This is a genomic window from Marinobacter sp. (assembly GCF_041686475.1).
Lineage (GTDB): Bacteria > Pseudomonadota > Gammaproteobacteria > Pseudomonadales > Oleiphilaceae > Marinobacter.
Genome location: NZ_JAWLDU010000026.1, coordinates 1 through 42,750, shown reverse-complemented (window position 1 = coordinate 42,750; position 42,750 = coordinate 1). Strand labels below are relative to the sequence as shown.

The window sequence follows — 42,750 nt, the reverse complement described above, 5'->3', positions numbered from 1 at the left end:
ACGCATCGTCGATATCATGCTGAAACGTGTCCAACCGGATTGATCTGCAGATTTCGCCATCGCATCCGGTGGCGTTTCTGTGTGCCCTGCCCTGGCTGGTGCTGACCGTACTGGTGGCAATGTTCACCAGCAGCCAGGTTCTGGCAATGTCGGTACTTGTTATTGCCGTACTTTCCGGAGCCATCCTTCAGTACCGTCGAAGTGGCTTGCTCACGGGACAGAACGCGGTGAACCGGTTGCGGGTTGAGAACCAGCAGCTTTATGCCTGCCTTCGATCCGGCTCTGATGTTGCAGTGGTAGCCGCTGATGAAAGCCGGGTAGGCGCGGGAGTTGCCATCTTGAAACTGCGACGTACCGGCTCCATGTCAGATACATATACTGTTGTTCTGGTTGCACTCACGCCCTGGCTTTGCAACATCTCACCGGAGACCTTTCGTCAGCTAAGGGTGTGGCTTCGCCTGGGGCCGTCGTCCGAAACCGGCAAAGCCGATGGCAGGCAACCCCTCAATGCTCAGAAAATCCACTGATTCCGGAGCGTCCCATGTCAGATAACAAAACCCGGGCTGCCAGCTATCCACTACCCCATCCGGCCCGCGCCGCCATTTCCGATCGGGTTATCGTGCGAATAACCGGGCCGGGCACCGACAAATTCCTGCAGGGACAGTTCAGCCAGCAGATTGACGATGTCACCTGCAGCCACTCACCAAGGGCTGCAGCATGCAACCCGAAAGGCCGGGCCTATTGTCTGACCCGGCTGGTCAGGGATGGCGATGACGTACTGATGGAGCTGCCGGTAGAACTGGCAGACAATACCATCAGCCATCTGCGGAAATACCTGATGCTGTTCCGTGGCACCTCCATGGAGTTGGTCCCCGGCGCCCGTTTGACCGGATTGATGGGTGAATCTTCGGCCATACAATTACTGCCGGACACCGCAGGCGAACTGGCTATTGCCGGGGATGTCCTGGCAATTCATGGGGGTCATCTCGTTCGAACAATGAACACCGCCGAAGGAATGGCCCGTTATGAACTCTGGCAGACCGGGGATCTGGATCAGTCGCTGCAAAAGGCCCTGGATAACCTCCCGGAGGCAACCCTGGCCGAATGGCATGCCTCCGAAATCGCAGCCGGTGTGGCAGCGCTCAGCCCGGCTACCAAGGACGGTTTTGTGCCGCAGATGCTGAACTGGCAACACGTGGGAGGCATTCACTTCAAGAAAGGCTGCTATACCGGGCAGGAAGTCATAGCCAGGATGCATTTTCTGGGGCAGCTCAAAAAAAGCCTTTTCCGGTTCACCACCGGCCATGCCGATAACCCGCCCGCTCCCGGAGACGCCATTTTGAATGGTGATCGCTCTGTGGGAACCGTGGTCAATTCTGTCGGTTTTTCTGATGGTCGTGTAGAAATTCTTGCAGTAGTTCGCCACGATGCGGCTCAGCTCGGTCTTGCAACAGAGAGCGCACCAGACGCTCCCCTTTCCTTACGCCCTCTGCCATACACTGTTTCCGAACGTGAAGAAACAGGTAAGTCTGATACATAAGTTGACAGGACGAATCCGGAAAATTTGCTATAAAGTACTTCATATATCTGAACATTTTGGCCTTTCCGGATTCCTCTGCCGGCCAGGCAAAATTCAACAGGCGGACCATAGCTGACCATGTCGAACATTGTCGAAACCATAAAAACCGATCTCAACGATGCCATTGAAAACGACAAACTCGTACTCCCGACGCTTCCAGAAGTTGCGCTGCAGGTGCGGGATATCGCAGAAGACGAAGATTCCGCGATTATGGACCTGGTAAAGGTCATCAGTAACGACACCGCGCTCTCCGCCCGTATCATCCGTGTGTGCAACAGCCCGCTGTTCCGCGGTAGCCGCGCTATTGAAAACCTGAACATGGCGGTCGGTCGCCTTGGCATGGCCTACACCAGCAATCTGGCCATGGGTCTGGCCATGGAGCAGATGTTCCAGGCCACATCTGACATGATCGACAAGCGCCTGCGTGCCACCTGGCAGAAGAGCACCGAGGTGGCGGGCGTGTGCCATGTGCTGGCCCAGCATTACACCGGGCTCAAACCGGACCAGGCTACACTGGCGGGGCTGGTGCATCTGATCGGTGTCTTGCCTATTCTGCGTTACGTGGAAGACCGGGATATCCAGATAAGCAGTATCATGCTGGATAATGTGATTGATGAGATTCACCCGCGTATCGGGGCGACGATTTTGCAGAAGTGGGATTTCCCGAAGGAGCTCCAGAATGTGCCTCTGGAATACGCCAATCTGCATCGCGAGGTGCCAACTGCGGATTATGCGGATCTGGTGTTGATTGCCAATCTGCAGTTGATTGCAGGTACGGATCATCCCTGGACCGAGGTGGACTGGAAGACGATTTCGGCGTTTGATCGGCTTGGGTTGGATCCGGAGGTTGATATGAGCGAGGAAGAGGATTTGAATGCTCAGATGGAAGCGGCTATGGCGCTTCTGAAATAATTTCTTGGGGGGCTGGCCAGGGGGCTGAAGTATTTTTTCTTTGGGAAAAGAACTCGCTTCGCTCAGACACCTTTTCCTGGCAGAAAAAATACTTCAGCCCCCTGCCCGGCCTTACTTTCTTGCAGGCTGTTTTTCTCGCCCGCTCTCTTATTTCGACTGATTTTTGCCGTATTTCTCCAGCAACTCTGACTTGCCTGGCAAAGACCAATCGACTGTCGGCAGACCGTTGTGCTGTAACCACTCGTTAGCGCGGGAAAAGTGTTTGCAGCCGAAGAAGCCGCGGTAGGCGCTTAGCGGGGACGGGTGTGGGCCGTCCAGTATCAGGTGTTTGCTGCGGTCGATGTGCTGTCCCTTCTTTTTTGCGTAACTTCCCCAGAGTAGAAACACCACGCCTTCCCGTTCCCGGTTGATGGTTTCTATGACCCTGTCAGTGAAGGTTTCCCAGCCTTTGCCCTGGTGGGCGCCGGCCTGGCCCTGAACGACGGTGAGGACGCTGTTGAGGAGCAGTACGCCCTCGTCGGCCCAGGGTTGGAGGCAGCCGTGGTCCGGGGGCTGGATGCCTATGTCGTCCTGGATTTCCTTGAAGATGTTGACCAGGGAGGGCGGTGTGGCCACGTGAGGGCGTACTGAGAAGCACAGGCCGTGGGCCTGGCCGGGGCCGTGGTAGGGGTCCTGGCCTAGGATCACTACGCGCACCTTTTCCAGCGGGGTGCTGTTCAGGGCGTTGAAGCACAGGTGGCTGGCGGGGAACAGGGTTTTGCCCGCCTGCTCCTCCGCCGCGAGGAAGTCAGCCAGCTGTTGCATGTAGGGCTGGCTGAATTCACTGGCAAGGTGCTCGGACCAGCCACGGCCAGTTTTGAGCTGTTTTGCCAGTACCTCTACCGGCTGCATGATCAGCCCTCGTCTTTCTTCGTTTCAGCTTTGTGTTCCGGGCGCATGGCCGGGAACAGGATGACGTCGCGAATGGAAGCGGAATTGGTCAGCAGCATGGCCAGGCGGTCGATGCCGATGCCTTCGCCTGCGGTTGGCGGCAGGCCGTATTCCAATGCCATGATGTAGTCTTCGTCATAGAACATGGCTTCATCATCGCCGGCGTCTTTTTCGGCTACCTGGTCCTGGAAGCGTTCGGCCTGGTCTTCGGCGTCGTTAAGCTCGGAGAAGCCGTTGGCGATTTCGCGGCCGCCCACGAAGAATTCGAAGCGCTCGGTGACGAACGGGTCCTTATCCTTGCAGCGGGCCAGTGGAGACACTTCCTTCGGATAATCCGTAACGAAGGTTGGCTGCATCAGGCGGTGCTCGGCGGTTGCCTCGAAAATCTCGATCTGGACCTTGCCCAGCCCCCAGCCGTTCTTGATATAGATACCGAGATCCTTGGCTACCTTGCGGGCGCCGGTTTCGTCGGCCAGTTGCTCGGCCTTGATGTCCGGATTATGGCGCAGGATGGCGTCCACCACGGTCAGGCGCTCGAATGGCTTGCCGAAATCGTATTCGATGGTTTCTTCCTCGCCATCTGCCAGGGTGCGGGTATTCACCACGGTGGTGGTTCCCAGCACCTTCTCGGTGATCGTGCGCAGCATGTCCTCGGTCAGGTCCATCAGGTCGTTATGGTCCGCATAGGCCTGGTAGAACTCGACCATGGTGAATTCCGGGTTGTGGCGGGTAGACAGCCCTTCATTTCGGAAGTTGCGGTTGATCTCGAACACACGCTCGAAGCCACCCACCACCAGGCGTTTGAGAAACAGCTCCGGCGCAATGCGCAGGTACATGTCGATGCCCAGGGCATTGTGATGGGTCACAAACGGGCGCGCTGTGGCACCACCCGGGATCACCTGCAGCATCGGAGTTTCCACTTCCATGAAGTCCCGGTCGGTGAAGTACTGGCGCATGACACTGATGATTTTCGAGCGTGCGTAGAACACCCGGCGGCTGTCTTCATTCACCATCAGATCGACGTAACGGTGGCGATAACGGGCCTCGGTATCGGTCAGGCCCTTGTGCTTTTCCGGCAGCGGCCGCAATGACTTGGTAAGCAGCGTGTACTCGTCCATGCTCACGTACAGGTCGCCCTTTCCGGACTTGCACAGGACCCCACGCACACCTACGATGTCACCCAGATCCCAGTGCTTGGTGTCTTTCTGGACATCCTTGGAGGCGTAGATCTGGATGCGGCCGGTCATGTCCTGAACCACCTTGAACGCCTTGCGATCCAGCATCATGCGGCCGGCAATGGCGACCACGATACCCATTTCCGCCAGCTCTTCCTTGCTCTTGTCGCCATATTTGGCCTGTAGCTCTGCGGCGGTGGCGTCGCGACGGAAGTTATTGGGAAAGGCGTTGCCCTGCTCGCGCATCTCGGCCAGCTTGGCGCGGCGCTCGGCAATCAGCTTGTTGTCCTCTGGCTGTGCATTCTGGGTGTGGTCAGTCATTTTGGCTCACAAAAATCGGGAATTGTCCGGGTTAGCTTGGTAACGGCGCTGATTACAGCGCCATCTTCAGGCTGGCTTCGATAAACTTGTCGATATCGCCATCCAGCACCGCCTGGGTATTGCTGGTTTCAACCTTGGTGCGAAGATCCTTGATCCGGCCATCGTCCAGCACGTATGACCGAATCTGGCTGCCCCAGCCGATGTCGGCCTTGGCGTCTTCCGCCCTCTGTTTCTCAGCGTTACGCTCCTGCATCTCGCGCTCGAACAGCTTGGCCTTCAGCTGTTTCATGGCCTGGTCCTTGTTCTGGTGCTGACTTCGGCCAGCCTGACAGGCCACGACAATACCGGTGGGATTGTGGGTCAGACGCACCGCGGACTCGGTCCGGTTGACATGCTGACCACCGGCACCGGAGGCGCGGTAAACGTCCACCCGCAGATCAGATGGATCAATCTCGATTTCGAAGCTGTCATCCACTTCCGGCGATACAAACACGGAGGAGAATGAAGTATGGCGACGGTTGCCGGAATCAAACGGCGATTTACGCACCAGCCGGTGCACACCAGTTTCCGTGCGCAGCCAGCCAAAGGCATAGTCGCCCTGGACGTGAACCGTGGCACTCTTGATCCCGGCCACATCGCCTTCCTGCAACTCGACGATTTCTGACTTGAACCCACGGCTCTCCGCCCAACGCAGATACATGCGCAGCAACATGTTGGCCCAATCCTGGGCTTCTGTGCCACCGGAGCCGGCCTGGATGTCCAGGTAAGCGTTGTTTGGGTCCATCTCGCCGGAGAACATACGGCGGAACTCGAGTTTTTCCAGCTCCTTGTCGAGGCTTTCCAGGTCGGCTTCTATCTCGGCAACCGTACCTTCGTCCTCTTCCTCAGAGGCTAATTCCAACAGCCCATCGGCGTCGTCCAGGCCAGAAGTAAGGTTATCGATGGTCCGTACAATCAACTCAAGATCGGCCCGTTCCTTGCCCAGCGCCTGGGCCCGCTCGGGGTCTTCCCACACCGAGGGCACTTCCAGCTCGCGCTCTACTTCGGTCAGTCTCTCACTACGCTGATCGTAGTCAAAGATACCCCCTGAGCGCTTCAGTGCGCTCACGAAGGTCTTTTATCTTCGTAACAATAGGGTTGATTTCCATGAAATCCTTACTCACTCTCGGAAAATGGATGCGATCGAAATCAGACGCGAGATTCTACCGGAAATCTGTTTTTAAATCAGCCGGTGATAACCGCTACTTCGGTGCTTGTAGCAATCTGACTTCGGTGAAGGAGGCGCCGCCTCGTAATCCAACAATGTCCGGTAGTACGGCGTTATCTCGCAGGTTTGATCGGGCCCGGGGTGAGGGACTCTTTTCTGCCAGAAAAAGGTGTCTGAGCGCAGCGAGTTCTTTTTCCAAAGAAAAGAGTCCCTCACCCCGGGCCCAGCCCGCCAAAGACTCAGGCCAGAGGCTCCAGATAATCCACCAGAAGCTGCAGATTGGTACGCCCACGAAAGGTATTGGCGTCGGGCTTGTACACCACCCGGGCCCCGGTCCGGGTGTAGTCGGGCACTTCCGGCCCGGTGTTGAAAGCAATACCGTCGATGATGGCGCCGCCCTCTTCCGGCTGGAGAACCAGCTTCAGGTGGTTCTCGCCAACAATGCGCTGGCTGACCACACGGAAATTGCCGTCGAACAGCGGCTCCGGGAAATGCTGCCCCCAGGGGCCGGCCCGTTTCAGCAGGGTGGCGGTGTCCAGGTGGAGTTCATCAGGGCTCAGGGGGCCGTCAGTGGTGATAGCAGCCTCCAGATCCTCTGCCCGGAGGGTGTCACGCACGGCTCTGTCGAAGGCCTCGCTGAAAGCGTCCAGGTCATCGCGGGACAGGGTCATACCGGCGGCCATGGCGTGGCCGCCGTATTTCTTCATCATGCCCGGGTGACGGGCGTCCACCACCGCAAGCACATCGCGGATATGCAGGCCGGGGATGGAACGGGCGGAGCCCTTGATATCCTCGCCATTGTCGTCCGGAGCAAAGGCTATAGTCGGGCGGTGGGTCTGCTCGCGAATACGGGCGGCCAGTATGCCGATCACGCCCTGGTGCCAGTCGGTGTCGAACAGGGCGAGCCCCCAGGGTAAACCTTCGATATCCAGCGACATGGAAGCGAGCAGGTCCTGGGCCTGGGTTTTCATGTCTTTCTCGATGGTCCGCCGTTCGCGATTGAAGGTGTCCAGTTCCCGGGCCAGGCGCTGGGCCTCGTCGCGGCTGTCGGCCAGCAGGCAGGCGATCCCGACGCTCATGTCGTCAAGACGGCCGGCGGCATTAAGCCTGGGGCCAACCACAAAGCCGAGGTCGGTGGAACTGATTTCACCGTGGTCGCGGCCGGCGACTTCCAATAATGCCAGGATGCCGGGGCGGGCTTCGCCCTGGCGGATGCGGCGCAGACCCTGTTCAACGAAGATGCGGTTGTTGTGATCCAGCGGCACCACGTCAGCTACCGTACCCAGGGCGACAAGATCCAGAAGGCTGCCAAGGTTGGGCTGTGGCTCCGGCAGCAGGCCCTGCTCCCGCAGGTGTTTGCGCAAGGCTGTCAGCACGTAGAACATCACACCTACGCCCGCGGCATTCTTGCTGAGGAACGGGCAGCCGGGCTGGTTGGGATTCACGATGGCATCAGCGTCAGGCAGGGTTTCCCCGGCCAGGTGATGATCCGTCACCACCACCTTTATACCCAGATCACGGGCGACACGCACACCCTCGACCGCTGAAATACCGTTGTCCACCGTAACCAGCAGGTCAGGCAGGGAGCCCTCCTCCTGAAGCCGGTGAATGATTCCCGGCGTCAGTCCGTAGCCATCCGAAAACCGACTGGGCACCCGGAAGTCGATATCGTTCAACCCCAGCATTCCTAGCCCCAGCATGGCAACTGCCGTGCTGGTGGCGCCGTCGGCATCAAAGTCACCCAGAACCAGCACCCGCTGCTGGTTGGCAATTGCCTCCGTCAACAGAGCGACAGCACGTTCGATTCCGCGGAGATCCATGGGGGATGCCAGGTGTTTCAGGGTATAGGTCAGCTGCTCGTCGGAAGTAACACCCCGGGCAGCGTAGAGGCGGCGGAGCAACGGAGGCAGGCTCTGGCCCCAGCCCGATGTGGTTTCCGGACCGGGGCGACGCAGGATTTTTTTCGGTGTCATACCAATCAGGTATTCTTCCAGTGTTTGGCGATAAAGTTCTGCACGGCAGACAGGTCGTTATCCAGCACAGTGCATTCTTCTTGCCGCTCGAACAGATCCGCCATATGCAGCGGCAGCGATGGCTCTGCCTTGACTCCGGAACGCAACACGGCATCCGGGAACTTGGCCGGATGCGCGGTGCCCAGGGTAATCATCGGAATGGCCGGATCACGCCGGCAGTTGCGGGCGGCACGCACACCGATGGCGGTATGCGGGTCCAGCAGGTATTCGTTCTGCTCGAAAATCTCACGGATGGTATCCGTGGTGTCTTCGTCACCCACCGCATCGCTGTCAAACAGCTTGCGTGCTTGCTTCCAGCGGTACTCTTCAATACTGACCGGCCCCTTGGCGGCATTCTCCAACAACTCTTTTACCGCAATGCCATCACGTCCGTGCAGATCAAACAGCAGGCGCTCGAAGTTGCTGGACACCATGATATCCATACTCGGCGACAGGGTATGCTCGAGCTGCAGTTGCTCATAGCGGTTACCACTCATGAAGCGGTGCAGAATATCGTTACGGTTGGTGGCAATCACCAGCTGGGAGATCGGCAGGCCCATCTTCCTGGCCAGGTAGCCGGCAAAGATATCGCCGAAGTTACCCGTGGGCACGGAAAACGCCATGCTGCGGTCCGGGCCACCAAGGGCCAGGGAAGCATGGAAGTAATAGACAATCTGGGCCATGATCCGGGCCCAGTTGATGGAGTTCACCGCAGCGAGCTGGGTTTGTCCGCCCAGGAAGGACTGGTTACCAAAGCTTGCCTTGACCATGCGCTGACAATCATCAAAGTTGCCACGCACCGCGATATTGTGGATGTTGTCACCCTTTACAGTGGTCATCTGGCGGCGCTGAACTTCGGAGACACGCTCGTGGGGATGCAGGATAAATATATCCACGTGCTTGCAGCGACGACAGCCTTCAATGGCGGCGGACCCTGTATCGCCGGACGTCGCCCCCATGATCACCACGTGCTGCTGACGCTTCTCCAGCACATAGTCCAGCAGGCGCCCCAGCAACTGCAGGGCGAAATCCTTGAATGCCAGGGTGGGGCCACGGAACAGTTCCATGACCCACTCGTTGGTGTCCAGCTGGACCAGGGGGGCAACAGCCTTGTGGGTGAATACCTCACCATAGGTGTCATCCAGCATCTGGCGGAAATCCTCCGCCGGAATGGCATCGTCCACGAACGGGTACATCACCTTGAAGGCCAGCTCGCTATAGGAAAGCCCGCGCCAGCTGCGGATTTCTTCCAGGCTGAAATGGGGCAGGGATTCCGGGACATAAAGGCCACCGTCGGTGGCCAGGCCTGTTAGCAGGACATCTTCAAAACCCAGGGCGGGAGCTTCGCCCCGTGTACTGATGTATCTCACCTTGCGCGTTCCTGTCAGTTAAAGTTTTCGGCACGGATACGAATGACTTTTCCGTCGATATCGCTGAGGGCTTCGAGCTCTTCAATGGCTCGGTTGATCTGGCGCTCCTGAACGGTGTGGGTCAGGATAATCACCGGAATGCGCCCATCTTTCAGCTCAGATTCCTTCTGCATGATGGATTCGATATTAATGCCGTGTTCGCTGAGGATGGACGCCACCTTTGCCAGCACACCCGGACGGTCCAGCGCCTGGATACGCAGGTAATAGGCTGACTGGATATCCTCCATCGGCAGCACCTGAAGATCTTCCATGGCAGACGGCTCAAAACCAAGGTAGGGCACACGCTGGTTGCTTTCAGCAGCGACAGACCGGGCAGCATCGATGATATCGGCAATCACTGCAGAGGCTGTGGCCTCATCACCCGCGCCCGGGCCGTAATACATGGTCTGGCCAACAGCGTCACCATCCACCAGTACGGCGTTCAGGACACCATCAACCTGTGCGATCAGGTGGCTACGGGGAACCAGTGTGGGATGAACACGCAGCTCAATGCCCTCGTCGCGACGTCGGGCAATGCCCAGGTGCTTGATGCGGTACCCCAGAACCTCGGCATGGGCAATGTCGTAAGGGGTAATTTCGGAAATTCCTTCGGTGTAGGCCTTCTCGAACTGAAGCGGCACGCCAAAACCCGCCGATGCCAGAATCGTCAGTTTGTGGGCAGCGTCAATGCCCTCCACATCAAAGGTGGGGTCGGCCTCTGCGTAGCCCAGATCCTGAGCCTCTTTCAACACCTCGGCGAATTCACGGCCGGCGCGCATTTCGGTCAGGATGTAGTTACCGGTGCCATTGATGATGCCGGCAATCCAGTCAATGCGGTTGGCCGCCATGCCTTCGCGAACTGCCTTGATCACCGGAATACCACCGGCAACACCTGCTTCATAGGAAACGATGACGTTCTTCTTTGCCGCCGCCTCAAAGATTTCATTGCCATGAACAGCAATCAGGGCCTTGTTGGCCGTCACCACGTGCTTGCCATTCTTGATGGCTGCAAGCACCAGCTCCCGCGCCGTTTCGTAGCCGCCGATCAGTTCCACCACGATATCCACTGAGGGGTCACTCACCACGTCGAATACGTCAGTACTGAACGGGATATCACCCAGATCAATATCCTTGCGGGGCGTACGTGTAGCCACCCTGGCAATCCGGATATTGAAACCTGTCCGGCCTGTGATCAGGCTGGTATTCCGGGTCAGTACGTTGAACGTACCACCACCGACTGTTCCCAGTCCGCAGATTCCGACATTGACGTCTTTCAAGCTTTCACCTCTGTTCCCGATGGGTTGCTGTGGGGAGCGACAGTATAACGGTTAACGGGCGCCCGAATAAGCCCTCGCCGACACAACAGCCAGAACTTCAAACCGGTAGCCTATCAGAGCAGCCCGAGGCCTTCAGCCAGTTTTTCCGCCGGCACGTATCCAGCCACCATGGTACCGTCTTCCAGCACGATCGCCGGGGTGCCTGTCACACCAACGCGACCGCCCAGCTGGAACTGTTCCCTGACCGGATTTTCACAGCTTTGCTGTTCAACACTGCGACCCTGCTTGGCAGCATCCATGGCAGCTTGCTGGTCGTCCGCACACCACACAGAAATGTATTTACGGAATGAAGGTGTATTGGGACCGGAACGGGGGAAACCGTAGTAATGAACGGTGATGCCCATCTCATTGAGTTGTGGCACTTCGTCGTGCATCTTACGGCAGTACGGGCAGTCGATGTCGGTGAAGACGGCAATGGATGCCTTTTCCGTGCCCGTGGCCGGGTAGCTGATCACACCTTTGCCACCGAAGTCGTCCATGACCCGTGACCGCTGCTCTACCCGGCCCTGTTCGGAGACGTTGGCGATACCATTACTGGTGACTTTCAAAAGATCCCCGGTAAGAATGTACTGCCCATCGGCTGTGGTAAAAATGGTATCTCCATTATTACTGGAGACCTCGTACAGGCCCTTGGCTTCTGACTCGCGGACTTCGGAAATTTTCAGGCCGGGCACTGCCGCCGTCAACTTCTCGGCAATGGTATCCTCGACTTCGCCCGCTTGCAGTGTTGTTACCCCGGCCAGGGCAGCGGCAATGAAAAGCAGACAGGATTTGAAAAGGCTTTTGATCAACATATTGGTTTCCAGTTTGAAGGGCTCACAGGACGTTCAGCCCTCAGGGCTAAGGGGTACCCGCCGAGACAGAGTAACCGCCGAGTTGTTGCGACATCGGCCGCCACAAAAAGTTCAGTGTATCAAGGTGCGTTGCTCGCGTATAACCGGTCTCAGGACTAGCCTCGGGGATGGTGAGACTGGTGCAGTGACTGCAACCGCTGACGGGCGACGTGGGTGTATATCTGCGTGGTGGAGAGGTCCGAATGGCCCAGCAGCATCTGCACGACCCGAAGGTCCGCACCATTATTCAGCAAATGCGTGGCGAAGGCGTGCCGCAGGGTGTGAGGCGACAGATGCTTGTGGATACCTGCCCGGACAGCGTAGTGCTTTATCCGGTGCCAGAAGGTCTGTCGCGTCATTGCGGACGGGCGATTTCCGGGGAACAGCGCATTGCTGGGCCGCCCCCGGAGAAGCTCACCGCGACCTTCCTTCATGTATCGCACAAGCCAGTCAATGGCCTCCTCGCCCAGGGGAACCAGCCGCTCCTTGTTTCCCTTGCCCACAATCCTTACCAACCCCTGGCGCAGATTAACCTCGTCGACGGTCAGTTCCACCAGTTCCGACACCCGCAGCCCGCAGCCATACAGGATTTCCATCATTGCCTTGTCGCGAAGCTCGATGGGCACCTCGGGGTCGGGTTCCATCAGCAGGTTGTCCACATCCTCTTCCGACAGTGAATCCGGCAGGCGCCGTGGCAGCCTGGGGCTGTCGATGCGGAGCGTGGGATCCTCGGAAATCACCCCCTCACGCAGAAGGTAGCGATAGAACCGGCGCAGACCGGACAGGCGACGGGCGGCGGTAGAGGTCTTGAAACCATCGGCCAGGCCCCGGGAGATCCAGGCCAGCAGATCAGTGCGGCGAACCTCTGTCAGCATCGGTTTTCCCGGTTGTTCCTGCAGCCAGACGGCCAGCCGCTCAAGGTCACTGCGGTAGGCCTGGCGGGTTTTCTCGCCCAGCCCGTCCTCAAGCCAGACGGCATCGGTAAAACGCACAATAATTGCTTCATCGCCCGGCCGTAACTCGGCTCTGGAAGTGGTTCTCCGGCTCATGGCAGTTTACTCGAAACGAACTGCGCCAATGCAGTTCCGGGAGTCGGACACGAAAAAGGCAGCCATTGGCTGCCTTCCCGACGAACTGTAATCAACAGAATCCTGCTGATCAGCCCAGCTTTTCCTTGATACGAGCTGCCTTGCCAGACAGGTCGCGCAGGTAGTAAAGCTTGGCCTGGCGCACGTCACCGCGACGCTTCACACTGATGCTGTCGATCAGCTTGGAGAAGGTCTGGAAAGTACGCTCAACGCCAACACCGTAGGAAATTTTCCGTACAGTGAAGGAAGAGTTCATGCCACGGTTGCGCTTGCCGATGACAACGCCTTCAAACGCCTGCAGACGCTCACGGTTGCCTTCAGTTACGCGAACCTGGATGACCACGGTATCACCCGGCGCAAAGGCAGGGATTTCCTTGGTCATCTGCTCTGATTCAATCTGACTGATGATGTTGTTCTTGCCGCTCATCGTTTGTGCTCCTGATACCCAATCTGTTAATGCCCTGATGATTCAGAGGCACCCGGTTCGTTCAAAATCTCTTCCAGCAGCTCACGCTCTTCGTCCGTAAACACCCGCTTTTCCAACAGGTCGGGGCGTCGCTCCCGGGTTCGCCTCAGCGACTGCTTGAGCCGCCAACGCCGGATCTGATCATGGTGACCGCCCAACAAAATATCCGGCACCGCCTGACCTTCGTAAACCTCGGGCCGGGTGTAGTGCGGACAATCCAGCAAACCGTCAGCAAAAGAATCCTGCTCTGCCGACTGCGCATGACCCAGCGCTCCGGGGATGAGGCGTGTAACCGCATCAATCACAGCCATGGCTGCGAGCTCGCCACCCGAGAGCACGAAATCTCCCAGGGATACCTCACGGTCGACTTCGGCCGATATCAGGCGTTCATCAACGCCTTCATACCGCCCGGCTACCAGAATGAGATTCTGCTCTGCTGCCAGTGACTCAACTACGCTCTGGTCCATCTTCTCTCCCTGGGGAGACAGATAGACTACGCACGCATCTCCGGGTGCCGACGCCCTGGCCGCATGGATGGCATCTCGCAGAGGCTGGATTTTCATCAGCATGCCCGGACCACCACCGTAAGGCCGGTCGTCAACAGTGCGGTGACGATCGTGAGTAAACTCCCGAGGATTCCAGGCATTGAAAGTCAGCAAACCATCTCTGACCGCCCTGCCGGTAATCCCGTAATCTGTTACCGCAACAAACATCTCCGGGAACAGACTGACCGCGCCAATCCACACCCGTCAGAACTCCGGATCCCAGTCGACCACCATGCGCGAGCCGGCAAGATCCACACTCCGGACAACCTGGTCCGGAAGGTACGGAATCAACCGCTCGCGCTGATCAATTGAGGCATCGGTTGCCCTCACCACCAGGACATCATTGGAGCCTGTTTCTATCAGATGATGCACCCTGCCGAGGCACTCATCCTCAACCGTGAAAACGTCCAGTCCCTCCAGCTGATGCCAGTAATACTCCCCTTCTGGAAGCTCTGGCAACTGTTCGGTGGGCACAACAACGTCTGCGCCGCAGTAACTGCGCGCCATTTCACGATCATCTATGCCTTTCAACCTGACAACGATCCCCTGGCCCTGCCGGCGACCCTCCTCAAGCTTTGCAGCAATACGCTTGCCATTATGGACCAGAGTCCAGTCACGGTAGTTCAGTATCCCTTCTCTGGGGTCCGTGAAAGAGTAGACCTTGAACCACCCTTTAACCCCAAACACCGAGGTAATCTGACCAATCACAGTTTCCTGCGAATGCTGAGCCATACCTTAACCCCGGTGGTGAAACGTTAACCCTGTTACTCTGCCGCAGCGCCTTTCAGCAGCTGTGCAACGCGCTCGCTGGTCTGAGCGCCCTGGCCCAGCCAATGATCAATGCGATCGCGATCAATACGCAGGCGCTCTTCCTGGCCACGGGCGACCGGGTTGAAGAAACCGACGCGCTCGATAAAACGACCGTCGCGGGATTTGCGGCTGTCTGTCACTGTCAGATGGTAGAACGGGCGCTTCTTGGAGCCGCCACGAGCCAAACGGATTATTACCATTTCGACCAATATCCTGTTCTGTTGTACGAACTTTGTACGATTCACACCCGCCAAACCAAGGCTGGCGCGAAGACCCATACTCGAAAGGGGCGCTATTCTATGCTAAACGGACGCCAAAGAAAACAGGGAATACATCCCGGTTTCTACATACGCCCACGGGGTGGCATACCACCACCTCCTCCGCCCGGCGGCATCATACCGCCAAGACCCCGCATCATGTTAGCCATTCCGCCTTTCTTGCCCATTTTCTTCATCATTTTCTGCATTTGTTTGTGCTGCTTGAGCAGCCGGTTCACATCCTGGATCTGGGTGCCGGAACCGGTTGCAATGCGGCGTTTGCGGGAATTGTTGATGACATCCGGGTAACGGCGCTCTTTGGGCGTCATCGAGCAGATGATGGCTTCCATCTGCCCCATGGACTTGTCATTTACCTGCTGCTGGGCCATTTGTGCCATCTGCCCCATACCCGGCAGCTTGTCCATCAGGCCGCCGATTCCACCCATGCTTTTCATCTGTTGCAACTGGTCGCGGAAGTCCTCCAGGTCAAAGCTTTTGCCCTTCTTGATCTTCTTTGTCAGCTTCTGGGCTTTTTTCTGATCAATCTTGCGCTCAGCTTCCTCAATAAGGGAGAGCACATCGCCCATACCCAGAATGCGCGAAGCGACCCGATCCGGATGGAACGGTTCGAGGGCATCGGACTTCTCCCCCACACCCAGGAACTTGATGGGTTTACCGGTAATGTGCCGAACGGACAGCGCAGCGCCGCCCCTGGCATCGCCATCGGTCTTGGTAAGGACCACACCTGTCAGCGGCAGCGCATCGTTAAACGCCTTGGCCGTGTTGGCAGCGTCCTGACCGGTCATGGCATCCACCACGAACAGGGTCTCGACCGGGTTTACCGCTTTGTGCAGGCGCCCTATCTCGCCCATCATCTGCTCATCGACGTGGAGGCGGCCCGCGGTATCCAGGATCACTACATCTATGTGCTTTTTGCGGGCAGCATCCATGGCACCGTTGGCAATGTCTACCGGGTCCTGGTCGGCGGAGCTGGGAAAAAACTCGACACCCACTTCCCCCGCCAGGGTTTCCAACTGGCGAATTGCCGCCGGACGATACACGTCAGCACTCACCACCATGACTGATTTTTTGTGCCGCTCCTTGAGGAAACGGGACAGCTTGGCAACGGTGGTGGTCTTACCGGCGCCCTGCAAACCGGCCATCATGATGACTGCCGGGGGCGTTACTGCCAGGTTGAGAGACTCGTTACCATCCCCCATCACGCGCTCCAGCTCCTGCTGGACTACTTTAACGAACACCTGCCCCGGGCTGAGGCTGCGCTGGACTTCCTGGCCGATGGCCCGCTGACGCACACCCTCTATGAATGCCTTGACCACTGGCAGGGCAACGTCTGCCTCCAAAAGCGCCATGCGAACTTCACGCAGCGTTTCCTTTATATTGTCGTCAGTCAGCCGCGCCTGACCCGAGATCTTGCGCAGACTGCCGGAAAGTCGGTCCTGGAGGTTTTCAAACATGTTGCTCTTCCGTACCCGGATTAATTGAGTGCATGAAACACCGGAACCCGATCAGGTTCCTTGATTCCTGTTGCATAATCGCGACATTATAACCAGACTATCGCCCTGAAACGACCAGCCCGGTCAAATCGGCGTCAAACCCCGCCGACCCCCAGACAGAGAGTGGTTAAAAGGAAGTCATGGGAACGCTGATTCTCGCGGTCACTTCATTATTACTGTACAGCATCGGTACTGCCCTGCAGGCTCTAAGCTTCAGGGGCCGGGTGCACACCAATATCGCAATAACCACTCTCATTGGCATGCTGGCCCTGACCGCCCACGGCCTGCTGATTGCCCAGACGATTCACCGTGAAGGCGGATTCGATTTCGGATTCTTCCAGAGTTCGGTGTTGATTTCCTGGCTCATCGTCTTCCTGTTGCTCGGCCTCAATCTTCGCAAGCCCGTTCAGAGTCTCTTCCTGGGCGTTTATCCCATCGCGGCAGTAACCATCATCATGGGTCTGATCACCCATTCGTCTTCACGGCTGGTGCCGGAAGACAGCTACGGCATGCTGTCCCACATTGCCCTGTCGGTGACAGCCTACAGCCTGTTTACCCTGGCCGCCATACAGGCCGCATTACTTTACCTGCAGAACCGCCAGCTCAAACACAACTACAACAGCATACTGATCAGGAACCTGCCGCCACTCCAGACCATGGAATCCCTGCTATTTGAAATGGTCTGGGCAGGCGTGGTGATGCTGGTACTGGCTATTGTGACAGGGGCCCTTTTCATTGACGACATTTTTGCCCAGGACCTGGCCCACAAGACCGTGTTCTCGCTTCTGTCCCTGATCGTCTTCCTGGCGTTGCTGGTCGGGCGCTACACTCGCGGCTGGCGGGGCATAACGGCCAGCCGCTGGACTCTCGCAGGCTGTGCCCTGCTGATGCTGGCTTTCTACGGCAGCAAGTTTGCCCTCGAAATGGTCTTTCAGCGGGGCGGCTGAGCAGAACCCTGCAAACACAGGCAATACTTGACACCTGAAACCTCCACCACCTATTTTCGCTACTCGTCAGCAACATAAGGACACCCCGTCTTGAACGAAACATCGCTTACCGCGCTGTTTATCATCCTGGCAGGACTGATACTGCTCTCCGGATTCTTCTCGAGTTCCGAGACCGGCATGATGTCGCTCAACCGTTACCGGTTGAAGCATATGGCAAAAACCGGTCACAAGGGCGCCAAGCGCGCTCAGGCATTGCTGAACCGCACAGACCAGCTGATCGGCGTCATACTGATCGGCAATAATTTCGTCAACATTTTTGCTTCCGCAATTGCGACCGTCATTGCCATTCGCATCTGGGGCGATGCCGGCATTGCCATTGCCACCGTGTTACTGACCATCGTCATACTGATCTTTGCGGAGGTGACGCCCAAAACCCTTGCCGCGCTGTTCCCGGAAAAAATTGCGTTTCCGGCCAGCCACGTACTGGGCCCGCTACTCAAGATCCTTTACCCGGTTGTCTGGGCCGTGAATCTGTTTACCGGCGCCATCCTGAAGATCATCGGTGTATCCCCCAACGACTCAGCCAATGAACACCTTAGCCGGGAGGAGCTCAGAACCCTTGTAAACGAGGCGGGGGCGCTGATCCCGGCGAAACACAAGGACATGCTGGTCAGCATTCTGGATCTTGAAAAGGTAACCGTGAATGACATCATGGTTCCGCGCAATGAAGTTGTAGGCATTGATCTGGACGACGATCTGGACACCATCCTGCGCCAGCTCAGAAGCAGCCAGCATACCCGGCTTCCTGTCATCAAGGGCGACATCAATAATATCCAGGGCGTACTTCACCTGCGCAACGTCTCAAAGCTGTTACTGCAGGATGACATCAACAAGGCCATGCTGATGCAGCTTTGCCGCGAGCCCTACTTCATCCCCGAAAGCACCCCCCTGAACACTCAGCTGATCAACTTCCAGAAAGAGAAGCGCCGCTTCGGCATCGTCGTCGACGAATACGGGGATGTTCTTGGCCTGGCCACCCTGGAAGACATACTGGAAGAGATTGTCGGCGAATTCACAACCGATTATGCGGCCACCAGCCCCGACATAATCCCCCAGAATGACGGCACCTTTATTATCGACGGCACGTCGGCCGTCAGAACGATCAACAAGACCCTTGGCTGGAAGCTCCCGATTGACGGACCCAAAACCCTCAACGGGCTGATCACAGAAACCCTGGAGAATATTCCTGAAACCAACGTCTGCCTGAAAGTGGGCGGGCACCGGGTAGAAGTACTTCAGATCAAGGATAATGTCGTCAAGGCTGCCATTGTTCACCCGAGAAAACGGAAAAAGCGCATTGCCAGGTAGATTTCAAGGTTATATCAGATCTGCCTTTAGAAAGATCAAAATTTAATCTTTCTCTTGACCGGGCAGGCGTTCCCGCCAAGACTGAAGATGTACAACAAAACAATAATGAACAGGAGTACATCCATGAGTCTAACCCATACCCTGGGTCTGCTTACGCATCCGGACCGTGAATGGGAAGCCATTCGCAACGAGTCGGAATCCGTTGGCAAGCTTTACCTCGGCCACGTTCTGTTACTGGCACTGATCCCTGCCCTGGCGGGCTTCTATGGCAGCACACAGGTTGGCTGGCAAATTGGTGACGGCCAGATAGTCAGGCTGACATCAACCAGTGCCCTGCAGCTTTCCGTGCTCTTTTACGGTGCCATGCTGGCAGGCATCTTTATCATCGGGCGCTTCATCGACTTTTTCGCAGCGACCTATGAAGTAGAGGACAGCACCCCGAGAGGCATTACACTGGCTGCCTACACGGCAACACCGGTGTTTCTGCTGGGAGTCATTGCAGCCTATCCCAACATCTGGGTTAACATGATAGTTGGCCTGATTGCTGTCGCCTACGCCGTCTACCTGCTTTACGAGGGACTGCCGATACTGATGAAAATACCGGAGGATCGAGGTTTCATGTTTGCTTCTGCAGTACTGACTGTCGGCCTCGTGATGTTTGTGGGTCTGCTGGCCATTACTGTGGTGATCTGGAGCGTTGGTATCGGCCCTGTTTACGTAAGCTGATTTAGCTGCCAGCGCGATCATAAAGAGACCGGGGTGCCTGAAGGCATCCCGGAATTCTTGTATTTATGGGCTGTGTTAGCATTTGGTCATGTTACCAAGTGTTAAAATGAGGTAAATTTAACTTATAAATAATAAACACGGTTGTAAGCTCGGTCATGTATCCGGTTGAGGCGTACACAGGAGTCGGCCATGAATAAGCAGTCCGGCATACATTATCTCCGCGAGCACCGGGAGGCTGGGAGTTCAAACCCCGTACCTGCACAGGTGGTCCGTATCCGTGACACTGTCGTTGCCGGGCTGGGAGATTTGTTGCAGGGTGCATTCGACGCAGTTGATGACTCGCTGTTCGAACTGGCAAACAACGCCAGAAGTAACAACGAGCAGAACCGCTATTTCGAAGCGATGCGCGAAATCCGCATCAAACGAAAGGGTGTGGAGCGGCATTTCCAGAATGCGGTCGCACAGCTGTTTGCGAACCCTCCCCGCAGTGGCGTGGTCGCGGCAGATGAAAGCCTTTCCACCCAGACCAACTCAGACAGCCTTTCACTGGTAGGCGATGACGATCTGGAAGAGCAGGTCGCCCTCAATGCCATGATTACCAAGTCCAAGGTTCACTTCCAGGGGCCCCTGCTTCAGTTGCAGACCCGGTTCAGCGTTGTTTATCCAGACGCCAGCGAAGAGAGTCCTGTCAATCCCATGGCTCCCGAGCACCTTTGCAGTGCCTTTGTGGAAGCCATTCAGGCTCTTGAGATCCAGATTCGTGAACGCCTGATCCTGCTCAAACAGTTCGACCGTTACGTGGTATCCAACCTGGGCATGCTGCTGGATGAAGCCAACCGGATATTGATCCAGGCAGGCGTCATTCCGAACTTCCGTTATCACGGTAAGGCGGGCAAACAACACGAAAGCCCTGCCCAGGGAGCCCCTGCTGGACAGGCGGCCGATGAAACCGCATCTTCTACTGCAGTTGATCAGCAGGGTCATCACGAAGGTGCAATGTTCGAACAGATCAGGCAGATGCTTGCGCGTCAGCGGGCCAATGCCGGCATTCCACCCAGGACCTCCGATCCCAACGTTCATGTTGTCGGCGGTGCCGAACTGGCAAACCTGCTTGGATCGCTCCCCCAGCAGCCATCGGGTGAGCAGGTCAGCGGTAATCTGAGTGCCGGTGAACCGGTGATGGTGGACCTGTATCAGGTTGTCCAGCAGTTGCTTGCCCAGACCGGAACCACCAGCGATGGCAAGAAGCCGGCCCTGAACGAAATGGACGAGGACCTGATCAATCTTGTGTCCATGCTGTTCGAGTTCATTCTGGACGACTACAACCTCTCGGCACCGGTTCAGGTACTTATAAGCAGGCTGCAGATTCCTATTCTCAAGGTGGTCATCAAGGACAAAACCTTCTTCAGCAAGACCACCCACCCGGCTCGCCGCCTGCTTAACTCACTCGCCCGAGCCGGCATCGGCTGGAGTGAAAGTGACGAAAAAACACGGGACAAGCTGTATGAACAGATCCATGCAGTGGTTGCCCGCATTCTGAACGAGTTTGACGGCGACGTTACCCTGTTTGAAACCCTGGGCGAAGAATTCGAGCAGTTCCTGGCCAGGGAAAACCGCAAGTCCTCCCTGGTAGAGCAGCGTACCCGGGAATCCGAGCGCGGCCGCATCAAGTCCCAGAAAGCACAGGAAACCGTGGATCAGCTGCTACAGAAAAAGCTGGCCCGTTACAAGCTTCAGGAACCGGTACGGAACATTTTGCTGAATGGCTGGAGCCGGGTGATGTTTCTGGCCTACCTCAGGGACGACGTCGAACATCGCTGGCTACAGACCGTCCGCGTCGTGGACGACCTGATATGGTGCCTGCACCCCCATCAGGACGATGAGGAGCGCGACCAATGGGTGCGGGTGGTGCCCGGATTGCTGAAATCACTCAGGGCCGGCCTCGAGGAGGTCTCCTACAATTCATCCAAACTGGATGAAATGATGTCAGACCTCAAGCATGAGTTAACCGAAGCCTTCCGCGCCAATGCGCTCGCAGAAGCCATGGAAGACGCGCCAGCGCCGGAACCGGAGGATGAGGACCCTGTCGGCCACCACCAGACCGCCATACAACGGCAACAGGAACTTGAGGATGCAGCAATTGCCGAATATGTGGCGCAGATTGACGCCATCGAGATCGGCAACTGGGTCGAGTTCAACCTGGTTAACGGTGCCAGCTTCCGCTGCAAGCTGTCTGCCATTATCGAAGAGGCCGACGGTTTTGTCTTCGTCAACAGAATGGGGCTCAAGGTTATCGAGAAATCCCGCACCGATCTCGCCCATGAAATGCGGCGCGGGCGCCTGACGGTTCTCGAGCAGGGCGCGCTGATTGACCGGGCGCTGGACGCCGTCGTGGGCAGCTTGCGGAGCAAGGCGGGGTAAGCCAGCGTCAACGCTGGAGTATGGCAGCGTTACCACGGGACTTCCGAGAAGGTATCGGATCACCCTCAAATTATCAGTTGCCTTGCTGCTTCATACTCTGGTGATGGAGCTAGTCAGCCCCTACCCCCAACCGCCAAATGGGGACTCAGGGCGCAAGCAGTTCCGGGTTGAACTGATATTCGCCCCGGAACGCCTGTAATAGACGGTATTTCAGGCTTCAGCCTGTTTCGCAGCTGCCTTGATCTGCTCGGCCAGCTCACCACTCTCGGACATTTCCAGAATGATATCGCAGCCGCCCACGAGCTCACCGCTGATGTAGAGCTGCGGATAGGTAGGCCAGCTTGAGTAGACTTTCAGGCCTTCCCGCAACTCCTGGTTATCAAGGATGTTCACAAAGGCAAACCGCTCACCGCAAGCCATCAGAGCCTGCACTGTTTTAGCGGAAAAGCCACACTGTGGCGCCTGCGGAGTACCCTTCATGTAAAGAATAATAGGGTTTTCCTCAAGTTGGCTCTTGATGGTTTCGTTGATATCCATGGATACATACCTCTCATTGGAAACGGATTCGCCTTACGGCAACCTGACTTATACCATTGTACACGTACCGGCATTGGCACCAAACACCAGCGTTGATCCAGCGCGACCATGCTGACCGGTGACATTGTCTTCAGGACCCTGACGGGCTAGACTTGAGCCCCTGTCTTTCAGGCAGCCAGGCAACCCCCGTCTTTGTATCCCGCCAGTGCGGTCCTCGCCGCGAACTGGCTTATTGTCGTTTCAGGACAATGGCTGCTGCGGGCCGGTTGTAACCACGAACACGCCCGGGAATCCAGAGACAGGGTTATTGATTAACTAAGGGCCATAGCATGGCAGCACGACATTTTCTCACACTCAACGACCTGAGCTCCGATGAGCTCGAGCAACTGCTGGATCACGGCAGCCGACTCCGCAAAGAGTGGCGGCAGGGAACCCTGCGTGAAACCCTGAAGAACCGTGTCCTTGCCATGATCTTCGAAAAATCCTCGACCCGCACCCGGGTGTCCTTTGAAGCCGGCATGACACAACTGGGCGGCGCCGCTCTGTTTCTGTCACCCCGCGACACCCAGCTTGGCCGCGGAGAGCCCATCGAGGATTCCGCCATCGTTATTTCAAGCATGGTGGATGCAGTCATGATCCGCACATTCGCCCATACCACCGTTGAACGGTTTGCTGCCGCATCCAGCGCACCGGTAATCAATGCGCTTACAGACGATTTCCATCCCTGTCAGTTGCTGGCCGATATGCAGACCTACCGCGAACACCGTGGCAGCATTCGCGGCGGCACCGTTGCCTGGATCGGTGATGGCAATAACATGTGCCAGTCCTATATCAATGCCGCCTCAAAGTTCGGCTTTAATCTTCGTATCGCCTGCCCGGAAGGTTATGAACCAGACAGCGCTCTGACGACAAGCCCAGGACAACGGATAGCCATCGTTAACGACCCTGCTGAAGCCGCCAGAGGCGCAAATCTGCTGGTCACCGACGTCTGGGCCTCCATGGGACAGGAAGACGAACAGAAGGCCCGCGAGAAGGCCTTCCGTAACTATCAGATCAATCCGGCACTGATGGACCTTGCAGACAAGGATGCCCTGTTCATGCATTGCCTTCCCGCACACCGTGGTGAGGAAATCTCCGCCGACATGATGGAGGATCCCCGTTCTGTCGTCTGGGACGAGGCCGAAAACCGGCTGCACGCGCAGAAAGCCTTGCTGGAGTTCCTGATACTCAATCGACTGGACTGACTGAATGACCGAACGCCTTGCTCAACCCGCCGACTGGCTGCTGGAAGTAAACAACCTGTCCTGTGGATACGGGGATGGCTCTGTCGTAAAAGATGTCAGCTTTGCACTCAGCCACGGCGACATCGGTTGCCTGCTTGGCCCCAGCGGTTGTGGCAAAAGCACCATTTTGCGGGCCCTCGCGGGGTTTCTGCCCATCAATACCGGCGAAATCCGCCTGCAGTCGAATGCCATCAGCCTTCCTGGCCGTACCCTGGCACCGGAAAAACGCCGGATCGGCATGGTATTCCAGGACTACGCCCTGTTTCCGCACCTTACCATTGCCGAAAATGTCGGGTTTGGGCTGCGCAGCGAAGGCCGCAAAGAAAAGCGCCAGAAGGTCATGGAACTGCTGCAACTGGTTCACCTCCAGGATCTTGCCGGAAACTACCCCCATGAACTCTCCGGTGGCCAGCAACAGCGCGTGGCACTTGCCCGGGCGCTCGCCCCCGAACCCACGTTGATCCTTCTGGACGAGCCATTCTCCAGTCTGGACGCGGACCTGCGCCGCCGGCTCAGCCTGGATGTCCGGGAAATACTGAAGACTCTGGGCATCAGCGCCATTCTGGTGACCCACGACCAGCAGGAAGCGTTCGCCATGTGTGACCAGGTGGCCGTCCTGAGGGATGGCGGCATCCAGCAGTGGGATGTGCCCTACAACCTTTACCACGAGCCTGCCAATCGTTTTGTCGCAGGTTTTGTCGGCCAGGGCGGGTTCATACCCGGAAAAACCCTGGGGCCGGACACTATAGAGTCCGAGCTGGGGGTTATCCGTGGCAACCGGGCCTATAAATGGGAACCGGGCACACTGGTGGACATCCTGATCCGGCCGGATGACATTGTTTACGATGCGGAATCGGACCTGAAGCCCAGGGTAGTGGAAAAGACCTTCGCCGGTACCTCGACCCTCTACCGGTTCCGCTGCTCGGAAGACACCGAGTTCGAGGCCCTGTTCCGCAGCCACCTGGATTTCTTTCTCGGTGAACATGTGCCAGTGCGGGTGGAAGCCGATCACCTGATCGCCTTCGAACGGGTCTGAGCCGGAAAACCGGCAACGGCTCAGTTATTACACACCCGCTCAACCGAATCCAGCCATCCGGCGTAGAGTTTCTCCCTGAGTGCCGGCTTCATTACCGGATCAAAACGGCGTTCACGCTCCCACAACTGCGCAATCTCCTCCAGGCTCTGATAAACCCCGGTTTGCAGCCCCGCGAGATAGGCCGCCCCCAGCGCCGTGGTTTCCGTTATTCTGGGACGATCCACCGGTACATTGAGAATGTCCGCCAGAAACTGCATCACCCAGTCATTCACCACCATGCCGCCATCCACACGTAGCGCCTGCAGGGAGGCACCATCGTTGAGGATCGCCCGGATCAGATCCTTGGTCTGGTAACACACAGACTGCAGGCCGGCGGTAACAATCTCTGCTATGCCTGTGTCCCGGGTCAGCCCCATGATTGCGCCGCGGGCATGGGGGTCCCAGTGGGGTGCGCCAAGCCCGGTAAATGCCGGCACAAGATAAACCGGGTTGTCCACGCCCACTTCCGTGGCATAGGCAGACGACTCATTCGCGTGCCTGATCAGCCTGAGCCCGTCCCGTAGCCACTGCATGGCGGCACCGGCGACAAAAATACTGCCTTCCATGGCATAGCAGGGCTTGCCGTCAAGGCGATAGGCCATGGTTGTCAGCAGGCGGTTCTCCGAGCGCAGTGCTTGCTCGCCCGTATTCAGCATCAGAAAACAGCCGGTCCCGTAGGTGCTCTTCGCCATGCCCGGTTCGAAACAGGCCTGGCCCACCAGCGCTGCATGCTGGTCACCGGCGATACCCGCCACCTTTACAGGGGCACCCAGCCAGTGCTCATCGGTGATGCCGAAGTCAGCGGCTGAGTCCAGCACCTCGGGCAACAGCGCAGACGGCACCCGGAACAGCGCCAGCAGCTCGTCGTCCCAGCGCTGTTCATGGATATTGAAGAGCGCAGTGCGGGAAGCGTTGGTGGCATCGGTGCGATGAGAGCGACCACCGGTGAGGTTCCACAACAGCCAGCTGTCCACTGTGCCGAAGGCGAGCTCCCCTTGCTCCGCTCTCGCCCTCGCCCCTTCAACATGGTCCAGGATCCAGGCAATCTTGGTGGCGGAAAAATAAGGATCAATCAGCAGACCTGTGCTCTCGACCACCGCACTTTCATGGCCATCAGACTTGAGCTTGGCGCAGACGGATGCGGTGCGGCGATCCTGCCATACAATGGCATGATGGATGGGCTCACCGGTTTCCCGGTCCCAGATCACCGTGGTTTCACGCTGGTTGGTGATACCGATGCCCGCCAGTTCTGCGGCACCAACACCCGACTCCTTCAGCGCCTCCCGGCATACCGCCAGCGTGCTGTCCCAGATTTCCCGGGCGTCATGCTCGACCTGGCCGTCTTTGGGGAAGTACTGATGAAACTCCTGTTGCGCAGTCGCAACCGAGGTGCCGGAAGCGTCGAATACGATGGCGCGGGAACTGGTTGTCCCCTGGTCGATGGCGAGCAGGTACTGGGTCATTTTGAGGCGTCCTTTCAGATGGATCAGCATCATTATTGTTGATGCTGCAATCTTCTCAAAGGATCAGGGAGAACGCTATGGTCAGAGCGCCAGGGGAATAAGTGGCCAGGCACAAAAAACAGGGCCGGAAAACCGGCCCTCAAATGACGAATGAAACAAGGAAAGTTCGAAAGAACTGCAACCTAAAAGTCATCCCTTACGCCGAAAGTATCTCGCTATCTGCCGCGGCCTTCAGTTGCGGTTGTGTTGTTTGTCTGTTACTTCCGGTGAAGGACCGAGAAGCCAGTCACAAAATGCCTACAGGCTGTGTTCTGTTGGTTTCTTGCGTGGCCATACCAGACTGAAGCGGGCACCACCCAGCTCATCACTGCGACTGACAAACGCCTGTCCGCCGTGCCAGTACAATATCCGTCTGACGATGGAGAGGCCAAGGCCGTAGCCGCCCGAAGTCCGGGTTCTGCTGTCATCAAGCCGGGCGAAGGCGGTAAATACCTTCTCCCAGTCTTCCTCCGGAATACCGGGGCCATCGTCTTCGACATCGATGCGGCAGTTATCCTCATCGAACTGGCAGTGAACCCTCACTTTCCTGTCCGCATAGCGGGCGGCATTGCCCACCAGGTTCTGGACCGCCCGATGCAGATACCGGGGTTCTACGTCCGATAGCGACCAGCGTTGCGATTCTTCATCAATGTCCGCCTCAATGCTGTGTTCGGGCCGGGTCATCTGCTGCTCGCTTACCACCTGCCGGACTATGTCTGACACCGAGGTTTCCTGGAGTGCAAACACGGGTCCGCCCTGCTCAAGCCGGGCATAAGTCAGTATTTCGTCAATCAGCTCGTCCAGTTCCTGAATATCACCATCAATGCCGTCAAGCTGTTTCTGTAATGCTTCCGGGCTGCTGGCACTCTCGATCATCTGCACGCCAAAGCGAATACGGGCGACCGGCGTTCTCAGTTCATGAGACACCGCGTGTATCATTTCCCGCTGCACGCCCACCAGTCTCTGGATATGTTCCGCCATGCTGTTGAAAGCCACCGCCAGCCTCGATACCAGCCGGCTGTCGCCGGCGTCGATCCTCGCGCCCATCTCGCCACGGGCAATGCGGATGGCCACAGACTCCACCGCCCGCAGATTGCTATCCACATCCCGCAGCGCCAGGTAGAGCGCCAGCGCGAGGACACCGCCCGCCACAGCCAGCAACAGCAGCAGCACCGGCCATGCCCATGGATTGAAGGGCGACGGCATTGCCAGATCAACCAGGGTTCCGTCATCCAGGCGAAGCAGCACATGGGCCCTGTCCTGTGACGGATGGTGATAAAGGGATATACCCCGCTCGGAGACTCGCTCCAGAACATCTGAATCGGGCAATGCCGACTGGTCCTGGACGGTTTCAAGCTCCACGGCGAGAGCATCCGCCAGCTGCGCCATCACATCTTCTCGGCTTTCCGGTGGCGTGTCATCGAGATGGATGCGGGCAATCAATGCGGTTGCCTCGGCAACGTCGCTGTATATGTCGCGGAATCGCAGGTCAAGGATGCGACCCTGGCCATCCTGGATCATCACCTGCTGGCCAATGCTGGTTTCCAGCGCTACCACCTGGCCATAGGACAGTCGCTCCATGATGACATCAGAAAATGGCAGATCTCCGGGCGCGCTGACCCGGAGATCGTAAAACGACTCCAACCAGTGATATTGCTGCTCCGGATAGTGCGTCGCCGAGATCCAGTGCAGCAATGGCCCTGAAAACCTTTCCTGCCAGAACTGCTCCCGCACGGAATTGACACCCATAAAAAGCGCTGCACAAAGCAGGAGAATCAGAAAGGTCAGGCCAATCAGCCGGGTATACAGCTTGAGAAAAAACTTGAGGGGCATTGCGATAACCCTGGCAATGAACGCCGGCCCGGGCAGGCCAGCGCCAGAGACTGGACAGTCAGGCTTCCTTTACGAACAGATAGCCTTTGCTTCGTACGGTTTTTATCCGCCTCGGATGAATCGGATCATCACCGATCTTGGGCCGTATACGCGAGACACGGACATCAATCGAGCGGTCCTGACCATCGTATTCGATCCCGCGCAGGGCGGTGAAGATCTCTTCACGGCTAAGCACCCGCCCGGCATTGCTGGCCAGCAACCACAACAGATCGAACTCCGCACTGGTCAGGTCGATACTGTCATCGCTCAGCCAGGCCTCGCGCATAGAGCGGTCCACCACCAGATCGTTGAACTGCAGCCGGACAGGCTCCTCGCCGTTATTCTCTTCCGCAGCCACCGAACTGTTCTCGGTGACCCGCCGCAGCAGGGCACGGATTCGGGCCAGCAATACCCGGGGCTGGACCGGTTTACCGATATAGTCATCGGCACCCATTTCCAGGCCAAGTACCTGGTCCAGATCATCGGTACGGGCAGTGAGCATGATGATGGGGCCGGGATAGAAAGGCCGCGCGCGCCTGCAGATGGACAACCCGTCCTCGCCCGGCAGCATCAGGTCAAGCACGACAAGATCAGGCTGCTCCTTGCGAATACGCTCTACCGCATTGCCACCGTGGGTTTCGAGAGAGACCGTTAGCCCGCTGCTTTCCAGATACTCCCTGGTCAACTCCGCCAGCCTCTCATCATCTTCGACTATAAGAATCCGCCAACTTTCGTTCGTCTGTTCCACGCCGTCCATCTCTGATTTTGTTTTTCCGGTTTCTGAAGCTCCCGACCATGTTCACCTCACCTGGCCGGAGAAGAGTTATCTGCAAGAAGACCTGCCATGTAACTGACAATACAGGCTACCTCCTGTAACAGCAATTATACATGGTATTCAGAAATATACATGGAACCACCCGTTCGTTACAGCCTGTGACAAACGCGCCAGTCCGATACCCGGCCCATTCGCCTGTCACAAAGTCGTCATCCGCCGTTCATTCCGATGTCACACCGGATTCATAGCCTTGTCGGAAAGTGGAAACAAAGAGGCATTGCCATGAACGCCCAGACTGCCCGCATATCACGCCCGGCCCGCAGGCTCAGAACCGTCATCACCCGGCAGCCGGATCTTGTTGAATCGGCGCAGAAACTGCGCTACCAGATATTCTCGGAAGAATATGGATCGGATCTTGGTGCGGCCGTCCCGGGAATAGACGCAGATGAATTCGACCGTTTCTGCGACCATCTGATCGTCACCGACGAGAATACCGGTGCTCCGGTGGCAACCACCCGGGTACTTCACCACAGCAAGGCCCTGCAAGCCGGCGGCTTCTATTCCGAGGGTGAGTTCGAACTTTCCTCGCTGTATCGGCTTCCGGGAACCGTTGCCGAACTCGGGCGAACCTGCGTGCATCCTGACTACCGCAATGGTGCCACTATCAGCCTGCTGTGGGCATCGGTGGCGGAATACCTGGTATCACGCAATGTGGACTACCTGATCGGCTGTGCCAGTATCGGCATGTCAGATGGCGGCCTGAAAGCCTGGCGCATAGCCCGCTACCTGCAACGGGAATTCCTTGCAGGTGAGGCATACCGGGTAACGCCGTTGCGGGCACTCCCCCACCTCACTCACCCGCTCAGTGAGGACCGGCCGGTGGATGTTCCTGCGCTGATCAAGGCCTACATGCGCCTGGGCGCCCGGGTTTGCGGCGAGCCGTGCTGGGACCCGGATTTCCGCTGCGCTGACCTGCTGGTAGTGCTGGATGTCAATAACCTGGCAAGCCGCTACAGCCGTCACTTCATGCGCACCCAGACCCGATAGCACAACAATCCAAGGACCGGCCATGGAACTGATACGTCTGACCACAAGACTCACGCTGTTTGCCGGCTTTCTGGCACTGACCGCATTGCTGGCAGGTATTCTGCTACTGGTTGATGCCCCGTTCCGTAGCCGGATTGACCGGGCACCCTTCGCCCGCCTCTGTTTCAACGGTGCCAGCCGTTGCCTGGGCTTCCGCGTGTCGACACAGGGAACCTTCAGCGACAGGCCTGTGCTCTATGTCAGCAATCATATTTCCTGGTCTGATATTCCGGTGCTCGGGGGCATGGTTCCAATGCGATTTCTGTCAAAGGCCGAAGTGGGCCGCTGGCCGGTGATCGGTTGGCTTGCGAAGCAGGCCGGGACGCTGTTTATCCAGCGCGGCAGCGGCAAAGCGGGCCAGGCCCGGGCAGAAATCGCGGGCACTCTGCTGCGGGGGCAGTCAGTGCTGGTTTTTCCGGAAGGAACCACCACGGCAGGCGTCACGGTTCTGCCGTTTCACAGCCGCCTGCTCCATGCCGCAATGGATGCCGGAGCAGACATCCAGCCAATCAGTATCGCCTACCTGCGAAACGGACACCCGGACCATCTCGCTCCCTTTATCGGCGATGATGAGTTCCAGCTTCATCTGGCCCGCATGCTCCGCCAGCCGGCCATAGAAGTTGGCGTGATCGCCCACCCTGTCGTAGCCATTGGGGAGGACAGCGACATGTCAGCGATATCCAGAGAATTGCAGAGAACGGTTCAGGAGGGCTTGTGGAAGATCCAGGCCGGAGGACTGACGGACCGGGGCACCGCCACGCCCACGGCGGTGGCAGGCCCGGAGATCTGAGGTCAGCTCAGCGGGTGGCCGGCGTTGATTTCCTCTTCCGTGGCCTCGCGCTTGCCAATGATTTCCAGGTCGAAGTGAAGGGTGAAGCCTGCCAACGGATGATTGGCGTCCACCCTTACCAGATTACCGTCGATACCCACCACCTGGACCACCTGCGCAGTATCGCCAGTGTTGGTCTGGAACTTCATTCCGACCTGCAGGTTTTCCACGCCCTCGAACATGGAACGTGGCACTTTACGAATCAGCTCCGGGTTATGCTCCCCATAGGCCATGGAAGGCGGCACGGTGACCTCCAGGCAGTCCCCGACGTTGCGGTCTTTCACCGCTTTCTGGATGCCTTCAATGATCTCCGGGCTACCCTCAAGAAAGTGCAGCGGCTCACTGCCCTCGGAAGTGTCGACCAGCTCTCCGAGTTTGTTCTTGAGGACATAATGGACGGTAAGTACAGCGGGTTTTTGCATCAGGCGTTCGTGTTTCCTGTATCCGGAGGTGTGTCAGTCAGGTTCAGTCCGTGGATCACCAGGCGACGATCCAGCTTTGCCTTCACCCCCCTGGGTTTATCAAGGCTCATGCGTTCCAGCAGTGACTGGTAGCGGCCCTCGTCGTCTTTTGCCTTCACGGCATGCCACAGAGTGGACAGTTTACCACGACGGGTCGCCGTTGCGGCCTTCAGGGTCTTCAGCGCCTTGCCCAGCCTCAGCTCTTCATCCGTGAAATCCCGGCCAAAGGGGAAGGGAGGAAACACTTCCTTGTCACCGGCGGCCTTGATAGCTGCCTGAATTGCTTCCGGCGTATTGTGGCACCATTCCGGCGGCAGGCGGAACGAAGCATCCACTTTTCCTGCCTTCTGGGCCTGCTTCAGCAAGTCTTTCTGGAAGCGCGAATCGGCAATGCGGATCAGGCGCAGATAAACCTGTTCGTCTGACTGGCCCCGGAGGTCCGCGATACCATACTCCGTAACGACAATGTCGCGAAGGTGGCGCGGAATGGTGCAGTGCCCGTAACTGAACACGATATTGGACAGGGCTTTACCGCCAGAACTCCGGGTGCTGCGCATGGTGAGGACAGATCGCGCACCCGGCAGTTCATGGGCCATGGCCACAAAATTGTACTGACCGCCCACGCCGCTGACCACACGGCCATCATCCAGCCCATCAGACACCCCCGCCCCGTTGAGGGTATACATCATCGCCGAGTTGACGAACCGGCTATGGACTCTTTGCGACACCTTAAGACGCTGGTTGCCGAAGGCGTGGTCATAAAGATGATTGATGTAGTTCACACTGGTCATGCATATACGCTGGCGATCCGCGGGCGACATGTCCCGCAAACGCTGGTAAAACTGCTCCGGTCCGACATAGAAACCGCCATGGAGCACAATGCCTCCGGTCAGTCGCTCACCCAGTGCCAGGGAGGCAATCGACTGCCTGGCATCTTCGCTGTCCAGGTCCGGGTCAAGTGACTGCTCGCCAATGCGCAGGCGCCCGCCCTTGAACTCCACTCCGGTGTGCAGAATGCCGAACTGGCAAAGCCACTCCACATCCCGGGCTCGCAACGGCGAGTCGATGAGCTTTTCCCGGCGCAGCACGTCCAGCGTGTCCAGGGAAACATTGTGAGTCAGCTCACCGCGGTTGATCAGTTCCTGCAGGTCGGCGTGGTCAAACACTTCCCTGCTCAGCACACCGGCTTCCATCAGATAGACGAAGCCGTCCACCATCATCTCGCTGCAGCCGTACAGCCCGGCGGTGAATGTTCCTGTACCGCCGTACTCGTTGACAACCGGGAAGCGCTCGGCAATACCAAGATGGTCAAAAACCTTTTTCCAGTGGTCATTGTCGGTGTGTCGCAGGATCGCACTGTGCACCAGCGCCGCACCCAATGACCCTATGCCTACCTGCAGTGTGCCGCCGTCTTTCAGCAGCGCGCTGGCATAGAACCCGATCAGATGATCTTCCGGGCTGACCGACATCTGCGGTGCAGAAAACAGGGGGTAGTCAGAGGCTGCATGCTCGAGAACAATGTCGAAATCACTCTGCTCCACCGCTGCGTCGTTGCCCATGAACGGCAGGTGGCTGTTGGTTTCTCCTATAATTGCGACCGGGGTGCCTGTTTCCGCCCGCTCCCTGAGCAGGGGAATCAGGTCGAGGGTCAGGTCCGGATTACTGCTGAGGCTGACTGTTCCCTGCTGCTCCGGCTCCACCGGGGGTGCCACCATCTGCGCTACTACATTGACACCAATCGCCATCAGATCACGCACGGCATGGGTATAGTTGGTACAGACGTAATTCCGCTGCTGGGTCTGATTGTGAAGAAAAGATCCTGCTTTGAAGAAGAATTCAGACACTTTCACATTGTCGGGCAACTTCTGCCGGACAACGTCCCGCGCATACTCAAGTTCCGGAATGCGACCGTACAGACGCTCTACGAACGGCCCCATGAAACGCTTCTCCAGCGACGAACTTCCGCCCGGAGCGGTCAGGGACAACGCGGTCACAATGTGTAGCTGGATTGATGAGTCATCCCTGGCACGCTGGTACAGGGCGTTCACGAAGCGAACAGGCTTGCCAAGGCCGAGCGGCAGCCCGAGAGTGATATTCTTCCCGACCCGGCTAATCAGCTCATCCACACACTCAACGCTGCTTCCCAGTATTACCGGTTGTTCCTTTGCCATGGCCATGCTCCGTATCTGTGCGCGAAATTGCATTCGACAGGAATAATCACATGCGAAAACACATCAGGCAATGAGCCCGGTCATATAAACGGCAGTTAGGAAAAATTAGCAAGAAGGAGGGAGGCGCAGGTCGACAAGCAGTGTCAGAGCGTCAGGCAGTGTGCCAGTCAGAAGTTCCATTTGAGGTTGAGGCAGGCCCCTTCCTCGAGCAACGCGATACCGTGATCCGGCCTCGCGCGGTCAGAGGCGTAAGTCTTTTCCCTGGAATCCGAGCGGCTGAAACCGAGGCTCAGCAGGCGTGACCCCAGGTTGGCATACATGTCTGCATCTTCACGCTGGAAATCACCCGACATTTCATCCTGAAGCTGGTAAATATCCTCAGCAGGTACTTCATCGGCGAACGCTCGCTCATTAGCTTCGGCACGAACCACAAAGGCGATCATATTGAGTGCAAGAAGAGCGATAAAGATTCGGATAATCATGATAATTCTGGCGACCTGTTAGCGAAACGGGAGTCTACTGTCACGTAATGCTTAAGTCTAATGATTAACGAGCAGAAAGATGTGATTTCGCACACACTTGTGCCGTAATTTTGTCACCAGATCCCCGCTATTTTGTCAAAAAAGTATCGGTTCTTGTTGCAGCCTGTAAACAGGTGCCGTCGTTGTGCGCTTCGCGGGCAAACAAACGACGTTCACACGCAACAAAGCCATTAAAAAATCGTAATCGAATACTCTCAGGGACAGGGGTAGGTGTACTGCCGGTTAAGCTCTTCAATGGCCTCAAGTACATTATCGCCCAGTGAAACAGACGCAGAGCCAAGATTCTCCCGAAGCTGCTCCAGGGTGGTGGCACCGATGATATTGCTGGTTACGAAATCACGGCTGGTGACATACGCAAGTGCCATCTGTACCGGCGAGAGCCCATGGCTCGCCGCAAGGTCCACATAGGCCCGGGTGGCGTCAGCGCCACGGCCGGTGGTGTAACGGGTAAAACGCTCGTAAAGGGTCATCCGCGCACCATCGGGGCGCTTGCCACCCAGGTACTTGCCGGAGAGCATGCCAAACGCAAGGGGCGAATACGCCAACAGCCCCACCTGCTCGCGACAGGCGATTTCCGCCATCCCTACTTCAAAGGTGCGGTTGAGCAGATTGTAAGGGTTCTGGACGCTGACAATGCGGGGCCAGTGGTTTTCCCGGGAAAGCCTGAGGTACTCACTGGTGCCCCAAGGGGTTTCGTTGGAAATGCCGATATGGCGAACTTTGCCTTCCTGCACCAGTTCAGCCAGCGCACCAAGGGTTTCCTCTATGGGCGTGGCCTGCTCATCCGCACTGTGTTTATAGCCAAGCCTGCCAAAAAAATTGGCATTCCGATCCGGCCAGTGCACCTGATAAAGATCGATATAGTCTGTCTGGAGCCTGCGCAGGCTGTCGTCACAGGCCTCGCGGATATGCTCCCGGGTCAGGCGGGGGCCACTACGCAGGTAGCTCAGACCATTACCCGGCCCGGCCACCTTGGAAGCAATCACCAGGTCATCCCTGCGACCGCGGCTGGCCAGCCAGTTGCCCAGGTAGGTTTCCGTTAATCCCTGGGTCTCGGCCCGTGGGGGTACCGGATACATCTCCGCCACATCAATGAAATTAACACCCTCAGCCGTTGCCAGATCCAGCTGTTCAAAAGCCTGCTGCTCGCTGTTCTGCTCTCCCCAGGTCATGGTACCAAGGCAGATCTCGCTGACATCGATATCCGTCCTGCCAAGTTTGCGGGTTTTCATACGTCCTCCGGATTGCATTGCTGAAACGATGAAGCGTCGATTGCTGAAAGGGTAAAAGGATTGTCACGGAAGTGTCCCGGAACTGTCATGCCGGTTTTCCATAGTAGAAGCATGAAAGCGGACAAGACGGGAAACATTGTGACCGGAATCACCCAGGCTTCAGGGCGCAGACATCACATTACCATTGTTTCTGAGACCTTTCCTCCGGAAATCAACGGCGTGGCCAACACCCTCAGATACCTTTGCCTGGGGCTGATGCGACGCGGGCACAGGGTAACTGTTGTCCGCCCTCGCCAGAGCCATGAGTCAAAGGGCGAATTCCACGCAGCCGATGAACATCTGTTCTCCCGGGAGCATGTCGTTACCGGCCTGCCGCTTCCGGGCTATGGCGAACTGCGATTCGGGGTCTGCCGACCCGGGTACCTCGCGGCCCTCTGGAGCCGAAGCCGTCCCGATGCCGTTTATGTAGCCACCCAGGGGCCACTTGGTGTTGCCGCTGTTTCAGCGGCCCGAAGCGCCGGCATACCGGTTACCTCCGGCTTCCACACCAACTTCCATGCTTACAGCCGTTACTACGGCGCCGGCTTCCTGGAAAAACTGCTTTGCGGTTACGGCCGCTGGTTCCACAACCGTACCGCCCTTACCCTGGTACCCACTCGTAAAATAGCAGAAACCACCGCCGATATGGGCATTCATCCCACCTGTGTCTGGAGTCGCGGTGTCGATTGCAACCGTTTTTCACCTCACAAGCGAGACATGGCTCTGCGGCAACAATGGGGCCTTCGTCCCAACGATCGGGCGGTACTTTACGTGGGCCGGCTGGCACCGGAAAAGAACCTGCAGATGGCGGTTTCCTGCTTCGAGCGAATTCGCGGCCTCCACCCCAATGCCAGGTTTATCCTGGTGGGTGACGGGCCAATGCGCAAACGCCTGGCCGAACGCCATCCGGACTATATATTGCCAGGCACCCGCCGGGGCGAGGATCTGGCCCGACACTATGCGTCCGGCGATATCTTCCTGTTTCCCAGCAAAACCGACACTTTCGGCAATGTGGTCACCGAGGCCATGGCCAGCGGCCTTGCTGTGGTTGCCTTTGACGATGCCGCCGCCAGCGAGCATATCCGCCACGAAGATAACGGCATGAAGGCCAGCCTGCCTGACGACGAAGGCTTCGTGGATCACGCTCTGCGACTGGCCGACCAGCCGACACTGATGAACAGGATACGGGCCCAGGCGCGCCTGGACGCTTTGGAACTGGACTGGGCAGCGCAAATCGATCAGTTCGAGCACCTGATACTGAACCAGCCACCAAGGAATCACTTCAATGCCATCAAACAGCAAGGCATCCCGCTTCTTTAACGTGGTGGACCAGAGGGAATTTGCCCTCTGCCAGTCCATCAATGGCACCCTGAGATTCCGCCCGGTACAGAGTTACTTTCAGGTAGTGAGCCGGTTGGGTGACGGCTGGCTCTGGTATCTGGTGATACTGGCCATGCCATTGCTCAGGCCACGGGACGGGCTGGCCATTGCCTTACTGATGGTAGCCACCGGGCTGTCCTGCACAGTCACCTACAAACTGCTGAAGCGCTGGCTGATCCGCGAACGGCCATTCATCTCGTTCCCTTCCATAAACTGCGGCACCCCACCCCTGGACCGCTACAGTTTCCCGTCCGGCCACACGCTGCACGCTGTCTGCTTTAACACCGTGCTGGCCATGACCACACCGGAGCTGGCCTGGCTGCTGTTGCCTTTCACCCTCAGCGTAGCGGCTTCCAGAGTGGTGCTTGGCTTACACTACCCCAGCGACGTTGCCGCCGGAGCTTTGATCGGCGGTCTCCTGGGCCTGCTGTCGGTTTGCGGCCTGAACGGTATTTTCATTCAAACAGTCGCAACTGTGTAACCGGTGATTCATCACTGCGAAACCGCACCCCCAGTCCCAACAAACGCACCGGCCGCTCGGCATTGGTGATCAGTTCATCCAGTAACGGCTGGTAGTCTTCCATCGCGGGCTCCCGGATCTGTTCGCGAACCCGCTCCAGGGTATGGGTGGAAAAATCGCTGTAGCGAATCTTGATAAACAGCTTGTGAATGGGTTTACGGGCGGCCTTGCGGCTCAACCTCAGGTTCAGGTCGGCCACCAGCGATGCCATCACCGATTCGCAGGCACGCTTGTCCGGCAGATCCTGGGAAAAGGTACGTTCCACGCTGACGGATTTGGCAATGCGGGACACCACCACATCACGGTCGTCTCGGCCAAAGGCCATTTCCCGCAACCGATAGCCCTGTTTGCCAAACTTTTCCAGCAGCACATCCGCAGGAATGTTCTGGAGATCACCACAGGTCGCAACGCCCAGTCCATGCAGCTTGCCGGCTGTCACCTGCCCTACTCCGAAAAGCTTTTCAACCTTGAGGTCCTGCACGAAGCCGTCCACATCCTCCGGGCGAATTACGAACAGGCCATCAGGTTTTTCCCAGTCGCTGGCAATCTTTGCCAGGAATTTGTTGGGAGCCACACCGGCAGAAATAGTAATACCCACTTCCTCTTTTACCCGGCGCCTCAGGTGCCGCGCCATAAGGGTGGCACTGCCCTTGTGGTCGGTTACATCGCTGACATCCAGAAAGGCCTCGTCCAGGGACAGCGGCTCTACCAGGTCGGTCAACTCTCGCAGTATGGCCATCACCTGCTTCGACACCACCCGGTAGCGGGCCATATCCGGTGGCACCGTCACCAGGCCCGGACACAGGCGCCTGGCCTCACCGCCCGGCATGGCGGACCGCACTCCAAAGGCCCTCGCTTTGTAGTTACAGGTGGTGACCACGCCCCGGCCACCCTCACCGCCCACCGCCAGGGGAACCTCCTGCAACGAGGGATTGTCCCGCATCTCCACGGCGGCGTAGAAACAGTCGCAATCTACATGGATAATCTTGCGCTGGGCCATGACTCTTCGATCAGGTAAATTATCTGTACATATGTACAGCCTTGTATCTTACGGTAACATGCCGAGAATGTCAGGAGCTCCAAACGTCAACTCCACAAACAGGTGCCAGCGACCATGACAAACCCTATCCCGGAACAATCACAGACAGAAATCGAAGCCGCCGCCTTTCGAAAGCTGGTCAGCCACCTGCGCGAACACACCGAAGTGCAGAACATTGACCTGATGAATCTGGCAGGATTCTGTCGCAACTGCCTCTCCAAATGGTATCGCGCCGAAGCAGCCGACAGAGGCTTCGAGCTGTCGGACCCGGATGCCCGCGAAATTATCTACGGAATGCCATACGAGCAGTGGAAAGCCCAGCACCAGGAAGGACCGAAGCAGGATCACAAGGCATGAACCTCAATGACGCGGTTCGCATTCATCTGGCGTCGGTAGACGCCGGCCACGGCGATTTTGATGATACCCTGGCCCTGGTTGACCGCTTTTTCGAGTACCAGCCTACCGGGTTCCATAACGGCCCGTTGTATAATGGCGCTGGCGAAAATGCCGGCTCCTGCCGGGTATTTTCCCTTGCCCAGTACTGCAACCTGACCGAGGCCGAAACCCTGCGCCTGTTCGCGCAGCATTATCAGCAGGTTCTGGACGAGCCCGCGGGCGAAAGCCATGGCAACATCCGCCAGTTTATCGGAACCGGCTGGTCCGGTATCCACTTTGACAGCCCGGCGCTTCGCAAACGCCCAGCTGCCACCCAGGACGACACCACGGAAGAGACCCACCCATGAGCGAGACCGCCGTATCCGGGGTAAAACAGTGTTTCCAGCTCAAAAGTGCCAGCGTGTCCATGACCGCACTGGAGCTGTATTTTTTTGACGAACAAGAATTCGAAAGCACCCTGCGGGACAAGATCAGCCAGGCTCCAGGCTTCTTCAAGGATATTCCGCTGATTGTCAGCCTTGAGAAATACGAGGGCCTGAGCAGCGAACTCGATTTTTTCAAGATTATTGGCTCCTGCCGCCGCCACAATATCCATGTTATTGGCGTGCGCGGCGGCAACGACGACCAGCGCCGACTGGCAAGGGGCGCCTCCCTGGCACTGCTTCCCGGTGGCAGCCAGCGGGATCGCGACATAGACACCGGCCCCGCCGCTGAGAACACCGGAACCGCAGACAGCCCAGCCCCCGCAAGAGTGGAAACCCGCGCTGAGCCGGCCCCGGCAAAAATCATCAACCAACCGGTACGTTCCGGCCAGCAGGTATACGCCCCCGATGGCGACCTGATTATCCTGGCGCCAGTACAGGCCGGCGCGGAAGTGCTGGCAGCGGGCAACGTCCATGTCTATGGACCGCTCCGGGGTCGGGCCCTCGCAGGTATTCACGGGGCCGAACACGCGCGGGTATTCTGCCAGTCTCTTGAAGCAGAGCTTGTGTCCATCGCCGGACACTATAAAATCTCAGAAGATCTTCAGGACAACGGCTGGAAAACCGCTGTCCAGATCCAGCTCAGGGATGACCTGCTGGTGGTAACGCCACTGGAAAAGGCCTGATCAGAGTGTAATTACCCGCACAGGCGGGGAAAACGACGAATCCACCGCAAAACAGGAATGCAACCTTGGCTAGAATCATTGTCGTTACCTCAGGAAAAGGTGGCGTAGGTAAAACCACAACCAGCGCTTCTATCAGCACCGGGCTGGCCAAACGTGGCCACAAGACCGTGGTCATCGATTTTGACGTGGGCCTGCGCAACCTGGATCTCATCATGAACTGCGAACGCAGAGTGGTGTACGACTTCGTGAACGTGATTCAGGGCGAAGCCACACTCAACCAGGCCCTGATCCGGGACAAGCGGGTTGATACCCTCTACATCCTGCCGGCCTCCCAGACCCGGGAGAAGGAAGCCCTCACCAAAGAGGGCGTCGAAAAGGTAATCAACGAGCTGTCCGAACGGTTTGACTACATTGTCTGCGATTCGCCTGCGGGCATTGAGCACGGTGCCCTGATGGCGCTTTATTATGCTGACGAGGCCGTGGTGGTTACCAACCCGGAAGTGTCCTCGGTGCGTGACTCGGACCGCATTCTCGGCATTCTGCAAAGCAAGTCACGGCGCGCTGAAATGGGCCAGGACCCGGTCAAGGAACATCTGCTGCTGACCCGCTACAACCCGGACCGGGTGGAAAAGGGCGAGATGCTGTCGGTGGCGGATGTGGAAGAAATCCTCGCCATTCCACTGCTGGGCGTGATTCCGGAATCACAGATCGTACTGAACGCTTCCAACCAGGGGCTTCCGGTGATTCTTGAGGAAGACAGCGACGCCGGGCAGGCCTATGAAGATGCCGTTGCCCGCCTTCTGGGCGAGGAGCGCGAGCACCGCTTTATGTCGTCCCAGAAAAAGGGTTTCTTCTCACGGATGTTCAAGGGGGGCTGACGGATGAGTTTCTTCGACTATTTCAAGAGCAAGAAGGATAACCGGACCGCCAGCGTTGCCAAAGAACGGCTTCAGATCATCGTTGCCCATGAGCGGGGCCAGCGTGAACAGCCCGATTACCTGCCAGCACTGCAAAAGGAGCTGCTTGAGGTCATCCGCAAGTACGTTCAGATCAGTGACGATATGGTGCAGGTGGAAGTCGACCGTAACGACAGTTGCTCGGTCCTGGAGCTGAACGTCACCTTGCCTGAAAAGTGACCGCACCGGCATTCAGTGATCAATCCCGGCCCCCCCCTGGCTGCAGGCATTGATCACGATGCCGGGCTGACGGATGTGGTCGTCAAAACCCAATCAGGGGATGACTAGCCAGGAAGTAACAGCTAAGCTCTTTTACAAAGGACCTGCTAACGGAGCCGAACTGTAAATGACCGTTCTCGCCTACGAGATCATGACCCCGAACATAAAGGCGGTACCCCAGTCATGGACGATGGACCGGCTGGCAAGATTCCTCACCGACAACGAGATCACTGGCAGCCCTGTTACCGATGAAGCCGGTGAAATAGTCGGCATTGCCACCCTCAAGGACATCACCGAATTCCGCTGGAACGCCAGCAGGCCTGAAACCGACACCCGTATGACCCCTGAAGAGGAACAGGAAGCCAGGCGCCTGCGCATGGCCATTTTCGAGGAAATGGGCAAGGTGCCGGTGGAAGTCCGCGATATCATGACCCCCATCGTTTTATCGGTTGACGAGCAAACGCCTGTGCGCGACATTGCCGATATGATGATGCGTGAACACCTTCACCGGATTTTTATCACCAGGAATGAAAAGATCACCGGTATTGTGACCACGTATGACATGCTCAAACTGATCTCCGACCAGGAGCTCACCAACCGCTGTGCCGGGAACGGCTGACCAGAGAGGTATCACACCCTATGCCAAGAGCACCGCAGGCTCGCAGAAAGATGTACGTCCTCGATACCAATGTCCTTATCCACGACCCGAACGCCCTCCTGAATTTTGAAGAACACGACGTTATCATCCCGATGACGGTCCTGGAAGAACTCGACAGCCTCAAATCCGGCAAGCAGGCGGTAGCCGCCGACTGCCGTCAGGCGATTCGCAACATCGACAAGTTGCTGGGGGACGCCAGCCCTGGAGAGATCGAGAAAGGCGTTCCTATCGTGCGCGGCAAGAAAGCAGAACCCCTGGGGGCGCTATCGATACTGATGAGCACCGAGCACCACGGCAACCACGGCCTGCCGGAGCATCTCAACGATAACAAGATCATAAACACCCTGGCGGCCCTGCAGACCCGCCACAAGTCCAGGGATATCATCCTTGTCAGCAAGGACATCAATATGCGGCTGAAGGCCCGCGGCTTCGGTGTGGAGGCCCAGGACTACCACAACGACATGCTGCTGGACGACATCGATCTGCTACCCAAGGGCTACAAGGAGTTCCCCAACTCCTTCTGGGACACCATCGAGAAAGTGGAAACGGTCCAGCGTGAGGGTATCACCGAACATCTGCTGCGCCGCGAGGGTGATCTTGCCAAACTGACCATCAACGAGTTTGTCATTGATGAGCAGGGCTTCGTAGGCAAGGTGTCCGATGTCGGCGACGACAGGATCGTGATCCGTGACCTGCACCAGCACGACCTGATGAACGAGGAAGTCTGGGGCCTGGTACCACGGGATATATACCAGGCCATCGCCCTGAATTTGCTGCTGGACCCGGACATCCACCTGGTGAACCTGACCGGCTCCGCCGGCTCCGGCAAGACCATCCTGGCGCTGGCCGCTTGCATCGAGATGACCGTGGCCAGCAAGATCTACAAGCGCATCATTGCTACTCGCAGCACGCAGGGGCTGGACGAGGATATCGGTTTCCTGCCCGGCACTGAGGCCGAGAAGATGGAACCCTGGCTGGGCGCCATTGTGGACAACCTGGAAGCCCTCCACGAAGACGACGAAAACATGACCGCCAGCGTGGATTACATCCTCAGCAAGGTTCCATTGCACTTCAAATCCATGAACTACATTCGCGGCCGCAGCTTCCAGCACAGCCTGATCATCATCGATGAATCCCAGAACCTGACGCCGCACCAGATCAAGACCATCATCACCCGTGCCGGCAACGGCTCCAAGGTGATCTGCCTGGGCAA

General features: G+C 57.5%; 42 protein-coding genes. 20 read left to right on the top strand and 22 right to left on the bottom strand.

Annotation, left to right across the window (positions count from 1 at the left end; translation table 11 throughout):
* Positions 1-26: 26 nt before the first annotated feature.
* The 3 genes from ACESMB_RS08205 to ACESMB_RS08195 all read left to right on the top strand — a co-directional run bounded on the left by ACESMB_RS08205 (position 27) and on the right by ACESMB_RS08195 (position 2,491).
* Positions 27-527 (top strand): hypothetical protein, encoded by a 501-nt coding sequence (locus ACESMB_RS08205; protein ID WP_372971296.1) that lies wholly within the window; start codon positions 27-29, stop codon positions 525-527.
* 14 nt (positions 528-541) lie between these two features.
* The gene (locus tag ACESMB_RS08200) at positions 542-1,540 is read left to right on the top strand and encodes a YgfZ/GcvT domain-containing protein (protein ID WP_372971295.1); all 999 of its coding nucleotides are present in this window, start codon (positions 542-544) and stop codon (positions 1,538-1,540) included.
* Between the two features lie 117 nt (positions 1,541-1,657).
* Positions 1,658-2,491: an HDOD domain-containing protein gene (locus ACESMB_RS08195; protein ID WP_372971294.1), complete on the top strand. Its 834-nt coding sequence runs from the start codon at positions 1,658-1,660 to the stop codon at positions 2,489-2,491.
* A gap of 147 nt (positions 2,492-2,638) precedes the next feature.
* On the opposite strand, the gene ung is transcribed toward ACESMB_RS08195, so the two are convergent.
* From ung to ffh, 13 genes are all read right to left on the bottom strand, one after another.
* Positions 2,639-3,382 (bottom strand): uracil-DNA glycosylase, encoded by a 744-nt coding sequence (ung, locus tag ACESMB_RS08190; protein WP_372971293.1) that lies wholly within the window; start codon positions 3,380-3,382, stop codon positions 2,639-2,641.
* A gap of 2 nt (positions 3,383-3,384) precedes the next feature.
* On the bottom strand, positions 3,385-4,917 hold the full coding sequence (gene lysS / locus ACESMB_RS08185) for a lysine--tRNA ligase (protein ID WP_372925505.1): 1,533 nt from the start codon (positions 4,915-4,917) through the stop codon (positions 3,385-3,387).
* 52 nt (positions 4,918-4,969) lie between these two features.
* Positions 4,970-6,065, bottom strand: a protein-coding gene (prfB, locus tag ACESMB_RS08180; RefSeq protein ID WP_372971292.1) for a peptide chain release factor 2 whose coding sequence is annotated in 2 segments (ribosomal slippage) — positions 4,970-5,992 and positions 5,994-6,065 — 1,095 coding nt in all. Because the reading frame shifts where the segments join, the coding sequence is not laid out codon by codon here.
* Positions 6,066-6,363: 298 nt separating this feature from the next.
* Positions 6,364-8,097 (bottom strand): single-stranded-DNA-specific exonuclease RecJ, encoded by a 1,734-nt coding sequence (gene recJ, locus ACESMB_RS08175; RefSeq protein ID WP_372971291.1) that lies wholly within the window; start codon positions 8,095-8,097, stop codon positions 6,364-6,366.
* A gap of 5 nt (positions 8,098-8,102) precedes the next feature.
* Positions 8,103-9,506, bottom strand: a complete 1,404-nt coding sequence (gene thrC, locus ACESMB_RS08170) for a threonine synthase (RefSeq protein WP_372971290.1) — start codon at positions 9,504-9,506, stop codon at positions 8,103-8,105.
* A 14-nt stretch (positions 9,507-9,520) separates the two neighbouring features.
* Entirely contained in the window at positions 9,521-10,822 is a 1,302-nt protein-coding gene (locus tag ACESMB_RS08165; RefSeq protein ID WP_372927214.1) for a homoserine dehydrogenase, read from the bottom strand.
* A 113-nt stretch (positions 10,823-10,935) separates the two neighbouring features.
* A complete protein-coding gene (locus ACESMB_RS08160; protein WP_372927213.1) occupies positions 10,936-11,676 on the bottom strand; it encodes a DsbC family protein in 741 nt (246 codons plus the stop codon).
* Positions 11,677-11,831: 155 nt separating this feature from the next.
* Complete coding sequence (gene xerD / locus ACESMB_RS08155) at positions 11,832-12,764, bottom strand: site-specific tyrosine recombinase XerD (protein WP_372971289.1); 933 nt, start codon at positions 12,762-12,764, stop codon at positions 11,832-11,834.
* Positions 12,765-12,873: 109 nt separating this feature from the next.
* Positions 12,874-13,230: a 50S ribosomal protein L19 gene (gene rplS / locus ACESMB_RS08150; protein ID WP_027831200.1), complete on the bottom strand. Its 357-nt coding sequence runs from the start codon at positions 13,228-13,230 to the stop codon at positions 12,874-12,876.
* A 26-nt stretch (positions 13,231-13,256) separates the two neighbouring features.
* A complete protein-coding gene (gene trmD, locus ACESMB_RS08145) occupies positions 13,257-14,015 on the bottom strand; it encodes a tRNA (guanosine(37)-N1)-methyltransferase TrmD (protein ID WP_372927211.1) in 759 nt (252 codons plus the stop codon).
* Between the two features lie 3 nt (positions 14,016-14,018).
* Positions 14,019-14,546 (bottom strand): ribosome maturation factor RimM, encoded by a 528-nt coding sequence (gene rimM, locus ACESMB_RS08140; RefSeq protein ID WP_372927210.1) that lies wholly within the window; start codon positions 14,544-14,546, stop codon positions 14,019-14,021.
* A 32-nt stretch (positions 14,547-14,578) separates the two neighbouring features.
* Positions 14,579-14,824, bottom strand: coding sequence for a 30S ribosomal protein S16 (gene rpsP, locus ACESMB_RS08135; protein ID WP_007154391.1), 246 nt, complete (start codon positions 14,822-14,824; stop codon positions 14,579-14,581).
* A gap of 143 nt (positions 14,825-14,967) precedes the next feature.
* Positions 14,968-16,356: a signal recognition particle protein gene (gene ffh, locus ACESMB_RS08130; RefSeq protein ID WP_372927209.1), complete on the bottom strand. Its 1,389-nt coding sequence runs from the start codon at positions 16,354-16,356 to the stop codon at positions 14,968-14,970.
* Positions 16,357-16,535: 179 nt separating this feature from the next.
* Here ffh and ACESMB_RS08125 point away from each other — a divergent pair, with 179 nt between their 5' ends.
* From ACESMB_RS08125 to ACESMB_RS08110, 4 genes are all read left to right on the top strand, one after another.
* Entirely contained in the window at positions 16,536-17,342 is an 807-nt protein-coding gene (locus ACESMB_RS08125) for an inner membrane protein YpjD (RefSeq protein WP_372927208.1), read from the top strand.
* Between the two features lie 90 nt (positions 17,343-17,432).
* Positions 17,433-18,710, top strand: coding sequence for an HlyC/CorC family transporter (locus ACESMB_RS08120; protein ID WP_372927207.1), 1,278 nt, complete (start codon positions 17,433-17,435; stop codon positions 18,708-18,710).
* Positions 18,711-18,833: 123 nt separating this feature from the next.
* The gene (locus ACESMB_RS08115) at positions 18,834-19,436 is read left to right on the top strand and encodes a Yip1 family protein (protein WP_372927206.1); all 603 of its coding nucleotides are present in this window, start codon (positions 18,834-18,836) and stop codon (positions 19,434-19,436) included.
* Between the two features lie 189 nt (positions 19,437-19,625).
* Positions 19,626-21,857 carry a DUF1631 domain-containing protein gene (locus ACESMB_RS08110; RefSeq protein WP_372971288.1) on the top strand — a complete coding sequence of 744 codons (2,232 nt, stop codon included), beginning with the start codon at positions 19,626-19,628 and terminating at the stop codon, positions 21,855-21,857.
* A 210-nt stretch (positions 21,858-22,067) separates the two neighbouring features.
* Here ACESMB_RS08110 and grxD read toward each other — a convergent pair whose 3' ends face one another.
* Positions 22,068-22,394 carry a Grx4 family monothiol glutaredoxin gene (grxD, locus tag ACESMB_RS08105; protein ID WP_372925301.1) on the bottom strand — a complete coding sequence of 109 codons (327 nt, stop codon included), beginning with the start codon at positions 22,392-22,394 and terminating at the stop codon, positions 22,068-22,070.
* 329 nt (positions 22,395-22,723) lie between these two features.
* Here grxD and argF point away from each other — a divergent pair, with 329 nt between their 5' ends.
* Both argF and ACESMB_RS08095 read left to right on the top strand, forming a co-directional pair.
* The gene (argF, locus tag ACESMB_RS08100; protein WP_372971287.1) at positions 22,724-23,638 is read left to right on the top strand and encodes an ornithine carbamoyltransferase; all 915 of its coding nucleotides are present in this window, start codon (positions 22,724-22,726) and stop codon (positions 23,636-23,638) included.
* Positions 23,639-23,642: 4 nt separating this feature from the next.
* A complete protein-coding gene (locus tag ACESMB_RS08095; protein ID WP_372971286.1) occupies positions 23,643-24,713 on the top strand; it encodes an ABC transporter ATP-binding protein in 1,071 nt (356 codons plus the stop codon).
* A gap of 20 nt (positions 24,714-24,733) precedes the next feature.
* On the opposite strand, the gene glpK is transcribed toward ACESMB_RS08095, so the two are convergent.
* The 3 genes from glpK to ACESMB_RS08080 all read right to left on the bottom strand — a co-directional run bounded on the left by glpK (position 24,734) and on the right by ACESMB_RS08080 (position 28,883).
* A complete protein-coding gene (gene glpK, locus ACESMB_RS08090; RefSeq protein ID WP_372925298.1) occupies positions 24,734-26,215 on the bottom strand; it encodes a glycerol kinase GlpK in 1,482 nt (493 codons plus the stop codon).
* Positions 26,216-26,512: 297 nt separating this feature from the next.
* On the bottom strand, positions 26,513-28,087 hold the full coding sequence (locus tag ACESMB_RS08085) for an ATP-binding protein (protein WP_372925297.1): 1,575 nt from the start codon (positions 28,085-28,087) through the stop codon (positions 26,513-26,515).
* Positions 28,088-28,145: 58 nt separating this feature from the next.
* Positions 28,146-28,883 carry a response regulator gene (locus ACESMB_RS08080; RefSeq protein ID WP_372971285.1) on the bottom strand — a complete coding sequence of 246 codons (738 nt, stop codon included), beginning with the start codon at positions 28,881-28,883 and terminating at the stop codon, positions 28,146-28,148.
* Between the two features lie 300 nt (positions 28,884-29,183).
* On the opposite strand from ACESMB_RS08080, the gene ACESMB_RS08075 reads away from it, so the two are divergent.
* Complete coding sequence (locus tag ACESMB_RS08075) at positions 29,184-29,948, top strand: GNAT family N-acetyltransferase (protein WP_372971284.1); 765 nt, start codon at positions 29,184-29,186, stop codon at positions 29,946-29,948.
* Positions 29,949-29,970: 22 nt separating this feature from the next.
* A complete protein-coding gene (locus tag ACESMB_RS08070) occupies positions 29,971-30,777 on the top strand; it encodes a lysophospholipid acyltransferase family protein (protein WP_372971283.1) in 807 nt (268 codons plus the stop codon).
* A gap of 2 nt (positions 30,778-30,779) precedes the next feature.
* On the opposite strand, the gene ACESMB_RS08065 is transcribed toward ACESMB_RS08070, so the two are convergent.
* The 4 genes from ACESMB_RS08065 to ACESMB_RS08050 form a co-directional block, all read right to left on the bottom strand.
* Positions 30,780-31,238, bottom strand: a complete 459-nt coding sequence (locus ACESMB_RS08065; RefSeq protein WP_372925293.1) for a peptidylprolyl isomerase — start codon at positions 31,236-31,238, stop codon at positions 30,780-30,782.
* On the bottom strand, positions 31,238-33,448 hold the full coding sequence (locus ACESMB_RS08060) for an acetyl-CoA hydrolase/transferase C-terminal domain-containing protein (protein WP_372971282.1): 2,211 nt from the start codon (positions 33,446-33,448) through the stop codon (positions 31,238-31,240). The genes ACESMB_RS08065 and ACESMB_RS08060 overlap by 1 nt, the downstream gene beginning before the upstream one ends.
* A gap of 167 nt (positions 33,449-33,615) precedes the next feature.
* Positions 33,616-33,930 carry a hypothetical protein gene (locus ACESMB_RS08055; RefSeq protein ID WP_372925291.1) on the bottom strand — a complete coding sequence of 105 codons (315 nt, stop codon included), beginning with the start codon at positions 33,928-33,930 and terminating at the stop codon, positions 33,616-33,618.
* A gap of 254 nt (positions 33,931-34,184) precedes the next feature.
* Positions 34,185-35,222: an NADP(H)-dependent aldo-keto reductase gene (locus ACESMB_RS08050; RefSeq protein ID WP_372971281.1), complete on the bottom strand. Its 1,038-nt coding sequence runs from the start codon at positions 35,220-35,222 to the stop codon at positions 34,185-34,187.
* A gap of 111 nt (positions 35,223-35,333) precedes the next feature.
* Between ACESMB_RS08050 and ACESMB_RS08045 the strand changes: the two genes are divergently transcribed.
* Together ACESMB_RS08045 and ACESMB_RS08040 are read left to right on the top strand one after the other, a co-directional pair.
* Positions 35,334-36,581: a glycosyltransferase family 4 protein gene (locus ACESMB_RS08045; protein ID WP_372971280.1), complete on the top strand. Its 1,248-nt coding sequence runs from the start codon at positions 35,334-35,336 to the stop codon at positions 36,579-36,581.
* Positions 36,547-37,122, top strand: a complete 576-nt coding sequence (locus ACESMB_RS08040) for a phosphatase PAP2 family protein (RefSeq protein WP_372925288.1) — start codon at positions 36,547-36,549, stop codon at positions 37,120-37,122. Before ACESMB_RS08045 ends, ACESMB_RS08040 begins: the two co-directional genes overlap by 35 nt.
* On the opposite strand, the gene dinB is transcribed toward ACESMB_RS08040, so the two are convergent.
* Positions 37,097-38,161: a DNA polymerase IV gene (gene dinB / locus ACESMB_RS08035; protein ID WP_372971279.1), complete on the bottom strand. Its 1,065-nt coding sequence runs from the start codon at positions 38,159-38,161 to the stop codon at positions 37,097-37,099. The two genes, ACESMB_RS08040 and dinB, sit on opposite strands and share 26 nt — an antisense overlap.
* Positions 38,162-38,275: 114 nt before the next feature.
* Here dinB and ACESMB_RS08030 point away from each other — a divergent pair, with 114 nt between their 5' ends.
* From ACESMB_RS08030 to ACESMB_RS08000, 7 genes are all read left to right on the top strand, one after another.
* A complete protein-coding gene (locus ACESMB_RS08030; RefSeq protein ID WP_372925286.1) occupies positions 38,276-38,557 on the top strand; it encodes a DUF1244 domain-containing protein in 282 nt (93 codons plus the stop codon).
* The gene (locus tag ACESMB_RS08025) at positions 38,554-38,943 is read left to right on the top strand and encodes a HopJ type III effector protein (RefSeq protein WP_372925285.1); all 390 of its coding nucleotides are present in this window, start codon (positions 38,554-38,556) and stop codon (positions 38,941-38,943) included. The genes ACESMB_RS08030 and ACESMB_RS08025 overlap by 4 nt, the downstream gene beginning before the upstream one ends.
* Positions 38,940-39,704 carry a septum site-determining protein MinC gene (minC, locus tag ACESMB_RS08020; RefSeq protein ID WP_372971278.1) on the top strand — a complete coding sequence of 255 codons (765 nt, stop codon included), beginning with the start codon at positions 38,940-38,942 and terminating at the stop codon, positions 39,702-39,704. The genes ACESMB_RS08025 and minC overlap by 4 nt, the downstream gene beginning before the upstream one ends.
* A 65-nt stretch (positions 39,705-39,769) precedes the next feature.
* Positions 39,770-40,582, top strand: a complete 813-nt coding sequence (minD, locus tag ACESMB_RS08015; protein ID WP_372925283.1) for a septum site-determining protein MinD — start codon at positions 39,770-39,772, stop codon at positions 40,580-40,582.
* Between the two features lie 3 nt (positions 40,583-40,585).
* The gene (minE, locus tag ACESMB_RS08010) at positions 40,586-40,840 is read left to right on the top strand and encodes a cell division topological specificity factor MinE (RefSeq protein WP_114613454.1); all 255 of its coding nucleotides are present in this window, start codon (positions 40,586-40,588) and stop codon (positions 40,838-40,840) included.
* A gap of 166 nt (positions 40,841-41,006) precedes the next feature.
* Positions 41,007-41,498: an HPP family protein gene (locus ACESMB_RS08005; protein ID WP_372925282.1), complete on the top strand. Its 492-nt coding sequence runs from the start codon at positions 41,007-41,009 to the stop codon at positions 41,496-41,498.
* 20 nt (positions 41,499-41,518) lie between these two features.
* Positions 41,519-42,750: PhoH family protein (locus tag ACESMB_RS08000; protein ID WP_372971277.1), on the top strand; the 1,232-nt coding region annotated here is incomplete at its 3' end.

Coding starts and splice junctions, on each gene's coding strand:
- ACESMB_RS08200 (WP_372971295.1), top strand. CDS start 542: ATGTCAGATAACAAAACCCGGGCTGCCAGCTATCCACTACCCCATCCG.
- ACESMB_RS08195 (WP_372971294.1), top strand. CDS start 1,658: ATGTCGAACATTGTCGAAACCATAAAAACCGATCTCAACGATGCCATT.
- ung (WP_372971293.1), bottom strand. CDS start 3,382: ATGCAGCCGGTAGAGGTACTGGCAAAACAGCTCAAAACTGGCCGTGGC.
- lysS (WP_372925505.1), bottom strand. CDS start 4,917: ATGACTGACCACACCCAGAATGCACAGCCAGAGGACAACAAGCTGATT.
- recJ (WP_372971291.1), bottom strand. CDS start 8,097: ATGACACCGAAAAAAATCCTGCGTCGCCCCGGTCCGGAAACCACATCG.
- ACESMB_RS08160 (WP_372927213.1), bottom strand. CDS start 11,676: ATGTTGATCAAAAGCCTTTTCAAATCCTGTCTGCTTTTCATTGCCGCT.
- xerD (WP_372971289.1), bottom strand. CDS start 12,764: ATGAGCCGGAGAACCACTTCCAGAGCCGAGTTACGGCCGGGCGATGAA.
- rplS (WP_027831200.1), bottom strand. CDS start 13,230: ATGAGCGGCAAGAACAACATCATCAGTCAGATTGAATCAGAGCAGATG.
- rimM (WP_372927210.1), bottom strand. CDS start 14,546: ATGGCTCAGCATTCGCAGGAAACTGTGATTGGTCAGATTACCTCGGTG.
- rpsP (WP_007154391.1), bottom strand. CDS start 14,824: ATGGTAATAATCCGTTTGGCTCGTGGCGGCTCCAAGAAGCGCCCGTTC.
- ffh (WP_372927209.1), bottom strand. CDS start 16,356: ATGTTTGAAAACCTCCAGGACCGACTTTCCGGCAGTCTGCGCAAGATC.
- ACESMB_RS08125 (WP_372927208.1), top strand. CDS start 16,536: ATGGGAACGCTGATTCTCGCGGTCACTTCATTATTACTGTACAGCATC.
- ACESMB_RS08115 (WP_372927206.1), top strand. CDS start 18,834: ATGAGTCTAACCCATACCCTGGGTCTGCTTACGCATCCGGACCGTGAA.
- ACESMB_RS08110 (WP_372971288.1), top strand. CDS start 19,626: ATGAATAAGCAGTCCGGCATACATTATCTCCGCGAGCACCGGGAGGCT.
- grxD (WP_372925301.1), bottom strand. CDS start 22,394: ATGGATATCAACGAAACCATCAAGAGCCAACTTGAGGAAAACCCTATT.
- argF (WP_372971287.1), top strand. CDS start 22,724: ATGGCAGCACGACATTTTCTCACACTCAACGACCTGAGCTCCGATGAG.
- ACESMB_RS08095 (WP_372971286.1), top strand. CDS start 23,643: ATGACCGAACGCCTTGCTCAACCCGCCGACTGGCTGCTGGAAGTAAAC.
- glpK (WP_372925298.1), bottom strand. CDS start 26,215: ATGACCCAGTACCTGCTCGCCATCGACCAGGGGACAACCAGTTCCCGC.
- ACESMB_RS08085 (WP_372925297.1), bottom strand. CDS start 28,087: ATGCCCCTCAAGTTTTTTCTCAAGCTGTATACCCGGCTGATTGGCCTG.
- ACESMB_RS08080 (WP_372971285.1), bottom strand. CDS start 28,883: ATGGACGGCGTGGAACAGACGAACGAAAGTTGGCGGATTCTTATAGTC.
- ACESMB_RS08075 (WP_372971284.1), top strand. CDS start 29,184: ATGAACGCCCAGACTGCCCGCATATCACGCCCGGCCCGCAGGCTCAGA.
- ACESMB_RS08070 (WP_372971283.1), top strand. CDS start 29,971: ATGGAACTGATACGTCTGACCACAAGACTCACGCTGTTTGCCGGCTTT.
- ACESMB_RS08065 (WP_372925293.1), bottom strand. CDS start 31,238: ATGCAAAAACCCGCTGTACTTACCGTCCATTATGTCCTCAAGAACAAA.
- ACESMB_RS08060 (WP_372971282.1), bottom strand. CDS start 33,448: ATGGCAAAGGAACAACCGGTAATACTGGGAAGCAGCGTTGAGTGTGTG.
- ACESMB_RS08055 (WP_372925291.1), bottom strand. CDS start 33,930: ATGATTATCCGAATCTTTATCGCTCTTCTTGCACTCAATATGATCGCC.
- ACESMB_RS08050 (WP_372971281.1), bottom strand. CDS start 35,222: ATGAAAACCCGCAAACTTGGCAGGACGGATATCGATGTCAGCGAGATC.
- ACESMB_RS08045 (WP_372971280.1), top strand. CDS start 35,334: ATGAAAGCGGACAAGACGGGAAACATTGTGACCGGAATCACCCAGGCT.
- ACESMB_RS08040 (WP_372925288.1), top strand. CDS start 36,547: ATGCCATCAAACAGCAAGGCATCCCGCTTCTTTAACGTGGTGGACCAG.
- dinB (WP_372971279.1), bottom strand. CDS start 38,161: ATGGCCCAGCGCAAGATTATCCATGTAGATTGCGACTGTTTCTACGCC.
- ACESMB_RS08030 (WP_372925286.1), top strand. CDS start 38,276: ATGACAAACCCTATCCCGGAACAATCACAGACAGAAATCGAAGCCGCC.
- ACESMB_RS08025 (WP_372925285.1), top strand. CDS start 38,554: ATGAACCTCAATGACGCGGTTCGCATTCATCTGGCGTCGGTAGACGCC.
- minC (WP_372971278.1), top strand. CDS start 38,940: ATGAGCGAGACCGCCGTATCCGGGGTAAAACAGTGTTTCCAGCTCAAA.
- minE (WP_114613454.1), top strand. CDS start 40,586: ATGAGTTTCTTCGACTATTTCAAGAGCAAGAAGGATAACCGGACCGCC.
- ACESMB_RS08005 (WP_372925282.1), top strand. CDS start 41,007: ATGACCGTTCTCGCCTACGAGATCATGACCCCGAACATAAAGGCGGTA.